Genomic DNA, 46922 nt, shown 5'->3' with positions numbered 1-46922 from the left:
GGCTGACCGGAACCGGGGCCGGGGCGGCTGGCGACGCGGCCGCACCGGTCGCGGTGGGGAACAGCCGCAGGCCGGCGCCGATCGCGGCCGCGCCATCGGCGCCGACCGCGCCGAAGGGCATGACGGCGGGCCGGCTGTCGCCTGGGCCCTTCTGGGCGGTCGCAAGATCCGGCGCGGCGATCAGGCCGATCAGCGCGGCGGCGGTGGTCAAAAGGCGTCGAGACATGCTGCACGTCCCTGCCGGACATTCGATGCGATCAAGGATCGGCCCGCGCGGCGCCGAGTTCAAGCACCGCGCCCGTCGCGACGCATCGCGGCGTGAAGGATTTCGGCGCCGGATCCGCCGGGTCGGCCCTTCGCCCTGCCGATGATGCGCTCATCGGCAAGGCCTGGCCGCGTTACTCGAAGCGGGCAGCTTCCTCGAAGGCCAGGCGCGGGTTGCGGGCGAACAGGCCCTCCGGGTCGCCATAGCCGAGATTGACCAGGAAATTCGACTTCCAGCGCGTCCCGGCGAAGAACAATTCATCGACCTTGGCGTTGTTGAAGCCGCTCATCGGACCAGCATCGAGGCCGACCGCGCGCGCCGCGAGGATCAGGTAGGCGCCCTGCAGCGAGCCGTTGCGGAAGGCGGTCTGCTCGGCGAAGGACGGGCTGGAGGTGAACCAGGACTTGGCGTCCGGCGAGTGCGGGAACAGCACCGGCAGCTTGTCATAGAAGTCGAGGTCGTAGGCGACGATGACGGTGACCGGGGCGTTCATGGTCTTTTCCATGTTGCCGGCGGACAGCGCTTCCTTGAGCTTCGCCTTGCCTTCCGGCGTGCGCACGAAGACGAAGCGGGCGGGGGAGGCGTTGGCGCTGGTCGGCCCGAACTTCAGCAGCTCGTACAGCTCGTGCAGCTTGGCATCCGGCACCGGGCGGTCCTGCCATTTGTTCTGCGTGCGGGCCTCGCGGAACAGCTGGTCGAGGGCGGCGGCGTCGATCGTCTCATGGGCCATGGTGATGTCCTGAATGTCGAAGGGTCGATGGCACCGCATATGACCGATGGCCGCAATCCCGCCAGGGGGCGCGGCCGATGGCGGCGATCAGGGATGTGAATGATGGGTATGGGGCCGGCCCCTTGGCCCGATGCGGCGCATCGGGCCAGGAGCGCAAGGCGCGACCGCGCCCAGACCGTCAGCCGCCGACAGCGCGCCAGAGCAGGGCGCGAAGGCAAGACGGCCGGATGGCCGGCGCCCGCCGTCTGAGGGATCAAGCAAAATCTCACCGACGGTCGCCCGAGGCGACCGTCGGGTATCAGGCCTCGACCTGCTCCACCGCGACCACTTCGGGGACGTAGTGGCGCAGCATGTTCTCGACGCCATGCTTCAGCGTGGCGCGGGAGGACGGGCAGCCCGAGCACGCGCCCTGCATGCGCAGCCGCACGATGCCGTCGCGGAAGCCGAAGAAGGTGATGTCGCCGCCATCGCCGGCGACCGCCGGGCGGACGCGGGTGTCGAGCAGTTCCTTAATCTGCGCGACGATCTCCTCATCGGCGGGATCGAAATCCGCGCCATGCTCGCCATCGGCCTCGCCGTCTTCCATCACCGGCATGCCGGACAGGAAATGCTCCATGATGGCGCCGAGGATGCGCGGGCGGAGCATGGTCCAGTCGGCATCGTCGGTCTTGGTGACCGTGACGAAGTCGGCGCCGAGGAAGACGCGCGCGACATCACCCACCAGGAAGACGCGCTCGGCGAGCGGGGAGCGTCCGGCGGCCTCGGCGGCCGCGATGAAGTCGGCGGTGCCGCGGTTGCCGAGCACGTCGCGCCCGGGCAGGAACTTCAGCGTGGCGGGGTTGGGGGTCGCTTCGGTCTCGATGAACATGGCGATGTTCCGGGTGTGATCATCAATCCCGACCTATGTGGTCCGGAATCCCCCGGGGCGCAACCTTCGAGCAACCGGTGCCTGCCACGCCGCCAGGGCATCCCTGGTGCCGCGGGGCCCGGAAACCCAGGTTGACGCCCTGCATCGAACCGGAAGCGCACAGCGCGACCGCGCCCCGACCATCAGTCGCCGCCAGCGCACCAGTGCAGAGCGCGAAAGCCAAGGCCCGCGGATGCGGGCCGCCCGGCGCTTGGGGGTCAAACAAAAGCGGCCCGAGGCTGCGGCCTCGGGCCAGGAGCGCAAAGCGCGACCGCGCCCAGACTGCCCGTTGTCGCCCGCGCACCAGTGCAGGGCGCGAAGGCAAGCCGCGCGGATGCGCGGCGCCCGCCGTCCGAGGGCAGAAAAAAGACTCACGTGATCCGCTGGAGTTCCTTCTCGTCCAGCGTCCCCGGCACCAGCGTCATCGGGACGGTCAGCCGGCTGGAATAGCGGCCGGTCAGCGCGGTGATCAGCGGCCCTGGCCCGCCACCGCCCGGCGCCATGGCCAGCACCAGGATGGAGATGCGGGGGTCCTCCTCGAGCAGCTTCAGCAGCTCGTCGCGCGGCTCGCCCTCGCGGATGATCAGGATGGGGAAGCCGCCGGTGATCTCATTCACCTCGGCGGCGAGGGCGGAAAGCATCTTCTCTGCCTCCTCCCGCCGTTCCTCCTGCATCATGACGCCGACGCCGGCCCATTCGACCAGGCCGACGGGTTCGACGACGCGCAGAAGCGCCACGCGCCCGCCGCCCTTGCGTGCGCGCAGGCAGGCATAGCGCATGGCCACCGCGCGTTCGGGGCTGTCATCCACCACGACCAGGAAGATGCGGTCCCGCTTGGCGGCGGTGGCGGCTGCGGCGGCTTCCTCGCTTCCGGGCATCGCGAACCTCAGTTACGGCGGAACATCACGCTGCCGAACCACCCGGCGAGGGCGGCCAGCAGGATGCAGACCACACCATAGACGACCGGCGCGGTGCGCGCGACGTAGGCGATCGACGCCGCCGTGCCGACGCGATCGACGCGCAGGTACAGTTCCTGCCGCGCGACGATCCGCCGTTCGCGCACCAGCAGCACCTCGACGCGGTAATCGCCCGTCTGCACGGTGTCGGGGAAGGACACGCGGGCGCTGAACAGCCGCCCGCCGGCGACGTTGACCGGGGCGGCGTATTCCTGCCAGCGGCCATCCTGCTGCTTCAGTTCCAGCAGCGCGGCCCGGAAGGCGGGCGCCTGGCTGCCGCTGGCGCGCAGCGGCAGGGAATCGAGGCCAAGCCGCCCGGCACGGCGGGTATCCTCCGGCAGCACCTCCCACACCGGGCGGGTGGCGGCGATGGCATAGAAGCCCGGCACCTCGCGGAACACCGCCGAGGGGCCGTTGAGCCAGAACCCCAGCACATTGACCTTGCGCCGCACCACCGTCGCCTGCGACGGGCCCCAGGCGACGACGACCACGTCGTCCCCGCTCTCAGGCCCGATCAGCCGTTCGGTCGCACCGAAGACCATGACGGAGGATCCGGTGAAGCCGGTGGTGATCTCGACCCGGTCGGTGGAGAGGTCGGCGGTGAGCTGCGGGGTATTCGCCGCCGCCGCCGCTGCCTGCGCGGCGGGGGCGGCCGGGGCCTGGGCCTGGGCCGCGCCGGCGAGCGCGAGCAGCAGCACCAGCCCACGCGCCGCGGCGCGGATCACGGTGCCGGCCCGATGGCGAACAGGTTCTCCGGCGTGCGCACCAGGTCGTAGAGCAGCCCCAGCGCCACCGACAGCACCAGCATGCCGAGCAGCGCGCGCGTTTCCTCCCCGCGCAGCTTCGTGCCCATCGAGGCACCGAACTGCGCGCCCACCACCCCGCCTGCCAGCAGCAGCAGGGTCAGCACGATATCGACGCTGCCCACCTGCACCGCCTGCAGCAGCGTGACGTTGGCCGAGACGAAGACGACCTGGAACAGCGAGGTGCCGATCACCACCGAGGTCGGCATGCCGAGCAGGTAGATCATGGCCGGCACCAGCATGAAGCCGCCGCCCACGCCCATCACCGCGGACAGGATGCCGATGCCGAAGCCGACCAGCAGCGGCGGCACGACGGAGATGTACAGGCGCGACTTGCGGAAGCGGATCTTGAAGGGCAGGCCGTGCAGCCAGGTGTGTTCATGCGCCTTCGCGGCGGCCACGCCGGTCCGGCGGCGGCGCAGGATGGCGCGCACGCTCTCGCGCACCATCAGCACGCCGACGGAACCGAGGATGACGACGTAGAAGATGGCGACCGCAAGGTCGACCTGGCCGGCCTTGCGCAGGATCGCGAATAGCTGGACGCCGAGCGCCGAGCCTACGAAGCCGCCGACCAGCAGCACCACGCCCATGCGCGCATCGACATTGCCGCGCCGCCACTGCGCCATCAGCCCGGAGACCGAGGCACCAAGCGTCTGGTTCGCCCCCGACGCCACCGCGACGGGGGAAGGGATGCCGATCAGGATCAGGATGGGCGTCAGCAGGAAGCCGCCGCCGACGCCGAACAGGCCCGACAGCCAGCCCACGCCAAAGCCGATGCCCAGCAGCAGCAGGCCATCCACACTCATTTCGGCAATCGGCAGGTAGACCTGCAACGCGTCCGGGCCTCGATAGCAACAGAGCTTCGTCCAGCGGGGTTTGAACCCCGCGGGCCGAAGCGACAAGGCATAATCGACCGGCTGCGAGGCAGGATTGCGGCAGCAGCCCGGGCCGAACGCCGCGACGCCGATGGAGGCACTGTTTGTTACCGCCGCATTCGGCGCATTCTGGCGCCCGGCACCAGGGCGCGGCATTCCTCCCCGGCGCCGGACGTCCCGAACGCGCTTCACGAGGCACCGACCATGATGCTGACCCGTCGTCTCCTGCTCGGTGCCGCGCTGGCCGCGCCGGCGCTGCGCCCCGGCCTCGCGCAGGCCGCGCACCGGCTGCGGCTGGTGCATGTGAACGACTTCCACAGCCGCCATGAACCGGTGGCGCGCGCGACCGGCGCGGCCTGCCGGCCGAACGACCCCTGCCTCGGCGGCTCGGCGCGGCTCGCCGGCGCCATCGCCGCCGCGAAGGCCGAAGCGCAGGCGGATGGGCGCGGCGTCGTCGCGGTGGATGCCGGCGACGAGTTCATGGGCAGCCTGTTCTATACGCAGCATCGCGGTGCGGCCGAGCTCGCGGTGATGAAGGCCTGGGGCTGCGAGGCGATGACCTTGGGCAACCACGAATTCGACAATGGCGCGGCGAACCTGGCGCGCTTCGTCGCGGGCGCCGATTTCCCCATCCTCGCATCCAACATCGACACGCGCGCCGAACCCGAACTCGACGGCAAGCTGCGCCCGTGGTGGGCGACGATGCGCGGCGGTGCGCGCATCGCCTTCATCGGCGTGACGACGCCCGAGACGCCGCTGCTCTCCTCCCCCGGGCGCAACCTGCGCTTCACCGACCCGGCCGAGGCCGCCGCCCGCGCCATCGCCGAGATCCGCGCCACTGGCCCCGCGACGATCGTGCTGCTGTCGCATCTTGGCTACGGGCATGATCGGGCGATCGCCGCACGGGTGCCGGGGATCGACATCATCGTCGGCGGCCATTCACACACGCTGCTCGCCAATGAACCCGATGCCGACGGGCCCTTCCCGGTGCTGGTCGATGGGCCGGACCGCAGCGTGCGCATCGTGCAGACGGGGGCCTATGGGCGGTTCCTCGGCATGCTCGACCTCGATGTCGCGGCGGATGGGCGCCTGGTGGCGATGGGCGGCGGCTGCGCGCCGATCGGCGCCGCCTTCCCCGAGGATGTCCGCGTCGCGGCCATGGTCGCCGAATTCGCCCGGCCGCTGGCGGAAACGCGCCGCCGCGTGGTCGGCACGCTGCCGGCGGCGATGGGCAATGCGGAATGCCGGCGCGGCGAATGCCTGCTGGGCAATCTGGTGGCCGAGGCGATGCTGGCCCGCGCGCCGGGGGCGGAGATCGCCGTCACCAATGGCGGTGGGCTGCGCGCCGGGCTGCCGGGCGGGCAGGTGACCTATGGCGATGTGCTGACCACGCTGCCCTTCGGCAACACCGTCGCGACCATGGGGCTGCGCGGGGCGGATGTGCTGGCGGCGTTGGAGAACGGCCTGTCGCAGGGTGCCGACACCGCCGGGCGCTTCCCCCAGGTCGCCGGCATCCGCTTCGTCTGGGACCCCGCCGCGCCGCCGGGCAGCCGGGTTCGCATGGCCGAGGTGGCGCAGGGCAGCGCCTTCGTCGCGCTCGATCCGGGGCGGGTCTATCGCGTCGCGACCAACGACTTCATGCGCCGCGGCGGCGATGGCTACGCCATGTTCCGCGACCGCGCGCTCGATCCCTATGACGGCGGCGTGCTGGTGGAGGAAGCGTTGGCCGAGGTGATCGCGGAAGGCCGGGGTGCGGCCATGACGCTGGATGGGCGGATCACGGCACGCTGAACAGCCGCGGAATGATCCCTTGTGGCCTGACCGGACAGGTGCGCTAGCGTACCTGTTGCGGAACCGGGTTCCGTGTTGACGACATGGAAGTGGGAGTTGAATGCATGTCACGTAAACTGACCGCCGAGTTCATCGGTACCCTCTGGCTGGTGCTTGGCGGCTGCGGTTCGGCCATAATCGCGGGCGCATTTCCCGAGTACGGGATCGGGTTGCTTGGTATCTCCTTAGCCTTCGGGCTGACGGTGCTGACCATGGCCTATGCGATCGGGCATGTGTCGGGTTGCCACCTCAACCCGGCGGTGACGTTGGGGCTGGTGGCAGGCGGGCGGTTCCCGGCCGGCGAGGCGCTGCCCTACATCATCGTCCAGGTGCTGGGCGCCATCGCCGGGGCAGGGATCATCTATGCCATCGCGAGCGGCAAACCCGGCTTCGAGGTCGGCGGCTTCGCGGCCAATGGCTATGGCGACCATTCCCTCGGTCGCTACAGCATGATGGCGGGGCTGATCTGCGAGGTCGTGATGACCTTCTTCTTCCTGATCATCATCCTGGGCGCGACGCACGGCAAGGCACCGTCCGGCTTCGCGCCGATCGCCATCGGGCTGGGGCTGACGCTGATCCACCTTATCAGCATCCCGGTCACCCAGACATCGGTGAACCCGGCGCGCAGCACCGGCCCCGCGCTGATCGTCGGCGGCTGGGCGCTGCAGCAACTCTGGCTGTTCTGGGTGGCGCCGATCGTCGGCGCGGTGGTCGCGGGGATCGTCGCGCGCACCATCTGGCCGGATGAGGAGGCGCAGATCGAAGGCCGCTGAGCGGCGCGGCCCGGAGGGGCGCCTGCCCCTCCGGTGCCGGACCTGGCCGCGTCAGACGAAGATCCCGGTCAGGATCCGCACGGCGATGTTGACCACGATGGCGACGCCGATCACCGCCAGGGTGAAGGTCAGCGCCTTTTCCTGCGGGACGCGCATCACGATCGGCACGCCGAGGTACAGCGTGTAGAGCGCGTAGATGGCGCCGATCAGCGCGACCACGCCGCCCAGGATCGGGATGATGATCGCACCCCCTGCGACCCAGGCCACGGTCGGTGCGAAGGCGGCGAGCTTCAGTGCCGCGTCCGCGTCGCTCGGGCCGCCGAATTTCGGGGCCAGGATCTCAACGATCTTGGCCGTCACGATGACGCCGACCACCGACAGGACATAGCCGACGATGGCGCTGGCGATGGCCGCGAAGAACAGGCCGAAGAACATCAGCAGCAGCATCCCGGCGATGGCGGGAATCGCGGCCAGGATCATCACGTAGCGGGTCATCAGCGGCACCAGTTCCACCGGTTCCCGCTGGATCGCCCGCCATTCATCCGCCGGGGACAGGATCATGCCCCTCACCCGTGCGATCAGCTCATTCATGCTGCCCCCTGCTGGTGTCGTTGCTGGCGCGATACTGCGCGGGCGCCCCGCGCCGGGGCAAGCCCGGCGCGCTGGCGGTGTGATCTGGGTTCTGCCAGCCTGCCGCCATGCCCGAATCGGCCCTTCCCCACTGGCGCGACCGGCGCTTCCTGGTCCTGCTCGCCCTTGGCTTCTCGGCCGGCGTCCCGCTGCCGCTGACCGCCTTCACGCTCCGGCAATGGATGTCGGAATCGAACATTCCGCTGACCGCGATCGGGCTGACGGCGCTGATCGGCCTGGCCTATTCGCTGAAATTCGTCTGGGCGCCGGTGCTGGACCATGCCGCCCCGCCGGCCTTCCGGGGCCTCGGGCGGCGGCGCGGCTGGCTGGCGGTGATCCAGCCGGCGCTGGCGCTGGCGATCGTGGCGCTCGGGCTGACGGACCCGGCCGTGGATGCGACGGTGACGGTCGCCATGGCGGTCGGGGTCGCCTTCCTGTCGGCCAGCCAGGACATCGTGATCGACGCCTACCGCATCGAATCCCTCGCCGAGCGGGAACAGGGCTATGGCCTCGCCTGCTATGTCTGGGGGTATCGCGGGGCGCTTCTGGCCTCGGGTGCCGGCGCCTTCGCCATGGCGGAATTCGGCGGCTGGTCCTTTGCCTTCGCGATGTGCGCGGCGATGATCGGGGTCGGCTTCGCCGCCGTGATGGCCGCCGCCGAACCCGGCCGGCCGCCGCCTGAAGCCCCGCCGGGCTGGTCGGCACGGCTGCGCATCGCCATCGTCGAGCCCTTCGCGGATTTCCTCCGCCGCCGCTACTGGTTCGCCATCCTCGCCTTCGTCGCGCTGTTCAAGCTGGGGGAGGCGCTGGCGGGCATCATGACCGCGCCCTTCTATCGCGAGCTCGGCTTCAGCCGGCTGGAGGTCGCGTCGGTGTCGAGCGTGTTCGGGCTGTTCGCCACGCTGGCCGGCGCGCTGGCCGGCGGCTGGGTGGTCGCGCGGATGGGCACCGGGCGGGCGCTGATCCTGACCGGCGTCACGCAGATGCTGTCCAACCTGATGTATGTCGCGCTCGCCTTCGCCGGGCACGATCTGCGGATGCTGTTCGCCCAGGTGGGGGTGGAGAACTTCACGGACGGCCTGGCTGACGCGGCCTTCGTCACCTACCTCTCGGCGCTGACCAGCCGGTCCTTCACGGCGACGCAGTATGCGCTGCTGTCGTCGCTCGCCGCCGTGCCGTTGCGCACGCTGGGGGCGAGCTCCGGCTGGCTGGCGGAGATGATGGGCTGGCCGGCCTTCTTCGTGCTGACCACCGTCGCGGCGCTGCCGGCGATGGGCATCATGCTGTTCCTGCTGCAGCGCCTGCCGCCGCCCCGACCCGCCGCGGCGGAGCGCTGAACCGACCCGCAAGGAAGGCCCATGTCCCCCTGGCTGCTGACCCCGCTCCTGCTCATCGCGTCCAATGTGCTGATGACCTTCGCCTGGTATGGGCATCTCAAGGCGCCGCACTGGCCGCTCTGGCTCGCGATCCTCGTGTCCTGGGGCATCGCACTGCTGGAATACTGCCTGGCCGTGCCGGCCAACCGGATCGGGTTCACCGCGGGCGTCTTCACGGCGCAGCAACTCAAGATCATGCAGGAAGCGATCACGCTGGTCGTCTTCGCCGTGTTCAGCGTCACCTTCCTGGGCGAGACGCTGCGCTGGAACTTCCTCGCAGCCGGGGCGTGCCTTGTCGGCGCGGTCGTGTTCATCTTCCTGCCGGTGGATTGAACCGCCCAGGAGGAAACCATGCGCGTCGGCGTCCCCAAGGAAGTGAAGGTCCACGAATACCGCGTGGGCCTGGTGCCCGGATCGGTGCGGGAGCTGGTGCTGCATGGGCATGAGGTGCTGGTCGAGACCGGCGCGGGGGCGGCGATCGGCTTCCCCGACGCGGCCTATGTCGAGGCCGGCGCGCGCATCGCGCCCGATGCGGAGACGGTGTTCGGCGCATCGGAACTGATCGTGAAGGTCAAGGAACCGCAGCCCTTCGAATGGGCCAGGCTGCGGCCGGACCAGGTGCTGTTCACCTATCTGCATCTCGCGCCCGATCCGGAACAGACCAAGGGGCTGATGGCATCGGGCGCGACCGCCATTGCCTATGAGACGGTGACGGATGCGCAGGGCGGCCTGCCGCTGCTCGCGCCGATGAGCGAGGTGGCCGGGCGCATGGCCGTGCAGGTCGGCGCGCGATGCCTGGAGAAGGAGGCCGGCGGCGCGGGCATCCTGCTGTCCGGCGTGCCGGGTGTGCCGCCGGCGCGGGTGGCCATCATCGGCGGCGGGGTGGTGGGCTCGAACGCGGCGCGTATCGCCAACGGTATGCGGGCGAACGTGACCGTGCTGGATCGCAACCCGCGCGTGCTGGCCGCGCTCGACATCGAATTCAACGGGCTGGTGGACACCGTCTTCGCGACGCGCGATGCGGTGGAGCGCACCGTGCTCGATGCCGACCTGGTGATCGGGGCGGTACTGGTGCCGGGTGCAGCAGCGCCGCGGCTGGTGTCGCGCGCGACGGTCGCGCGGATGCGCCCGGGCAGCGTGATGGTGGATGTCGCGATCGACCAGGGCGGTTGCTTCGAGACATCGCGCCCGACCACCCATGCCGATCCGACCTATGTGGTCGATGGGGTGGTGCATTACTGCGTGACGAACATGCCCGGCGCGGTGGCGCGCACCTCGGCGGTCGCGCTGAACAACGCGACGCTGCCTTTCACCCTGCAGATCGCCGACAAGGGCTGGCGGCGCGCGGCGGTGGAGAACCCGCACCTCGCTGCCGGGGTGAATGTGCAGGACGGCGGCGTGACGCACGCGGCGGTGGCGCAGGCGCTGGGGCTGCCGCTGGCGGCGTTGCCGGGCTAACCGATGCGACGCCAGCCCTCATAGACCGTCTCCCGCGCGATGCGCCCGTCGCGCATCGCAAACAGGTGCATCAGGCGCAGCTCCACCCGGCTGCCGACCGGCAGTGGCGCGTTCGCCACGCCATCCCCGGTCAGGCGGAAGCGGGCGATGCAGTCGTCCACCACATGATCCTCGGTGGCGAAGCGGGTGCCGGGGATGATCTCGACCTCGGCCATGGACCCGAACATGGCGCGGTAATTCGCCTCGATGGCCGTGCGGCCGGTCAGCGTCAGGCCGCGCGTGGGCATCTCCAGCACGATGTCGTCGGTGTAGAGCGCCATCACCGCGGCCGGGTCGCGCGCCTCGTCGCGGATATGGGCCTCGACCACGGCGAGGTTGCGGGCGATGGCGTCCATGGCGGCATCCTTTCGTCAGAAAGACTGACGATATATAGACAGACAAACTGACTATATGTCAAGGTGGGCCATGGATGACCGCCCCGTGCCCGAGCAGCACCGCACCCTCGGCGCCCTGCTGCGCCTGTCCTATGAGGCCCTGCAGAAGGAGGTTTACGGCGCCCTTGCCGCACGCGGCTTCCCCGAAATACGCCCCGCCCATTCCGCGGTATTCCGCCACCTCGCCCCGGGCGGGTCGCGCCTGACCACCCTCGCCGAGCGGGCGGCGATGACCAAGCAATCCATGGCCTATCTGGTCGACGGTCTGCAGGCGGCGGGCCACCTGCGCAGCGTGCCGGACCCCACCGATGGGCGAGCGCGCGTTGTCCGCCTGACCGCGCGTGGGGAGGCGGTGCTCGCCGCCTTGTTGGCGCTCAGCGCCGAGGCCGAGGCGCGCGTGGCCGAGCACATTGGCGAGCGCAGGGCGGCAAGGCTGCGCCGCGCCCTGGAGCACTGGGTCGAGGCGATCGACGCTGCTGGCTGACCCGTTCAGTTCAACTGGATGTCGAGCCGACGCAGCAGCGGACCCCAGCGCGCCGCCTCCCGTGTCAGGAAGGCCTGGAAATCGGCGGGCGAGCCACCGGCCGCGACGATGCCCTCGTTCAACAGCCGCTCGCGCACCGTGGCATCCGCCGTCGCCGCCGCGCCAGCCGCGTTGAGCCGCGCGATCGCAGCCGGCGGTGTCCGCGCGGGTGCCAGCAGCCCGAACCAGGTCACCGCCACCAGGCCGGGGTAATGCTCGGCGAAGGTCGGCTGGTCCGGCAGGTTGGGCAGCCGCGTCTCCCCGGTCCAGCCGACCATCCGCGCGCGGCCGGACCGCAGCGCCGCAAGCCCCGTCGCCCCGCCCACCAGGATGGAATCGAGCGTGCCGGCCAGCAGGTCGTTCAACTGCGGCGCATCGCCGCGATACCCGACATCCTGCCAGTCGAGGTTGAGCCGTTCCTGGATCAGCGCGCCGGCGATGTGGTTGAAGGACCCGCGCCCATTGTGCCCCCAGGTGACCTTGCCGGGATTGGCACGGATATGCGCGACGAAGCCCGGAATGGTGTCGGGGATGCCGGGCTTCACGGCGATGCAGAAAGGCAGCGTCGCGACATGCACGACCGGGGCGAAATCCTCGGACTTGTAGGGCAGGTTCCGCCCGATCAGCGGATTGATCGTCAGCGTGGTGCCCGACGACATCAGCAGGGTGTGGCCATCCGGCGCGGCGCGGGCCACGGCTTCGGCGCCGATCACCGTCTGCGCGCCGGGCTTGTTGTCGATCACCACGTTCTGGCCGAGCAGCGGGGCCATCCTCTCCGCGACCAGTCGCGCCGTGACATCGGTGGAACCGCCGGGCGGGAAGGGCACGACGATGGTGACGGGGCGCGAGGGCGACCAGGTATCCTGCGCCCGCGCCGCACCGGCCGCGACAAGGCCCAGGGCCGACAGGGCCCGGCGGCCGATGGTGATGGTCATGGCGTCCTCCCAATGCTTCTTGGGTGGAAGCCTGCCACTGTCCCCGCGGCGATGCCACGCCGCACCGCCTAACGACGATGCAGCGCCACCAGATATCGGCAGGGCCGGCTCGTCGAGGGATTGCGGAAGGCATGCCCCTTTGGCGCCACCAGGTCGAAGACGAGGCAATCCCCGGGGCCGAGCAGCGATTCCTCCGCCCCCTCCTCGACGGCGAGCCGCCCGGCCAGCACCCACACCACCTGTCCCCGCAGGAAGGCGAAGGACCCGGACGTGTAGGCGACGCGCGCACCGGGCGGCAGGTCCACCTCGACCAGTTCTGGCTCTGCCCCGGGTGGGGACACGGCGCGGCGGTGATATCCGGTGGCCGGATCGGTCCACAGCGGCTGCGCCGCGGCGCGGGCGATGCGCGACGGGCCGGCATCGGCCTCCGCCCGTGCGAGCAGGGTGGACACCGTCAGGTGGAAGGCCCCCGACAGCCGGCCGAGCAATGCCGCGGTCGGGCTTGCTTCGGCGCGTTCGACCTTGCTGATCATGGCACGGGACACGCCCGAGGCGGCGGCGAGGTCGGCGATCGACCAGCCGCGGGTTTCACGTTCGCGGCGGATGCGCGCGGCGATCAGCGTATCGAGCCCCGGGACATCCATCATAGTGGACATGAAACCATGATAGTGGATACTGCTCCGCATGACCATGCCGCCCGCGCCGCGCCACAATGGTGGCCCGCCCCTGGATGATGACGAGGACAAGACCGCGAGCTGGCGGTCCTGGAACTGGCGGCGGGCGCACAAGAAGGCGTGGAAGACCCCGCCGCGCGAGATCGCCCTGCGCCGCCTGGCGCGCGCCGAGGAACTCGGCATGACCTATCGCGAATACACGCTCGAGATCATGGAGAGGGGCAAGTATCTGTGACGGTCGCGATCACCGAGGGCGGGCTCGACGATGCGCGCGTGCAGGCGCTGCTGACCACGCATCTGACGAAGGCGCGGGCGGCGACGGCGGAGGGCTTCGCCTTCGCGCTCGACCTGTCCGGGCTGCGCGTGCCGGAGATCCGCTTCTTCAGTGCCTGGGACGGCGAAACGCTGCTCGGCGTTGGCGCGCTGAAGCGGATGGCCGCCGACCATGGCGAGGTGAAGTCCATGCACACCGCGGAAGCGGCGCGCCGGCGCGGCATCGGCGGGACGATGCTACGGCACATCATGAATGTGGCACGCGTTTCGGGGATGACGCGCGTGAGCCTGGAGACCGGCACCAGCGCCTATTTCCAGCCGGCCGTCGCGATGTATCTCGCGCACGGCTTCGAGGATTGCGGCCCCTTCGGCGACTATGCCGCGAGCGGGGAGAACCGCTTCCTTACCCGCGCGCTGGACGCCGCTCAGAAATAGGTCACGAAGGTCCGCCGTTCCTGGCGGTCGTGGTTGACGCGCACATGCGGCGGGAAGGGGCCGCTGAGCGCGCGGATCAGCGTATGGGCGGTGTCGGCATAGATGCAGGACATCCAGATCTCGCCTTCGACCGTCTGCAGGGCATAGCGGACGCCGACGACCGACCCGCGGCTGCTGGCGCCGATCGGTTCGATCACTGTCCCGGTCGCGGGATTGCCGACATAGAAGCGGATGTCGAGCAGGCGGTGCTCCGTCTCCCGCCGCTGCATCTGCCAGCCCTCCGGCACCGCGCCCTGCCAGCCATCCGTCACCGTCACGGCGTCGGGGCAGGCCGGCAGTTCCTGCGCCAGGGCGGGCGCTGCGAGAAGCAGCGCGACGGAAGCGAGCGCGAGCCGCCGCATCAACGCCCCTGCGCCTTGCGCCAGGCCTCGAAGATCGGCTTGTTCGCCGGATCGGTCATGGGATAGAGGCCGCGGATCGTGTGGCCGGCGGCGACGCGTTCCTGCACGAAATCCTCAAACACCGTCTGCTCGAAGGCTTCGTCGGCGACCTCATCGGCGATGTGGGCGGGGATGCAGACCACGCCTTCGCCGTCGCCGACCATGATGTCGCCGGGATGCACACCCACGCCCGCACAGGCGATCGGCACGTCCAGGTCCACGCAATGGTGGTGAATCAGGTTGGTCGGCGCGGAGGGTGTCGCGTGATAGGCGGGCCAGCCCATCTGCGCGATCTCCGGGCTGTCGCGGAAGCCGCCATCGGTGATCGCGCCGGCGACGCCGCGCGCCTTCAGCCGCGTGATCAGGATGCCGCCGGCCGAGGCGGCGCGCGCATCGCCGCGGCTGTCGATGACGAAGACGGCGCCAGGCGGGCATTCCTCGACACCCTTGCGCTGCGGATGCGTCGGGTCCTTGAACACGTCGAGCGTGTCGAGGTCCTCCCGCGCCGGGATGGTGCGCATGGTGTAGGCCGGGCCCACCAGGCGCGGCGCATCGGCGCCGAGCGGGCTGAGCGAGAGGAACACGTTGCGGAAGCCGCGCTTGAACAGCACGGTCGTCAGGGTTGCCGTCGAAACCTCGGCGAGCTTCGCCCGCGTTGCGTCCTTCATGTCGTCCTCACTGAGCCGCCTTGGAGATGTTCCAGTACACCGGAACCGGCGAGTCGAGGATCCCCTGCAGCCGCGCGGAGTATCCGCGTACCAGCGCGAACTGGCCGAGCGGCACATAGGGCACCGTTTCGGTGGCGCGGCGGTGATAGGCGTCCGCGGCTTCGGCCCGCTGCGCGTCGGATGTCGCGGCGATGAAGGCGTCGCGGATGCGTTCCATCTCCGCGTCGCAGGGCCAGCCCGGCAGGGCGGTGCGTTCGCAGGCGGAACGCATGGCGTTGTGCCCGGACGGGTCCATGCCATCGAGCCCCGTGGGGGCCGAGACGAACAGCCCCCAGCCGTTCTGGTTCGCCGGGTTGCGTGACAGGCGCCGCTGGATCAGCGTCGCCCAGTCCATCGCCTGCACATCGACGTTCATGCCGACGCGGCGGAGCATATCCGCCGAGACCAGCGCGAAGGTGTGGCTGATGGTCGAATCCTGCGCATCGAGCACGACGACCGGCGTGCCGTCATAACCGCTTTCGGCAACCGCGCGGCGCGCGGCCTCGAAATTCGGTGTCACCCAGCCGGTCTCGGTCCGGTGGGGCGATGTGCAGGTGTAGTAGGACCGGCAATCCCGCCATAGCGCCGGGTCGGTCATATAGGCCGGCATGGCGTGGGCTGGGTCCACCAGCAGGCGCATCGCCTGGCGCAGCCGCGGATTGTCGAAGGGCGGCACCGCCTGGTTCATGCGGAAGATCGCCTGCACGCCGACACTGTCCTGCGGGCCGATCCGCAGGGCGCGGTTGCGCTGCACGACGGGGAACAGGTCGGGGGGCAGTTCCTCGAAGATGTCGATCTCCCCGGTCACCAGCGCGTTCAGCGCGGTCTGCGCATCGGGCAGATAGACCCATTCGATGCGCTCGATCCCGGCGCGCTTGCCGCCCGCGAGACCATCGGGTGCTTCGGACCGCGGCACATAGGCGGCGTTGCGACGATAGGTGACGCGGTCGCCGACGCGCCAATCCTCCCGCCGCAGGGTGAAGGGGCCGGACCCCGTCGGGTCGGTGATCGGCGTCGTCGCCGGGGTCGCGGCCACACGCGCGGGCATGATGAAGGGCGGCTGTCCCGAGGGCTTGGACAGTGCCTGGAGCATCAGCCCGAAGGGTTCGCGCAGCACGATGCGGAAGGTCCGCGCATCGACCGGTTCCATCGCCGTGGACAGGGCGATGATCTGCTGGCCGAGCCCGTCGCGCACCGCCCAGCGGCGGAGGGAGGCGATGACGTCCTCGCTGGTGACGGGAGCGCCGTCGTGGAAATTCAGGCCCTCACGCAAGGTGAAGGTCCAGGTGCGGCCATCCTCGCTGGTGGTGAAGCGCTCGGCCATCTGCGGCCGGACGGCGAGCCGGGAATCCAGCGCGAACAGCGTGTCGTAGACCATGTAGCCATGGTTGCGCGCCATGTATTCGGGGCTGATGAAGGGGTCGATCGAGCGCAGGTCGCCGAACAGCTTCACGCGCAGTGCATTCGGATCGCCGCGATTCTGCGCCTGCGCGGCGGGCATGGCGAACAACAGCGCGGCGCCAAGCGCCGCAGCAAAACGCTTCATGGATGCATCCTTCCGATGGCCGTTCCGCGGTGCGCCGGCCTTGGGGTTAGGATGAAGCACCGGCCGACTGCGCGACAAGACGGATTCGGCCCACACTGGAAACGAGTGGAAGCATGCCCGACAATGGCGCCCAGAAGCGATCCCGGTCCTATCTGCTGGCGATCGAGGACCAGGAATTCCTGTTGCGCGACGAGTTGCGCCCCTTCCGCTTCGGGATGGAATACGCGAAGGCCGAATATGCGCTGCGCGACTGGGGTGTGCGTTCGACCGTCGTGGTGTTCGGTTCCGCCCGCATCCCGAGCCCCGAGCAGGCCAAGGCGCTGGCCGCCGCGGCGAAGTCACCGGCCGAAAAGCGCGCGGCGAAGCGCGCCGCCGAACGTTCCCGAATGTATGAGGATGCGCGGGCCTTCGCGCGCATCGTGTCCCTGCGCGGCGGTGCGCTGGCGGTCACCGGCGCGCCGCGGGACAACGTGATCGCGACCGGCGGCGGGCCCGGCATCATGGAGGCCGCGAACCGCGGCGCGGCCGAAGCGGGCGCGCCGTCGATCGGCTTCAACATCACCTTGCCGCATGAACAGGACCCCAATGCCTGGTCCACGCCGGCGCTGACCTTCCGCTTCCACTACTTCGCGATGCGCAAGATGCACCTGGCGATGCGGGCCAATGCGCTGGCGGTCTTCCCCGGCGGCTTCGGCACCTTCGACGAGTTGTTCGAACTGCTGACGCTGGTGCAGACCGGCAAGGCGACGCCGCGCCCGATCGTGCTGTTCGACCGGTCCTTCTGGGAGAAGGCGGTGAACCTGCCGATGCTGGTCGAATACGGCATGATCGACGAGAAGGACCTGACCCTGTTCGACATCGTGGACACGCCAGAGGAAGCCTGGGCGAGCCTGGTGCGGCGCGGGTTGGAAGCACACGCCCTGCCGGCGGCCCCGCCGGAACCGCTGACGCCGCCACCGCGCCGCCGCAAGCCGGATGCGGAGCGGATGGCGCCGCCGCCAGGCAAGCGGCGCTAGAGCCGTTCCCGTTCGCCCCGGCTCACGGTAACAACTCTAGCCTTTTGTTTTCGCGAGCATCTTCACCCGATCACGTGATTCCACCGGATCGGGATCTGCTCTAGCGATCCACTTCGGGCAGGCAGGCTGTCGAGAGCAGCCTGAAGGCGATGGCGCGGTGGCTGATGCGGTGCTTCTCCGCGGGCGCCATCTCACCGAAGGTTTCCTCGCGCCGGTCGGGGAGGAACATCGGGTCGTAGCCGAAGCCGTGCGAGCCGCGCGGCGGCCAGACCCAATGGCCCATGGCGCGGCCCTCGAAACCTTCGACATGTCCGTCGGGCCAGGCGAGGACCAGGGCGCAGGAGAACCAGGCGGTGCGGTCCTCGAAGTCCTGAGCGGCTTCCATCACCTTGCGCATGGCGTCGGCGTAATCGCGCGATCCGTCGGCCTGCATCGCCCAGTCGGCGGTGCGCACGCCCGGCGCGCCCGCCAGCGCGGCGACCGAGAAGCCGGAATCGTCGGCGAGCGCCGGCAGTTTCGCGGCGTTCGCCGCTGCGCGCGCCTTGATCGTGGCGTTGCCGAGGAAGCTCTCCTCCGTCTCCTCCGGCTCGGGCAGTCCGAGTTCGCCGGCCGAGACGGTCTCGATGCCATGTGGCGCGAGCAGCGCCGCGACTTCCTTCAGTTTCCCCTTGTTATGGGTGGCGATGACGATGCGTTCGCCGCGTACCAGCCGCCGATGCGTCATGACGCCACCCCTTCGCGATGAGTCTCCAACAGACAGAAAAAGGAGGGGGATCGGGGGAGTTCTCTCCTCCGACCTTCCTTCGCCTCCGTCACAACCCCACCGTCTCCCGCTGCATCGCGAACAGCTCCGCCGTCCCGCTGCGCGCCAGCCCGAGCAGCGCCAGCAGCTCGGCGTCGGAGAACGGCGCGCCTTCCGCGGTGCCCTGCACCTCGACGATCCCGCCCGATCCGGTCAGCACGAAATTCGCGTCCGCATCGGCCTTGCTGTCCTCGGCATAGTCGAGGTCGAGCACCGGCGTCCCCTGCCACACGCCGCAGGACACGGCGGCGACCTGGTCCTTCAGCGGGTTCTTCGTGAGGATGTTCATCTTCCGGCAGTGCTCGAAGGCGAGATGCAGCGCGACCCAGGCGCCGGTGATCGAGGCGCAGCGCGTGCCGCCATCCGCCGTCAGCACGTCGCAATCGATCAGCACCGACATCTCGCCCATCGCCTTCATGTCGGTGACGGCGCGCAGTGACCGGCCGATCAGGCGCTGGATCTCCTGCGTGCGGCCCGACTGCTTGCCGCGCGCGGCCTCACGGTCGCCGCGGGTGTGGGTGGCGCGGGGCAGCATGCCGTATTCGGCGGTGACCCAGCCCTGGCCCTGGCCGCGCAGGAAGGGCGGCACCTTGCCTTCGACGGAGGCGGTGCAGAGCACCTCGGTCTGGCCCATGCGGATCAGGCAGGACCCTTCCGCATGGCGGGCGAAGCCGGGCTGGAAGCTGACGGTGCGAAGGGCGGAAGCGTCGCGGCCGGAGGGGCGCATGGGGCGGGGTTCCCGGAAAACGTGGTCTGGGGCGGCTTCTACAATGGGCCGGCCGGTCATGCACCCCGCCCCTGGTGCGCCAGGGCGACAGGCGCCCCATATGTCGGCTCGCGAGCGGATTCATGCGTCCTGGCCGTTGACCCAGGGCAAGGCAAGTCCATAGGCTCGCATGTGGATCGATGAAAATGGGACCGAACGGAATTCCGCAGCCGGCGCCGACGGGGGCCAGCCTGGCGGGCCTCGACAGCCGCAGTGCGATGATCCTGCGTGAGCTGGTCGAGACCTATGTCGAGACGGGCGAGCCGGTCGGCTCGCGCACCCTGTCGCGGCGCCTGCCGCTTGGCCTGTCGCCGGCCACCATCCGCAATGCCATGGCGGACCTCGAGGATGCGGGGCTGCTCTATGCGCCGCACACCTCGGCCGGGCGGCTGCCGACCGAACGGGGCTTGCGGCTGTTCGTCGATGGGCTGCTGGAATTCGGCGCGCTGGGGGAGGAGGAGCGCGGCGCGATCGCCGCGCGGTGCGCCGCCTCCGGCCGGTCGTTGCAGGAGACGCTCGGCGAGGCGGGGCAGATGCTGAGCGGCCTCGCTGGCGCGGCGGGGCTGGTGGTGGCGCCGACCACGGAAGGCATGGTGCGGCACATCGAATTCGTCGCGCTCGGGCCGGGGCGCGCGCTGGTGGTGCTGGTGCATGAAGACGGCCAGGTCGAGAACCGCGTCATCGAAGTGCCGGCGGGGCTGCCGCTGTCCGCATTGCAGCAGGCGTCGAACTACCTGAATGCGCGGCTCGCGGGCCGCACGCTGGAGGAAGCGCGCGGCATCATCGCGAGCGAGGTGGCGGATAACCGCACCGCGCTCGATGCGCTGACGCAGCAGGTGATCGAGGCGGGGCTTGGCACCTGGACCGGCGGGCAGGGCGGGTCGCTGATCATCCGCGGCCAGGCGCGGCTGTTGGAGACGATCGACCAGGCAGCGCGCGTGTCCGAGATCAAGCGCCTGTTCGAGCGGCTGGAGCAGCAGGAGACGATGCTGCGGCTGCTGGACCTCGCGCAGCGAGGCGAGGGCGTGCAGATCTTCATCGGTGCCGAGAGCGGGCTGTTCGACAGCGCCGGTCTGTCGATGGTGGTGGCGCCATTCCGCAACGGGGCCGAGAAGATCGTCGGCGCGATTGGGGTGATCGGGCCGACGCGGATCAACTACGGCCGGGTGATCCCGGTGGTGGACTATACGGCGCGTGTGATCGGGCGGTTGCTGGGGTAGCGGCGCCTCGGAGAGGGCTTTGCCCCTCTCCGGACCTCTCCCCACCAAAGGCTTAAGGCCTTTGGAAACCTCGACTTGGCGCCGCGCCCATCGGTCGTTGCTAATGACTGCCGGACCGCCGCGCCCAGCACCAGGTGCCGGCATTCCAAATGCCACTGGCATTTGGCGGGGTGGCTTGGAGGGGCAGCGCCCCTCCAATCGTCGTCAGAACGACCCCAACAAACTCCCCAGCACGATCACCGCCACCAGCGCCAGCAGCGCGCTGACGATCGTCGTCATCACGATGTCGAGGTAGCTGTCCTTGTGCGTCGAACCGCACACCGCGAACAGCGTCACCACCGCGCCGTTGTGCGGTAGCGCGTCCAGCGTGCCGGCGCTGATCACCGCGACGCGGTGCATCAGCCCCGGATCGAGCCCGATCTGCGCCGCCAGCGCCATGTAGGTCGGCCCGAGCGCGTCCAGCGCGATGGTCAAGCCGCCGCTTGCCGAGCCGGTCAGCGCCGCGAGGATCGTGACTGCCGAGGCCAGCGAGACCAGCGGCCCGCCGCCGATGCCGAGCACCCAGTCGCGCACCACCTCGAAGGCCGGCATCGCCGCGACCACGGCGCCGAAGCCAACCAGGCTGGCGACGGAGAAGATCGGGAGCACGGAGGCGTTGGCGCCGGCATCCATCGTCGCGCGCAGGGATGGCAGGCGCCAGCCGCTGATCGCCAGCAGCACGACGATGGCGACGAACAATGCCACCGCGACCGACCAGACGCCCGCCACGGCCGACAGGGTGGTCCCGCCCCAGCGCGGTTCGGCCAGGAAGGCAGCGTCCATGCGCGGTAGCACCAGCATCGACATCAGCAGGTTCACCGCGACCACCACGATCAGCGGCAGGGCGGCAAGGACGACAGGCAGTTCCTTCGGCGCCGCCTCGCTGCGACGCATTTCCGCCGGGTCGAATTCGCGCGCCACGGAGGCACGTTCGCGGATCACCGGATCGTCGGCTGCTGCGTCCACCGGCGGCGCCGCGTCGTCACCGAAGCCTTCGCCGGCGGCGCGTGCTCGCGCCTCGGCACGCTGCATCCACCAAAGCCCGAAGCCCAGCATGATGGCGGAGGCGATGATGCCGAGCCCGGGTGCCGCGAAGGGCGTGGTGCCGAAGAAGGGCATCGGGATGGCGTTCGGGATCGCCGGTGTGCCCGGCATGGCGGACATGGTGAATGTGAAGGCGCCGACCGCGATGGCACCGGGCATCAGGCGGCGTGGAATCCCGGCCTCCCGGAACAGCGCGGCGGCCATGGGGGCAAGGACGAAGATCGCGACGAACAGGCTGACACCGCCATAGGTCACCGCCGCACCCGCCAGCGCGACCGACAGGATGGCGCGGCGCGGCCCCAGTGCCTGCGTCATCCAGCGCGCGATGGCGCCGACCGCGCCGGTATCCTCCATCAGCTTGCCGAACAGCGCGCCCAGCAGGAACAGCGGGAAGAACTGCGCGACAAAGCGCGCAGCACTTCCCATGAAGGTCTGCGTCCAATGCGCGAGCAGCGGCTCCCCTGCGAAGGCCGCCGCGATCAGCGCCGCGACGGGGGCCAGCAGCAGCACCGACCAGCCGCGATAGGCGAGCCAGACGAGGAGCGCGAGGCCGACGAGGATTCCGATCAGGCCCATCGGCTCAATCCGTCTTCAGCAGATATTCGATCGGCAGGGTGGAACGCTGGCCGAGCGCGGCGCCGTGCTCGGTCATGAAGGCCTCCGCCGCGCGGCGGCCTTCGTCGCGCAGCATGGTCAGGAATTCCCACTCGGCGTTGAGCTTGGAGGAGGCGCCGAGGCGCAGCAGCACATCCGATTGCACCAGGTGCACGCGCATCTTCGCCCAATGCGCGGTCTTCTCATTGCCGGGGTCCGCCACCTCGCGCAGCAACGCCATCATCTGCAACTCCTTGAGCAGGACGGCGTTGAAGGCGACCTCGTTCAGCCGGTTGAGGATGTCGCGCGCGGCCTTGGGGATGCCGGGCCGTTCCACCGGATTGATGCCGACGATGATGGTGTCGTCGGAGACGCATTCATTGATCAGCGGCGTCATGGTCGGGTTGCCGGAATACCCGCCATCCCAATAGGCCTGCCCGTCGATCTCCACCGCCTGGAACATGAAGGGCAGGCAGGCCGAGGCGAGCAGCGCCGCCACGCTGACATCGGCATTTCGGAACACCCGCGGCCGGCCGGTATGCACATTGGTCGCGGTGATGAACAGCTTGATCGGTGCGGCGGCGAGCGCATCGAAATCCACCGTGTCGGCCAACACCGATTCCAGCGGGTTGGGCAGGCCGAGATCGAGGTCGTAGGGCGAGAACATCCGCGTCGCGATGTCCATCGCGAGATAGGCCGGCGAATTGTCGAGCGACCAGCGCCCCAGCAGCACGTCGAGCGGGCCGCGCCGCAGCGGGCTGAAGGCCGCCGCCTGGGACACCCGCTTCCAGAAGCCTTCGAGCGCGGCCCGCGCGCCATCCGCTCCGCCCTGCATATGGCCATGGGCCATGACAGCAGCGTTCATCGCGCCGGCCGAGGTACCCGAGACGGCCTCGATCTTCAGCCCGTCTTCCTCGAGCAGGCGGTCGAGCACGCCCCAGGTGAAGGCGCCGTGGCTGCCGCCGCCCTGCAGGGCCAGGTCGATCAGGAGCGGCTCGCGCGTCGCGGTGCGGCGGCCCGCCCTCGGTTGGGGCGATCTTGTCGTGGACACGGGCGGCTCCGGTGACGTTTGTGCGCTGCACAATATCGCGGCCGGACCGGATTGGCACCTGTTCCGTTCAGGGCCGCTGTGCCAGCCGTCCCAAAGGCCGCGTCACGCCGGCGGGCGGCGCACGGTGGCGCGCAGCGCGTCCAGCACGCTGTCCATCGCCGCCTGGAAGCCTGGCCCGTCCAGATAGCCATCCATCGCCCCGGTGCGGTCGAGGAAGGTCTTCCAGGCCGGTTCCTGCATGCCGCGGTGGAAGCGGTCATGCAGGGAGGTCGCGATGTCGTCCGGCAGGCCGGCCGGGGCGGCAAGGCCCTTCATGTTCTCCGCCACCACGTTCCAGCCGAGCTCCTTCAGCGTCGGCACGTCCGGATAGGCCGGGATGCGTTCCGCCGAGGCGACAGCCAGCGGCTTCACTTCCCCGGCCTGGGCGAGGCCGGCCATTTCCTCCGGCGCCAGCACGGCGAGTTCCACCGTGCCGGCCAGCAGCGCCTGCAAGGACGGCGCGCCGCCGGTGTAGGGAATGTGCAGCAGCTCGATCCCCGCGGCCTGGGACAGCAGCACGAAGACCGCATGGTAGATCGACCCGATGCCCGAGGAGGCATGCGGGATGGTCCCCGGCGCGCGCTTCGCCGCTTCCACCACCGAGGGCAGGTCGCCATAGCGCCCGCCGCGCTTGGCGACGATCAGCATGGGCTGGCGCGTGAGGCGGATAATCGCGCGGAAGGACCGCTTGGGGTCGTAGGGCACGTCGCGGAAGGCGGGCAGGGAGGTGCTCTCGCTGCCGCCATTGACCAGCAGGTTCAGCCCGTCCGCCGCCGTGGTGGTCATCTGCTGCGCGGCGATCGCGCCACCCGCGCCGGGGCGGTTGATGACGACGAGCGGCGTCGGGAAGAAGCGGGCCGAGGCCTCGGCCGCCGCGCGGGCCGCGAGATCCGCCCCGCCGCCGGGCGGAAAGCCGACGATGAGCTGGACCGGGCGCGACGGCTCCCACGCCGCGCGGGCCAGGCGCGGGGCGGCGAGCATCGCGCCGGTCGCGGCGATGAGGGTGCGGCGTGTGGCCATGACGTTGTCTCCCGGACGATTTGCGGCAGAGCCTAGGCGGGGAGGAAAGCGGGGGGAAGGCGGTGGAACCGGCGGGGGCTTTGCCCCATTCGTGCGGCACAATGCGTCGCGTCCCCACCGGAGGCCAGGGCGGCTTGCGCGCAACGCGGCCGCGCCGCTAGGTTCCGGGGTTCAGCCATGGGCACCAGATACGAGGGCCGCGTGACCTTCTTCCGGCACTATCGCCAGCGTGGCCCTGTCTCGGCCCTGCAGATGCGTTTGCAGGGCTGATCAGGGCACGGACCCAAACGTCCTTCTTCCCGGTCGGCTCATACCCGGAACACCCGTTCCGCGTCCGCACCCTGCGTGCGGCCGGGACCGAGGAAGACAACACCGTGTCCCTGATCTCCGTTCAATCGCTCGGCATTACGCTGGGCGTCCCCCTGTTCTCCGGCCTCGACGTCACCGTCCAGGCGGGGGACCGCATCGGCCTCGTCGCGGCCAATGGGCGGGGCAAATCCACCCTGCTGCGCTGCCTCGCCGGCCTCGCGGACCCGACCGAGGGCACCTGCAGGTACGCGCGCAACGCCCGCGTCACGCTGATGCTGCAGGATCCCGGCCCTGACCTGCTCGCCCGGCCGGTCCGCGATGTCGTGCTGGAGGAACTGCCGGCCGACAGCCGCGAATGGGAGGCCTGGCGCGCCGATGTCGTGCTCGAGGCGCTGGAGGTCCCGGCGCCGCTGTGGGACAGCCCGCTCGGCGAACTCAGCGGGGGCTGGCAGAGGATGGCGCTGCTCGCCCGCGCCTGGCTGACCGAACCCGACATCCTGCTGATGGATGAGCCGACCAATCATCTCGACCTGCAGCGCATCGGGCAGTTGCAGCGTTGGATGGCTGCGCTGCCGAAGGATACGGCGGTGATCATCGCAAGCCACGATCGGGCCTTCCTGGATGCGGTGACCAGCCGGACGCTGTTCCTGCGCGGGGAGGCCTCGGTGGATTTCGCACTGCCCTACTCGCCGGCCCGGGCCAGCCTGGATGAATGGGATGCCGCGACGGCGCGCCGGCATGAGACGGATCTGCGCCAGGCCGACCAGCTGCGGCGCCAGGCCGCCAAGCTGCACAATATCGGCGTCAATTCGGGCTCCGACCTGCTGACGGTGAAGACCCGGCAGTTGAAGGAACGGGCCGAGCGTATCGAATCCGCCGCGCGGCCGGCGCATCGCGAGCTATCGGCAGGCAAGATCCGGCTGGCGGAGAGCGGCACCGACGCCAAGGTCCTGCTGGCGATGAACGAGGTCCGGGTGGCGACGCCGGACGGGCAGCGCCTGTTCGCCACGGGAAAGCTGTGGGTCCATCCGGGCGACCGGGTGGTGCTGCTCGGACGGAATGGCGCCGGCAAGTCGCGCCTGCTCGATCTCGTCACGCGGGTGATGCAGGGCGCGACGTGCGAGGGCTTCCGCTGCAATCCCTCGGTCATCCCCGGCATCTGCGACCAGACGCTGAGCCATCTGCGGCCGGACGAGACGCTGCACCAGGTCATCGCGGACCGCTTCGAGGTTGGCGAGCAACGCATCCGTTCGCTGCTGGCTGGCGCGGGGTTTCCGGTCGAGCAGCAATCCCGCACGGTCTCCGCGCTGTCGGGCGGCCAGAGGGCGCGGCTTGCCATGCTGGTGCTGCGACTGGAACAGCCGAATTTCTACATCCTCGATGAACCGACCAACCATCTGGACATCGAGGGACAGGAGGCGTTGGAGCGCGAACTCAACCGCGGCGAGGCGGCGTGCCTGCTCGTCTCCCACGATCGTCGCTTCGTGCGGAATGTCGGCAACCGCTTCTGGCTGATCGAGCGCGGACAACTGGTCGAAGTCGATGCGCCGGACGATTTCTTCGCGGCGGCGATGGCGGAACGATAGCCAGGACGGACGGCAAAGGGACGTTGCCCCCTCTACCTCTCCCGGTCAGGTCGCAACGATTGAAGCACCAGCAACCGGCGTTCCAAGGGGCACTGCCCCTTGGTGGGGTGGTCCGGAGGGGCGACGCCCCTCTGGTCATTCAGTCGCGATACCGATCGGGGACATAAAGCTCCGCCGGCAGCGTCGCCCGTTCGTAATCGGGGTTGAACACCCGTTCGGGCAGCGCCACCGGCTCGTGCGGCACCTCGCCATAGGGCAGCTTCGACAGCAGGTCGGCGATGCAGTTCAGCCGTGCGCGCTTCTTGTCGTTGCCTTCCACGATGGTCCAGGGCGCTTCGGGGATGTTGGTGCGCGCGAACATCTCCTCCTTCGCCTTGGTGTAGTGTTCCCAGCGCACGCGGGACTGCAGGTCCATCGGGCTGAGCTTCCACTGCTTGATCGGGTCGTGGATGCGCATCAGGAAGCGGAACTGCTGCTCCTCATCGGTGATGGAGAACCAGTACTTCACCAGCACGATGCCGGACCGCACCAGCATGCGCTCGAATTCCGGCACGTCGCGGAAGAAGGATTCGACCTGGTCCTCATCGGCGAAGCCCATGACGCGCTCGACGCCGGCGCGGTTGTACCAGGACCGGTCGAACAGCACGATCTCGCCGGCCGCCGGGAGGTGCGGGACGTAGCGCTGGAAATACCATTGCGTCTTCTCGCGGTCGGACGGCGCGGGCAGGGCGACCACGCGGCAGGACCGCGGATTGACGCGCTGGGTGATGCGCTTGATGACCCCGCCCTTGCCGGCGGAATCGCGTCCCTCGAACAGCACGACCAGCTTGAGGCCGCGGTGCTGCACCCAGTCCTGCAGCTTCACGAGTTCCGCCTGCAGCCGCAGCAATTCCCGGAAATACAGGCCGCGGTCGATCGTCGATTTCTTCCGCGTCGCCAGCAGGGCACGCAACTCCGGCGGAATGCGGGCGTCGTCGATCTCGGTCTCGCGTTCCTCGTCGAGATCGTCTTCGAGCTCGATCTCCATCCAGGACCGTTCGTGCGGATCCCTGGGGTCGTCGTTCATGTGCGGCTCCGCCGTGCAATCGATGGGCGATTGCTAGCGATCGGGCGTGAAAGAGGGATGACGGTTTTGCGACGAATGTCGGGTTACGCCCCGACCTCCTGCGGTGCGCAGCCGAAGCGCAGCAGGTTGCCATGCGGGTCGAGCACGGCGAATTCCTTCATGTTCCATGGCTTGACCTCGAAGGCCGACAGGCCGGGCACGTGGCGCGCGGAGAATTCGGCGAACAGCGCCGGCACCTGGCCACCGCGGATGTAGCAGGAGGTGTGCTCGGGATGGATGCGATCCGGCGCGAGCCAGAAATGGATCTCCATCGCATCGCGCCGCGCGATGGCGTAGTCGCCGAGCGATTCCACCGCGAAGCCGAGCTGGTCGCGGTAGAAGGCCAGCGTCTCCGCGATGTCGAGCGAGGCGAGGATGGGGATGCAGCGCGCCGGGTCCTCGGTCATGCCGGCGCGTCCGGCTGCCAGTGCCGAGCGACGCCGCTGGCGTCCACGACACGCGCCGCCGGGCGATCCGCGCCGGGCGTGCCCACATAGATCCAGCCGAGCAGCCTGTCTGTCGCGGCGAAGCCGAGCGCCTGCTTCACCGCCGCATCGCCGAGCGCGCCCGAGGACAGCCAGACCGCCCCGAAGCCGAGCGCGTCGAGCGCATTGAGGAAGTTCATGACGGCGGCGGCGGCGGAGGCCTCCTGTTCCCAGGGCGGCACGCCGGGTCGGTCGTGGCGGATCGCAGCACCCGCGGCGACGACCAGCGGGGCGCGGAGCGGCTTGGCGCGTTCGATCGCGAGGCGCTCGGCGGGGGTGTCGGGGTCACGCCGGGCCAGCGATGCGGCGAGCAGGTCGCCCAGGGCCTGCCGCGCCATGCCACTGACATGGACGAAGCGCACCGGCCGAAGCCCGCCATGGTCGGGCGCACGCAGCGCCGCCGCGACCGCGAGGTCGAGCGCGTCCTGTCCCGGCGCGGGGTCGCGCAGCAGCCGGGGCGACACGGAGGCACGGGCCAGCAGGGCGGCCAGGGCCGGCGGCGGGGCAGGCAGGGCGTCGGGCATGGTCACTCCGGCACAATTGCGAATCATTCGCAATAACACCATAGGCGCATCCCCTCCGCCGCGCCACCATCACGCCGCACGTGCTGCGTTGCACAAGGACACCAAGGGTGATTTCGCCCGACGCGGCCAGTGGGTCTATGACGCCCCCCAAGGTTACGCGTGAGGCTTTGAGGAATCATGACCGCCCCCATCGCGCTGTTCGACGTGAAGGCCCAGCAGACGCTGATCCGCGAGGATCTCGACCGCCGCATCGCGGCGGTGCTGGATTCAGGCCGCTTCATCAACGGTCCCGAAGTGGCGGAACTGGAGGAGAAGCTCGCCGCCTTCGCCGGCTGCGCGCACGCCGTCGGCGTCTCCTCCGGCACCGACGCACTGCAGATCGCCATGATGGCCGAAGGCGTCGGGCCGGGCGATGCGGTGTTCCTGCCGGCCTTCACCTACACCGCCACCGCCGAGGTGCCGCTGGTGCTCGGCGCGACGCCGGTCTTCGTCGATGTCGATCCCGTGACCTTCAACATCGACATCGCCGACCTCGAGGCCCGCATCGCCGCGGTGAAGAAGGATGGCCGCCTGAAGCCGCGCGCGGTGGTGGGCGTGGACCTGTTCGGCCTGCCGGCGGACTGGACCGCGATCGAGGCGATCTGCGCGCGGGAAGGCATGTTCGCCCTGGATGACGCGGCGCAGGCCTTCGGCGCCTCGCTTGGCAACCGGCGGCTGGGCTGCTGGGCGCATGCGGCCGCGCTGTCCTTCTATCCGACCAAGACGCTCGGGGCCTATGGCGATGGCGGCGCGCTGCTGACCAACGACCCGGACCGGGCGGAGCTGTACCGGTCGCTGCGCACCCATGGCGAAGGCAAGACCCGCTATGCGGTGGAACGGACCGGCATGAACGGCCGGCTCGACACCATCCAGGCGACCATCCTGCTGGCAAAGATGACGCTGTTCGAGGGTGAGCTGGCGCAGCGCAAGCGCGTCGGCGCGGCCTATGACGCCACGCTGGCCGGGCGGGTCGGGGTGCAGGTGGCGCCGGTGGGGGCGGAGAACGCCTATGGCCTCTACACCATCCGCCTGCCGGATGCGGCGACGCGGACGCGGGTGCAGGCAGCGCTGTCGGCGCAGCAGATCGGCAGCGGCATCTATTATCCGAAGCCGCTGCACCATCAGCCGGCCTATGCCGCGCATCACGCCGGCTGCGTCGCCGGCGGCCCGGCGCCGCTGCCGGTCAGCGAGTCGCTGTGCGACCAGGTCCTGTCCCTGCCGATGCACCCCTACATGACCGAGGCGGATGCGACGCGGGCGGCGGGCGTGGTCATCGCCGCGCTGTAGAGCCGTTTCCGTTCGCCCTGGCCCCAGGGCGAAGCCTCCAGGTGACTGTTTTCGTGGGCATCCTGGCCCGATCAGGTGATGGCACCTGATCGGGAGCCGCCCCGGCGGCGCGCGGACGGATCACTGGCGCAACGGCTCCTTGCGGGAAATGTTGAATTTCCGTTCGTTGCGGCGCCACCATGCGGCCTCGTGACGAGGAGCCAGCGATGCGCCGCAGGACCCTTCTCGCCGCGGCCGGCGCCGCGGCCCTTCCCTTCCCAGGACCAGCCCGCGCGGAGGACGCCGTCGACGTCGCCCTGGTGCTCGCGGTCGATGTCTCGCGCTCGATTGATGAGGATGAGGCGCGGTTGCAGCGGGAAGGATACCGCACCGCCGTGTCCGACCCGGTGGTGGTGGCCGCGATCCGCGGTGGCATGGTGGGGGCCTTGGCCATCGCCTATGTCGAATGGGCCGGCATCGAGTACCAGCGCACCGTCATTCCCTGGCGGCGCATCACCAGCCAGGCGGATGCCGATGACTGGGCCGCGGAACTCGCCGCCGCGCCGCGCACCTCACTGTCCTGGACGTCGATTTCCGGCGCCATCCGCCATTCGCGGCAGGTGCTGGCGGAATGCCCCTGGGATGCGACGCGCCAGGTGATCGATGTCTCCGGCGACGGAGTGAACAACTCCGGGCCGCCGGCCGACCAGCAGCGCGACGCGGCGATCGCCGAGGGCATCACCATCAACGGTCTGCCGATCATCAACGACCGCCCGACCTTCGGACGCATGCCGCCGGTGCCGCTCGACGACTACTACCGGGAGAACGTGATCGGCGGGGACGGCAACTTCATGATCGTCGCCGAGGATTTCGAAAGCTTCGGCGTCGCCGTGAAACGCAAGCTGATCCGCGAGATCGCCGCGCTGCCGCCGGGCATCATTCCGGCGTGACGCTGCCTTCCGTGACCAGCCGCATGCAGCCCTGCACCACCGGGGCGCAGGCGGAATTCTGCGACATCGGCAGGTCCGAGGCCGCCGAGTAGCCGATCCGCGTCACCTTGCCGTCCACCAGCTGGAAGGTGACGCGGCAGGTGGACCCGGCCGAGACGGACAGCGAGCCGCCAATCACCGGCACCGGCGCCGAAACACCCGCAGCCGGCGGCGTGCGGTCATAGGTCCAGAACTCCCCGCCATCGGAACGCGCCGTCAGGTTCGGCACGCCGGCGCACAGGCGCAGATCGTCCGCCCGCAGGCCGACCAGCCGTTCCCGCCCGTCATCCGCCACCGCGGAATCGCGGGCCGAACAGGTGGTCAGCAGCAGCGGAGAAAGCAGCAGGACAAGGCGAAGCGGCATCATCACGCCGGGGCTCCAGGGACGGGTCCGCGGCCAGCCGGGACATCGACGCAGCCGAGCGCCGGATGTGATGCACCGGCGGAAGCGGGCAAGTAGGTCAATTCGGCACCGAAGGCCAGTGACCGCTGATTTCAGTCCGTGTCCTCGAGCGACAGGCCGAGCTCCGCCAGCCCTTCCTCCAGCATGTCGCCGAGCATGTCGATGCCGAGGAGGTATTCCGCCGCGTCGCGGATGTTGCGTTCCCGTGCCAGGGTCCGCGCCTCCTCGAATTCCTCGCCGGAATAGTCGCCGCGGCCGATCCAGGCCAGCGCGATGAGGGAGGCCTGCTCATCCTCGTTCAGGTCGGCGATGAAGGCGCGCAGCGCGTCCTCATCCATGTTCTCGTCATCGTCGGCGTCGAGGCCTTCCTCGTCCTCCTCCTCACGCTCGAGGGCACCGCTTTCCTCGCTTTCCTGCACGGCGCGGGCGGCATCCACGATGGCGGCCACGGCCTCGAGGCTGATGCCGAGGTCGAATTCCTCATCATCGTCGGATGCGGCCATGGTCTTCACTCCTGCTGCGGGATCGGCCGCAATCAAGCATGGGCGGGCGGGGGCGTGCCACCCCCGACCCGCCGTCAGGCCGCCCAATCCGGTGCGAAATCCGGGTTCACGAGGCGACGATCCTTGGGCAGCGCGGCGATGGCGGCGAGGTCCTCGGCCGTCAGCGCCAGGCCGGCCGCCGCGAGGTTTTCCTCCTGCCCCTGCGCGCGACCGGATTTCGGGATGGCGACCAGATTCGGCTGCGCCATCAGCCAGGCGATCGCCACCTGCACCGGCGTCGCGCCGTGGCGCTTCGCGATGGCCCGCATCACCGGATCGTCATTCACCTGCGCCTTGGCGACCGGCGAATAGGCGGTCAGCGCGAGCCCGTTCGCCCGGCACAGCGCCGCGAGCTTTTCCTGCCACAGATAGACATGGCATTCGACCTGCAGGCAGGCGATCGGCGCGATGGCGAGGTCGAGCGCCCGCTTCAGCATCGCCGGCGGGAAGTTGCAGACGCCGACGGCGCGCGCCAGCCCATCATCCTTCAGTCGCGCCAGCGCCGTCAGCGACGCCGCGAGGTCCATCCCCGGGGCCGGCCAGTGGATATGGATCAGGTCCGCATAGGGCGTGCCGAGCCGCTTCAGCGAGGCCTCGGCCGAGGCCCGCAGAGCATCCGGGGCGAGGTCCGTCCACCACACCTTGGTGGTGAGGAAGATCTCCTCCCGCTTCACGCCGGACCGGGCGATGCCGGCGCCGACCGCTTCCTCATTGCCATACATCGCGGCGGTGTCGATGTGGCGGTAGCCGAGCGCGATGGCCCCTTCGACCGCCGCCGTCGCTTCCGCCCCGCGCAATTGCCAGGTGCCGAGGCCGATGCGCGGGATGCGCAGCTTCGCGGTTTCCAGGATCGGGGCCATGCCGGGTCCTATCGCTTGGACAGGTCGATGAGGCCGGCGAAGCCGCCCTCGGTGCCGAAGGCGAGATGCGAGCCCACCCCGTTCCACGCCAGCGCCGAGACAGCCGATCCGCGCGGGCCGGCAACCGGCACGACGCGGCCGGAGCCGACCTCGGCGATCAGCACCAGCCCGTCGCCGAAGCCCGCCGCGACCACCTCCTGCGTCGGGTGGCAGGCGACGGCGGTGCAGAGCACGCCATCCCCGCCCGCCAGTTCGGTCGGCGCCTTGCCCATCGGGCCACCGCCGAAGAAGGGCCACAACACGACGCAATCCGCCCCCGCCGTCGCCAGCCAACGACCCTTGGCGGTGAAGGCGATTGATTTCGTCTTGGACGGATACCCCGCCATGCGCATGTGCTGGCCGTCGGCGAGGCGCCAGCCATGCAGCGTGTTCTCCTGCATGGACGTCACGACATGCGTGCCATCGGGGCTGATCACCACGCCGGTATGGCTGCCCTTCCATTCCAGCACGCGCGGGTTGCTGTCCTTGGCCGCGACGAACCACAGGGACGCGCCGTTGTAGTGCGACGCCGCGATGCGCTTGCCCTTGGCGTCGAAGGCGATGCCCGTGACCGTCGATGGATGCGCGAGCGACTTCAGCGCGGCACCCTTGGCATCGAGGACATGCACCGCCTTGCCCACGGCGGCCGCGCGCAGGCCGGATTCATGCGCGGCGACCTGGTCCACCCATTTGCTGCCGTACTTGGCGAGTTCCGTCGTGGTGCCGTCGGGTGCGACGCGCATCAGCCGGCCATCGTCGCCACCGGTGATCACGCCGTCCTTGGCGTCGGCCGCGATGGACAGGCAGGCGCCGTCATGCAGGGGCACGGACTGCCAGCCCTCGGCCAGGCGCACCGTGCCGTCACCCAGCGCGAAGGCGCAGGACCGGCCCTCGCGGCCGAAGGCGATGCCGATGACCCAGGCGCCGAGGTCCTGCGCCTCGCCGCGGGATTCGAGAAGGAAATCAGTGTCACTCATGAGCAGAAAGGTCGGGGGAGCGAACTCCCCCGAACCCCCTCCTTTTTCTGTCTATTGGTGCTGGCCCCCGCTTTCAGTCTCCAAAAGCCAGAAAAAGGAGGGGGGGCGGGGGGAGTTCTCTCCCCCCGGTTCAAGCAGGCGGCGGCGACCAACGCGCGATCTCCGCCTGGATCTTGGACTCGTCCTCACCCGCCTGGCAGGCCTCGAAGCCGCGGCGCAGCCAGGGGCGATTCAGGTCACGGCCGATGAAGACGATCTTGGACCGCTTCGGATCGCCGTCCTTCACATCGCCGATGAAGTCGCCATCGGCGATCATGTGGACGGCCTGGAAGGCGAAGCGGCGGCTGTCACCCTCGTAGTAGAGGATGCCCTTGGTGCGCAGCAGATCCTGGCCCTTGGACGCCAGCACCTGGGTGATCCAGGCATTGAAGCGTTCCGCGTCGATCGGCTTCTCGACCTCGAAGGACACGCTGTTCACTGCGCTGTCGTGCTCGTGGTGATCCTCGCCGGACAGGAATTCCGGCTCGCGTTCCAGGATGCGGGACAGGTTGAAGGCATCGCGGCCCACCACGGCGTCGATCGGCACATCCGACTTGGTCGCGCGGCGGATCTCGGCATAGGGATTGATGGCGCGGATGCGGCGTTCGACCTCGGTGGCCTCGGCCTCTGTCACCAGGTCCATCTTGTTCAGCACGATGATGTCGGCGAAGGCGATCTGTTCCTGCGCCTCCGTGCTGTCGGACAGCCGCGCCGGCAGGTGCTTCGCATCCACCACGGTGACGATGGCATCCAGCCGGGTGGCGCGCTTCACGTCGTCATCGACGAAGAAGGTCTGCGCGACCGGGGCGGGATCCGCGAGGCCGGTCGTCTCCAGGATGATGCCGTCGAACTTGTCACGCCGCTTCATCAGCCCGCCGAGGATGCGGATGAGGTCGCCGCGCACGGTGCAGCAGATGCAGCCGTTGTTCATCTCGAACACTTCCTCGTCGGCATCGACGACGAGGTCGTTGTCTACCCCCAGCTCCCCGAACTCGTTGATCACCACGGCGAACTTCTTGCCGTGGTTCTCGGTCAGGATGCGGTTCAGCAGGGTGGTCTTGCCGGCGCCGAGATAGCCGGTCAGCACGGTGACGGGCACCGGTTCCTTGGTGTCGCTCACGGGGTCTCTCCCGAAGGTGGGGTATCGCTTGCCGCCCATATGGGGTCTGCGGCCGCTGCGGTGAACCGGTCCTTGCGCAATGCGACCCGCGCCGCGACGATGGCGGACATGAGGGGAAACAGGAAGCGCCGTCCCTCCTCGGCATTCTCGGCCATGCGGCGGGCAGCGCCGGCTGCGGCGATCGCCCCGATCCCGTCCATCGCCGCGGCGACGGCGGCCCCGGCGGCGGCGTAGTCCGCCTCCTGCCCACCATCGCGGAACAGCGGCACCAGCAGGGATGCCGGCACCGCCATCGCCTCATCCTCCAGCGCCTCGAGCGCCGCGGGGCCATGCGTTTTCCGCAAGGTGGCGCGGCATTCGGCGTCCAGCACCGGCGGCGGGGTCCGCAGCCGCCGGGCCTGGGCCAGCGCGGCTTCCAGCTCCGCCGCGGCGAAGGGGCGGACCAGCAGCACGTCGAAGCCCGCCTCCATCGCCTCGTCCTCCTCCCCACGCCGCACGCCGTCGGTGGTCCCGACCAGAGGCAGGTCGGCCTGCGGCGGCAGCCGGTCGCGGAGCCTTTGCGCCGCATCCGCGCCGTCAAAGCCCTCGCCCGAGAAGGCCATGACCACGGCCTCGATATCCTCGCGAAGCAGCAGGTCCTCGGCGATGTCCCAGTCGGAGACGGGGAACACCTCGTGCCCCGCCTCCTCCAGCATGGTCAGCGTCACCACGCGCGAACTGGCCATCGGATCGACCAGCAGCACGCGCAGCCTGACAGGCGCCTCCGGCTCGGACATGGGCTGGCTCAGGCGGCCTCGGCGCGGATCGCGTCGGTCAGCGTGCCGACGATCCGGTCCACATGCGGCTTCTCGATGATCAGCGGCGGCGACAGCGCGACGATGTCGCCGGTCACGCGCACCAGCACGCCATTGTCGAAGCAGCGGCGGAACACGTCCATCGCGCGCGCCCCCGGCTTGCCGGGGCGCGAGGCCAGCTCGATGCCGCCGATCAGGCCGAAGTCGCGGATGTCGATGACGTTCGGCGCGGTCTTCATGGAATGCATCGCGTCCTGCCAATACGGCTCGATGGCGCGGGCGCGGCCGGGCAGGTCCTCGGACTGGTGCAGCTGCAGCGTGGCGATCGCCGCCGCCGCCGCCAGCGGGTGGCCGGAATAGGTGTAGCCGTGGAAGAACTCGATGCCGCCGGCGACGCCGTTGACCACCGCGTCATAGACGCCGTTCTTCACGGCGACCGCGCCCATCGGCACCGCCGCGTTGGTCAGGCCCTTCGCCATGGTCATGATGTCGGGCACCACCTCCAGCCGCTCGGCGCCGAAATTGGTGCCGAGCCGGCCGAAGCCGGTGATCACCTCGTCGAAGATCAGCAGGATGCCGTATTTGTCGCAGATCTCGCGCAGGCGCTTCAGATAGCCCACGGGCGGCACCAGAACGCCGGTCGAACCGGCCACCGGTTCCACCATCACCGCCGCGATGGTCTCCGCGCCATGCAGGGCGACCAGGTTCTCCAGCACGTCGGCGAGTTCCACGCCATGCTGCGGCAGGCCGCGGCTGAAGGCGTTCTGCGCCGGCAGATGGGTGGAGGGCAGGTGGTCCACATAAGGCAGCAGCGCGCCGAACTGCTTGCGGTTGCCGCCGATCCCGCCCACCGACATGCCGCCGAAGCCCACGCCGTGATAGCCGCGCTCACGCCCGATCATGCGCACGCGCCCGGCCTCGCCGCGCGCGCGATGGTACGCCAGCGCGATCTTCAGCGCGGTGTCTGCACTCTCGGACCCGGAATTGGTGAAGAAGACGCGATCCATGCCCTCGGGCGTCATCTCGGCGATGCGCGACGCGGCCTCGAAGGCGATGGGGTGGCCGAGCTGGAAGGTCGGCGCGTAGTCCAGGATCGCGGCCTGCTTCTGGATGGCTTCCTTGATCTCGCGGCGGCCATGGCCGGCGTTGCAGCACCACAGCCCGGCGGTGCCGTCCAGGATCTCCTTCCCCTCGGGCGTGTAGTACGACATGCCCTCGGCCCGGGCGAGCATGCGGGAGGTGTCGCCCTTGAAGTACTTGTTGTCGGAAAACGGCATCCAGTAGGCGTCCAGGGAGTTCGGACGCGGCACGCTGATCTCGTTCATCGGGGTCTCCGGGGGCTCGGCAGGGCGGCAAACAACACCCTCGGGCGCGCCGGGGCAAGCGGCCTTCGCGCGTGGCCGCCCGCATGCCATGGTCCGCCCGCACCGGAAGGAGGGCACGCATATGGCGAAAGGTCGCCTCGTCATCGGCACCAAGCGGTATTCGTCCTGGTCCCTGCGCGGCTGGCTGTCCGTGCGCCTGGCCGGGCTCGATGTCGAGGAGGTGGTGATCCCGCTGGCCGGCGGCGGCGCCACGACGGCGATCCACGCCATCTCCCCCAACGGCCTCGTGCCCTATCTGGAACACGACGGGGCGCGGATCTGGGAAAGCCTCGCCATCGCCGAATACTGCGCCGAGATCGCCCCGGGCCTGTGGCCCGCCGACCGAGCCGCGCGCGCCCACGCCCGGGCCATCGCGTCCGAGATGCATGCCGGATTCCGCGGCATGCGCATGGCGATGCCGATGAATCTCGGCCGCACCTTCCCCGGCATGGGCCGCACGCCCGAGGCGCTGGCCGACATCGCCCGCATCGAGGCGATCTGGGCCGAGGCCCTTGCCGCCCATGGCGGCCCCTTCCTGTTCGGGGCGTCCTTCGGCCTCGCCGACATGATGTATGCGCCGGTCGTCACCCGCTTCCTGACGTGGCAGCCCGAGCTTTCCGCCACCTCCCGCGCCCATATGGCGGCCGTGCGCGCCCATCCGCTGATGGAACGCTGGTATGCCGAGGCGGCGGCCGAGCCTACCGCCTGGCTGCTCGACAAATACGAGAACCCGGCATGAGCACCGCCGTCGCCCTCGACCATATCGGCGTCGCCGCGCGAGACCTTGGGCCGATGACCGCGGCCTATGAACGGCTCGGCTTCGCGCTGTCGCCCATCGCGCAGCAATCCGGCCGCCGGCGGCCGGACCTGCCGGTGGAGAAATACGGCTCCGGCAATCGCTGCGCCTTCCTGAAGCACGGCTATATCGAGCTGATCGCGATCCTGGACCCGGCGCTGTTCGACAACACGCTGAACGCCTTCCTCGCGCGCTATCCGGGCATGCACATCCTCGCGCTGGCGATGACGGACGAGGAAGCGAACCTCGCCAGATTGCGCGCCGCGGGCCTCGACATCCCTGGCGTCGCCTGGCTGGAACGCCCGGTGGAGGCTGGCGGCCCGATCGCGAAATTCGCCCGCCTGCCCCTCCCCGATCCGCCGGAGGGCCGCGTCCAGCTCATCCGCCACCTGACGCCTGAGCTGGTGTGGAACCCCAAATGGATGGACCACGCCAACAAGGCCGAGGCGCTGGAGGAGGTGATCATCTCCACCGCCACCCCGGCCGACACGGCGGCCCGCCTGTCCCGCCTGTCCGGCCTGCCGGTGGAACCGGACCCGGCGGGCGGCTTCCTGCTGCGCCTGCCCGGTGCGGCCGCGGCGGCCGGCCCCTTCGCCCCGGTGATGGAAACCCGCGTGCGCATCCTGACCGAGGCCGCGCTGCCGTCCGTCCTGCCCGGCGTGACGGCGCCGGCATCACCCTTCATGGCGGGCATGGTGATCCGCACGGCCGATGGCGGTGCGGCGGCGCGGCGCGTGCTGGAGGGGATCCCGACCGTCGAGGCGCCCGCGGGGGTGATGGTGCCGCCGGGCTTTGCGGCGGGGGCGGCGGTGGTGTTCGCGTGACGATGAAGAAGGAAGGTCGGGGAAGAGAACTCCCCCGATCCCCCTCCTTTTTCTGGCTTTTGGAGACTGACCGCCGAGGGCAGCTCTCACGGGTCGATTGAGAATGCGGCATTCGGCGCATCCTTGAGTCTGGCGCTTGCCTGCACTACGGCCGATACCTGACCACGATGCCGTTGTTCGCGGCGTGCTCGGGCACTGAGACGAAGTGCGTGCGTGAGGGGCGTACCCTGCGCTCGACCATCCGAATCTTCCGCGCGCCGCTGAGAGTGCGGACCTGCCCTTCGGGATGGGCGAAGGCCATGCAGTTCGCGAACCTGACCTCACCGTAGTTGAGCAGAGGATAGGGATTGGCCAGGCATTCCCAGGGGCTTGGCCGCTCCACGATCCACTCCGCGGTGACCCCGGTCATCTCCCGCTCGGAGACGAGGCTGCCGACATGGATCTGCGCTTGCGACAGGTTCACGAACAGGGTCGTCACCTCCGTCGGTGAGATACCGAACACGCCGAGGATGATGTTGTCTCCCCAGGTGACCGGGAACTGGTCGATCACCTTGTAGGGGTCGGCGCTGGTGCCGAGGAACCATTCCTCCCAGGCGTAGAGGAACGGCCTGTTGCTGCCGGTGCGGAAGCCGGTCATGACGCCAACCTGCGGCAGGCTCTTGTCCCAGCGACGATGCCCGCCCATCCCAACCCAGATCGAGCAGCGATAGTCGCGCTTCTCCCGCGGGGGCGCTGGCGCCGTCGGCTCGGGCGGCATCGTCACTTCCCCGACGACGTGCCTGAACCGCTCGCCGCGCGAACCGCAGACAGCGCCGGACCAGTTCAGGCTGGTGCTGGTCAGGCCGCCCATCGGGAGCGATATGTGAGGCCCGGGAAGATCCCTGCCGTCACCCTCGTTCCCCGCCGCGACCCGTTCCGAGAAGGTGATCGTCGGATCTGGAATGGCGAGGATCTTGCGCAGAAGCGGCTCAAGTGCGGGTGAGAGCCACCCGCGCAGGTCGATCCCAAGGGCCGACAGCGTTCGGATGTCATCGTCGGTCATCATAGCGTCCGGTTCCACTCAGCGGCCGCTTCACCGACCGTCGCGTTGAAGCTCGGAATGGCCCTCAGGAGGACTAACAGCGCGTCCGCGAGATCTCGGCCCGCATCCGTGTCGCTGGGGTAGTGCAGGCCGGCAATCTCGCGGTTGCGGGCGATGCGCGTGGCCAGTGTGAGCAATGCCGCCGACAAATGGTTCTTGTCCGCCGGCGAAAGACCCGATGCGGCGACCGCTTCAGTGACGCAATGCCACATCAGGAAGGACTGGGTCGAGTGTCCGCTCGGGAATGCGGAATGCCCCGGTATCGGCAGCGCGGGCCGCAGCGCGGGATAGAGTTGCGAAGGCCGCGGGCGGTCCTCGCGATACTTCACATGCATGACCACCAGCGCGCCCACGAGATCGGCGATGTAGAGGAGCTGACACGTCTTCGGGTGGGATGCCTCGGTCACCGAGAGCAGATGCTGGAATTCGAACAATCCGCTCCCGTCCTGCATGATGATCTCTGCGAGCGCGTCGGCCCGGTTGTCGGTCGCGTACTCGAACAGCCTGCGCTTCTCTTCCGCTTCGTCGATTGCACGCTCGCGCCATTTGAAGGCTGTCGCATTGGTCGCGTCCTGCCACGGCGCGTTCTTCGCGAAATCGCCGAGAACGACCCAGGCCGCCAGCTTGCGGCTCCACCTTTCCTTGAGGAATCGCTGGGGATTGAGCGCAGGGCGGTTGGAGAGCGGCTGCTTCGGGTCGGACGTGATGCTCGCGTCATCGGCCGCCGCGAAGGGCAGATCGGCGCGATCCGTGAAGATGCCACCGGAGCTGCTACCGCCCCCTGCGCTCGCGGTGCTGCTGGTGCTGCTCGTGCTGCTGGTACTGCTCGTGCTGCTGGTCATCGACGCGTACCCCCTTCTCTCGGTTGATGCCTATTCCGGCAGGCCCGCGGAGCGCAGGCGGGACAGGTACTTCTCGAGGATGGCCCCCGAGAGCGGCGTACGCGCCGCGAAGGCCTGCAGCCCAAAGTGCGGTTCCAGCGCCAGGATTTTCTGTGCGAATGCGCACGCTTCCTCCACCCGGCCGAGAGCGACCAGGCCAACGGTCATCGTGCGAAAGGTCGGAGAGTGGTTCGCGTTGTGCAGCAGCGCCCGCCGGCTCCAGGCCAGCGCCGCTTCGAAATCATCGTTCACGTAGTGCGCCTGCGCCATGAACTGCTGGTGCAGGAAAATGAATGGATCAAACGGGCTGAGACGAAGGCTGCGTTCCGCGCGCCGGATCGCCTCCCTCCCCTCGCCCCTCCAGGAGCAGACGAGCCCGCTGAACAGCCAGGCCAGCGAGCAGTTCGGCCCGATCACCAGGGCCTTGTCGAGCAGCGTCAGCGCCCGGTCGAAGTCGCGACGGGTGTAGCCGACGACATAGCCATAGAGCGCGAGGGCCTGCGCGTCGCCGGCGGTGCGGTCGACCGCTGCCGCCGCCAGTCGTCCTGCTTCCGTGGCATCCGCCGCCGGGTCGGGCGACCAACCCTGCGCGATCCGCAGCACGTGCCACCAGGCAGCGTAGGAATGCGCCAGCGCGTGCCCCGGATCCTCGGCCATCGCCTGTGCCAAAAGGCCCCTCGCGCGGGAGAAGCTCTCCTCGTCCAGCCGGTGCAGGTGGTCCAGCGCCTGCAGCAGCAAGTCGTAGGCCGTCAGGCTTTCGGGGTGCTTGCGCAACGCCCGGGACAACTCGCGCTCACGCAGCTCCGGGGCCAGGGTGGTGGCGACGTCGATCGAGATCCGGTCCTGCAGCGCGAAAAGATCCGTTGCCATCCCCTCATGCCGGTCGGAGCGCAGGACGGTCCCCGATTCGGCATCGACGAGTTCCGTCGTGATGCGCAGCCGGTCTCCGGCGCGCCAGACGCGTCCCGAGAGCACGTAGCGCACGCCCAGTTCGCGGCCGACGACCCTCACATCAGGAACGAAGCCCGAATAGCCGAGGGTCGATCCACGCGCGATGACGAGCAGCCGGTCGATGCCCGACAGGACCTGGATGATCCCCTCGATCACCCCGTCGGCAAAGTAGCGCTCCTCCTCGTCGTGCTCGTGGCCCAGGAAGGGAAGCACGGCGATGGAGGGCTGCGCATCCGCGGGAGCGATCGCCTTGGGCAAGGGTGCGGGCGGTGCGACCCTGAGGCTGAACGCGCGTACCGGGCGGAGGATGTTGCGCAGCCTGAGCTCGCCGAGGTCGAGCAGGCCCGCCACCTCGCCCCCAACGGCCTCGGCAGCGGTGCCGGAAAGGATGACACAGCCTGCGTCGGCATGCGCCTGGAGCCGCGCGGCGATGTTCACCCCATCGCCGTGGATCTGCCCCTCCTGGCCGTCGATCACGTCACCGAAATGCACGGCGATGCGCAGTTGCATCGGCGGGCGTTCGGCCGCGGCCGGCGCTTGGGCCATCTGCACTTCCACGGCCCAGCGCACCGCCGCGAGCGGGTCCGGGAACTCGACGAAGAGAGCGTCCCCCGCACGGTCCACGACCCTGCCGCCCCAACTGCCGATGCGTGGCTCGATCTGGGCGCGCATGGCGTCCCAGCGGCGCAGGGTGGCGTCCTCGTCGGCGCCCATCAGGCGCGAGTATCCGACGACATCGAGGAAGGCGACCGCCACGCGCCGGCGGAGGCGCGGGGTGTCCGAGACCTGAGGCAGGTGGCCCGCGTTCATGGCGGATTCGTGCGAGCATGAGACGGGACCGGGGCGCAGTCGCCCCCCTCATGCCTTGCGAGCCAGGGGGCCGCGGCGAAGCCGGTCAGCGAGAGCCTCCGCGCCCGCGTCTCGCACGGGGCACGGGGGCCTTCCCGCAGCTCTCGAACGTCGCGCATCGCGATGGGTGATGTCACGACAACCCCCCCCCGGCGAACACGGAAACGATAGGTCGAAATCGAAACTAATCGAACGAAAAAGAACAGCCGGCGTGAGCGTCCGTCGTTTTATCATTATGCAGGTACTGCACCTTTTGAGCGCCGCGCCGGTCCGGCGCGGGAGGTCAACGGTGGGCAGATCGGTACCCTGCGGCGTAGGAAGGGTGCCGAGGGCGATTCGGAAGTTCTGGAGGTGACGCGATCGCCAGTGGACCGGACCATCGTCAGCGGGCACCTCAGGGCGATGTTCAAGATCGGGGCGCTCAGTTGGGCAGAGGAGACAAAGTTGCCACTGACGCTACCGCAGCCTTTTCGTCAGGTGCGGCTAAGGCAGGCAAGGGGGAGCTGCTCCTCGCCGGCCCTTCCATCTTCATGACCCTCTTCGCCAAGGCGATCGGCGCCTCGCTGCGCACCTACTACGCCCCCGGCCGTGCCGCGCTGCTCGATGCCTTCCACGCGCGCTTCCTCGCGCCGGGCGACCTCGCTTTCGACATCGGCACCCATGTCGGCGACCGCACCGCGTCCTTCCGCCGGCTCGGCGCGCGGGTGGTGGCGGTGGAACCGCAGCCGCGCCTGGCCCGCGCGCTGCGGCTGATCTTCCACGGCGATCCCGGTGTCACGCTGGTGCAGGCGCTGGTCGGGGCCGCAGCCGGCGAGGCCTCGCTGCGGCTCAACACCGCCAATCCGACCGTCGCGACGGCCAGCACTGCCTTCATCGCGGCGGCGGACGGCGCACAGGGTTGGGAAGGGCAGCGCTGGGATGCGGAGATCACGCGGCCTGTCACGACGCTCGATGCGCTCGCCATGCAGCATGGCACGCCGGCCTTCGTGAAGATCGACGTCGAAGGCTTCGAGGCCGAGGTGCTGCGCGGCCTGACCCGCCCGCCGCGCGCGCTGTCCTTCGAATTCACCACCATCCAGCGCGGCGTCGCGGCGGAATGCCTCGGGCTGCTGTCCGCGCTCGGCTACCGTGCCTTCAATGCGTGTCTCGGCGAGACCATGACATTCGCGCACCCCAAGCCGGTCGATGCGGAGACCATGCGCGAATGGATCGATGACCTGCCGCATGCGGCGAACAGCGGCGATGTCTATGCGAGCCTGATGCCTGAACGGCTCGCCTGACCGTCACGGTCGCAGATACCCCGCCACCACCTCCACCACATGCTTCTCGCGTGCTTCCAGCGCCGCCTCCGTGCCGAGGTCCTGGCCGAAGATGGTGGACAGCGTATGCCGGTTCGCCACCCAGAAATGCCCCAGCGCGAGCATGGTGACGTAGAGCTGCAACGGGTCCACGTCGCGGCGGAAGACGTCGCTCTCCTCCCCGCGCTTCAGCACCGCGCGCAGGCTGTCCACCAGCGGGGAGTAGAGCGCCCGCACCTCCGCGCTGCGCTGCAGATAGGCGGCGCGGTGGATGTTCTCCTGGTTCAGCAGCGCGACGAATTCCGGATGCGCCGCGGTGTAGCGCAGGTTGAAGCGCACCAGCCGCGCCATCGCTTCGCTCGGTGGCAGATGCTCGACATCGACGTCGCGTTCCTCGGCGCGCTTGGCGGCATAGGCGCGCTCCAGCACGACCAGCCAGAGCTCCTCCTTCGATCCGAAATGCGCGTAGAGCATTCGCTTGTTGGCACCGGACCGTGCGGCGATCTCATCCACCCGCGCGCCGGCCAGGCCGTTCAGGGCGAATTCCGCCAGCGCCGCGTCCAGGATGCGCTGCCGCGTGGCGGCGGCACGGGCAGACAGCGGTCGCGACGTGCGGCTTTCCATCAGAACCTTCCATCCCGCACTTCGAACTTGGTCGCCTTGCCGAGCGACCGCCCGCCGCGCGCCACCCAATCCGCCACCCAGTCGAGCATCTGCGTCAGCGCCACGGTGGGATAGCCGAAGGTCGCGAAGGCACGCCCGGCATTGGACAGCAGCGCATCGGGCGCTTCCTGCCCTTCCAGCATCGGTGCGACGCCGAAGCGTGCGCCGAAGTGCTGCGCGACCCAGCGGATCGACACCGTCTCCGGCCCCGTCACGTTCAGGATGGGGCAGGATGCGCCGGCGCGCGCCAGCGCGCGCAGCGTCCAGGCATTCGCATCGCCCTGCCAGATGACATTGGCATGGCCCATCGCCATCGGCACTGGCTTGCCGTCGCGCACCTTGGTCGCGACGTCATGCAGCACGCCGTAGCGCAGGTCGATCGCGTAGTTCAGCCGGATGCCGAAGCAAGGCGTGCCGCGTGTCGCCGCCGCATGCTGGAAGACGCGCTCGCGCCCCAGGCAGGACGCAGCGTAGTCGCCGATCGGCGCCGGCGGCATGTCCTCCGTCGCGCCACCGGAGATCACCGGCACCAGCCGCTGCACATTGCCGGTCGAGAAGAACACGATGCGGGAACCCGCATAGCGTTCCGCCACCATTGCCGGCAGCAACACGTTCATCGCCCAGGTCAGCGGTTCGTTGCCAGTGGCGCCGAACTTCATCGCCGCCATGAAGACGACATTCGGGGCGTCGGGGAGTGCGGCCAGCGCCGCGCGGTCCATCAGGTCGGCCGTGAGGCATTCGACACCCCAGGATTCCATCCGTGCCCGCAGCCCCGGTTCGGACCAGCGCGCCACCGCGATGACGCGGCGCGACGGATCGGCGCGCTTCGCCTGGCGGCACAGCGTCGGGCCCATCTTGCCCGCCGCGCCCAGCACCAGGATGTCGCCCGGCACGGCGGCGAGATCGGCCACCAGAGCGGGATCGGGCCGGGAGAGCACCTCCTCGAGCGCAGTCTCGGCGGCGATGGCGGTGGGCAGTTGCGGCACGGCGGTTCCTCCTGCCGGCCATCCTTGCCCCAGCCCGGGGGCCTGTCCATCAGGCGCGGATCACCGCGCGTCCGGCGCCGCCGCGACCTCCATTGGTCGCGGCAGCAGGACGAAGACTTCCGCCTCGTCGCGCATCCGCCCGGCGCGATCACCGGCCTCCGGCCCCCAACCCCAGAAGAAATCGGTACGGGCCGGGCCGCGGATCGCCCCGCCGGTGTCCTGCGCCACCACCAGCCGCCCGGCCGGCGGGGCGTCGCGCCGCGCCATCGGGTCACGCACGGTGACGAACATCGGCGCGCCGAGCGGGATGAAGGCGCGGTCCACAGCGACACTGCGCTGCGGCGTCAACGGCACGCCGAGCGCCCCGATCGGACCCTGTTCCGGCGTCAGGTTCTCCACCACCCGGAAGAAGACGTAGGACGGGTTGCCGCGCAGCAATTCAGTGGCGCTGTCATGCCCCGCGGCGGCGAGCCATGAGCGGATCGCCTGCATCGACATCTGGTCGCGCGTCAGCTGGCCGCGTTCGATCAGCACGCGGCCGATCGGCACATAGGCCCGGCCATTCTGCCCGGCATAGCCGACCCGCATCAGGCTGCCGTCCGGCAGCACCACCCGGCCGGAACCCTGGATGTGCAGGAAGAAGGCATCCGCCGCATCGTCCACCCAGACCAGTTCCAGGCCGCGGCCGGCGAGCGCGCCCAGGTCAATCGCCGCCCGGTCGAAGAAGGGTTCCAGCTTGCCGTCGACCATCATGCCGTAGCGCCGCCGCAGCGGATTGCCGACCACGGGCTGTTCCACCAGTTCGGGCGGCCGCGCCAGCAACGGGGTGCGGAACGCCTCCGTCGGCTGCGCGGACCCGCGCAGGATCGGCTCGTAGTAGCCGGTCATGATGCCGGTGCCGGCGGCGAAGGGTTCGAAGCGTTCCTCGAGGAAGGCGCGCACGGTCGCGTCCCGCGTGGCGCGCCAGGCATTCATGCGCCGCTGGAACGCCGGCCCGGGCGTCGCATTGGGCGGCAGGCGAGGGGGGCGCGGCAAAGCGCGCTCCAGGGCGCGCAGATTCGGGCAGACGGCGTGCCAGGCGGCGGCCGCGCCGGCCCGCAGCGCGGCTTCCCCCTGACCGCCGAGCACGGCCTCCGGACGCATGGGCCGCATGGCGGCGCAGGTTGCCATCAGCGTCGGCAGGATCTCCGCATGGCGATCCGCTTCCCAGCCGGGCATGTCGGCAAAGGCCACCGCGCGCAGGAGTGGTGGCGGCGGGGGTTCCTCGGGCCGGGCCTCGGCTTCGGGGGATGGGCCGCCATGCTGCGCGGCGGCCGGCCACGCCAGGGCCAGCGACACCAACAGCGGCACGACCGCGGGCCATGCCGCGCGGCGCTTGTGGCCCTTCCGGAACATCGGGGGTGTATACTCCCGCCCGACCGGCGCCGCGACACTCCGGGGGCTGTTGGAGTGCCGCGGGCGCCCCAGTCCTGGGCTAGGCGGACCGGGTTCCCACCAATTTCCAGGTAGGATCGGATGCCCGAGTGTCCCTCTGGAAGGTCCAGAGGTCAGTGATTTCCGTCACAGCCTCGGCACCGGCGCTGACCGATCCGTCCTTCGCGATCGTCAGGTTCACCTGGTCCGAGACGATCCGCACGGTGATGTCGGCCACCGAGCCGCGGAGCTCGGCCTGCTCGATGGCGAGGTCGTTGATGGCGCGCAGCTCGGTGCGCTGGGTTTCGCCGGCCAGTTCGCGCGCGGTGATCGCCTGGTCGAAGCCGGCGAAGGATTCATCCGACAGCAGGTTGCGCAGCGTGTCGCGGTCGCCCGCGGCGAAGGCCTGCACGATCATGCGGAACGCGCCTTCCGCCCCGTTCAGGAAGGCGCCGGGGTCGAAGGCGGGATCGGCGGCGCGGATGCTCATCAGCGTCTGACCGAGCGGGGATCGCGGGTCCGGCAGGGACCGCGCCGCGGCACCGACCGCGGCGGGCGGCGGCAATTCGGCATCGCGG

51 protein-coding genes (1 of these 51 running past the window's edge) are annotated in these 46922 nt (G+C 69.7%); 16 read left to right on the top strand and 35 right to left on the bottom strand.

Annotation, left to right across the window (positions count from 1 at the left end):
• The 6 genes from AC2YHJ_RS20805 to AC2YHJ_RS20780 all read right to left on the bottom strand — a co-directional run.
• Positions 1 to 226 (bottom strand): hypothetical protein (locus AC2YHJ_RS20805; protein WP_487398087.1); only part of this gene is annotated, 226 nt, incomplete at its 3' end.
• 172 nt (positions 227 to 398) lie between these two features.
• Complete coding sequence (locus AC2YHJ_RS20800; protein WP_487398086.1) at positions 399 to 995, bottom strand: malonic semialdehyde reductase; 597 nt, start codon at positions 993 to 995, stop codon at positions 399 to 401.
• A 298-nt stretch (positions 996 to 1293) separates the two neighbouring features.
• Positions 1294 to 1863, bottom strand: coding sequence for a NifU family protein (locus tag AC2YHJ_RS20795; RefSeq protein ID WP_487398085.1), 570 nt, complete (start codon positions 1861 to 1863; stop codon positions 1294 to 1296).
• Between the two features lie 410 nt (positions 1864 to 2273).
• On the bottom strand, positions 2274 to 2780 hold the full coding sequence (locus tag AC2YHJ_RS20790) for a universal stress protein (RefSeq protein ID WP_487398084.1): 507 nt from the start codon (positions 2778 to 2780) through the stop codon (positions 2274 to 2276).
• A gap of 8 nt (positions 2781 to 2788) precedes the next feature.
• Positions 2789 to 3583, bottom strand: a complete 795-nt coding sequence (locus tag AC2YHJ_RS20785) for a TIGR02186 family protein (RefSeq protein ID WP_487398083.1) — start codon at positions 3581 to 3583, stop codon at positions 2789 to 2791.
• Positions 3580 to 4467, bottom strand: coding sequence for a sulfite exporter TauE/SafE family protein (locus AC2YHJ_RS20780; protein ID WP_487398082.1), 888 nt, complete (start codon positions 4465 to 4467; stop codon positions 3580 to 3582). Before AC2YHJ_RS20780 ends, AC2YHJ_RS20785 begins: the two co-directional genes overlap by 4 nt.
• 273 nt (positions 4468 to 4740) lie before the next feature.
• Between AC2YHJ_RS20780 and AC2YHJ_RS20775 the strand changes: the two genes are divergently transcribed.
• Together AC2YHJ_RS20775 and aqpZ are read left to right on the top strand one after the other, a co-directional pair.
• Complete coding sequence (locus tag AC2YHJ_RS20775; protein WP_487398081.1) at positions 4741 to 6327, top strand: bifunctional metallophosphatase/5'-nucleotidase; 1587 nt, start codon at positions 4741 to 4743, stop codon at positions 6325 to 6327.
• Positions 6328 to 6431: 104 nt separating this feature from the next.
• Positions 6432 to 7139 (top strand): aquaporin Z, encoded by a 708-nt coding sequence (gene aqpZ, locus AC2YHJ_RS20770; protein ID WP_487398080.1) that lies wholly within the window; start codon positions 6432 to 6434, stop codon positions 7137 to 7139.
• 51 nt (positions 7140 to 7190) lie between these two features.
• Here the strand turns inward: aqpZ and AC2YHJ_RS20765 are convergent, their stop codons facing one another.
• Positions 7191 to 7730, bottom strand: coding sequence for a Yip1 family protein (locus AC2YHJ_RS20765; protein WP_487398079.1), 540 nt, complete (start codon positions 7728 to 7730; stop codon positions 7191 to 7193).
• A 107-nt stretch (positions 7731 to 7837) separates the two neighbouring features.
• Here AC2YHJ_RS20765 and AC2YHJ_RS20760 point away from each other — a divergent pair, with 107 nt between their 5' ends.
• The 3 genes from AC2YHJ_RS20760 to ald are packed head-to-tail and all read left to right on the top strand — an operon-like array spanning position 7838 to position 10603.
• Entirely contained in the window at positions 7838 to 9106 is a 1269-nt protein-coding gene (locus AC2YHJ_RS20760; RefSeq protein WP_487398078.1) for an AmpG family muropeptide MFS transporter, read from the top strand.
• A gap of 21 nt (positions 9107 to 9127) precedes the next feature.
• Complete coding sequence (locus AC2YHJ_RS20755; RefSeq protein ID WP_487398077.1) at positions 9128 to 9478, top strand: DMT family protein; 351 nt, start codon at positions 9128 to 9130, stop codon at positions 9476 to 9478.
• 18 nt (positions 9479 to 9496) lie between these two features.
• Entirely contained in the window at positions 9497 to 10603 is a 1107-nt protein-coding gene (gene ald, locus AC2YHJ_RS20750; protein WP_487398076.1) for an alanine dehydrogenase, read from the top strand.
• On the opposite strand, the gene AC2YHJ_RS20745 is transcribed toward ald, so the two are convergent.
• Positions 10600 to 10998 carry a nuclear transport factor 2 family protein gene (locus AC2YHJ_RS20745; protein ID WP_487398075.1) on the bottom strand — a complete coding sequence of 133 codons (399 nt, stop codon included), beginning with the start codon at positions 10996 to 10998 and terminating at the stop codon, positions 10600 to 10602. The two genes, ald and AC2YHJ_RS20745, sit on opposite strands and share 4 nt — an antisense overlap.
• Positions 10999 to 11068: 70 nt before the next feature.
• Here AC2YHJ_RS20745 and AC2YHJ_RS20740 point away from each other — a divergent pair, with 70 nt between their 5' ends.
• Positions 11069 to 11521, top strand: coding sequence for a MarR family winged helix-turn-helix transcriptional regulator (locus AC2YHJ_RS20740; RefSeq protein WP_487398074.1), 453 nt, complete (start codon positions 11069 to 11071; stop codon positions 11519 to 11521).
• Between the two features lie 5 nt (positions 11522 to 11526).
• Here AC2YHJ_RS20740 and AC2YHJ_RS20735 read toward each other — a convergent pair whose 3' ends face one another.
• Together AC2YHJ_RS20735 and AC2YHJ_RS20730 are read right to left on the bottom strand one after the other, a co-directional pair.
• Positions 11527 to 12495 carry a Bug family tripartite tricarboxylate transporter substrate binding protein gene (locus AC2YHJ_RS20735; protein ID WP_487398073.1) on the bottom strand — a complete coding sequence of 323 codons (969 nt, stop codon included), beginning with the start codon at positions 12493 to 12495 and terminating at the stop codon, positions 11527 to 11529.
• A gap of 68 nt (positions 12496 to 12563) precedes the next feature.
• Positions 12564 to 13151 (bottom strand): helix-turn-helix domain-containing protein, encoded by a 588-nt coding sequence (locus tag AC2YHJ_RS20730; protein ID WP_487398072.1) that lies wholly within the window; start codon positions 13149 to 13151, stop codon positions 12564 to 12566.
• Between the two features lie 28 nt (positions 13152 to 13179).
• On the opposite strand from AC2YHJ_RS20730, the gene AC2YHJ_RS20725 reads away from it, so the two are divergent.
• Positions 13180 to 13404, top strand: coding sequence for a hypothetical protein (locus AC2YHJ_RS20725; RefSeq protein WP_487398071.1), 225 nt, complete (start codon positions 13180 to 13182; stop codon positions 13402 to 13404).
• The gene (locus tag AC2YHJ_RS20720) at positions 13401 to 13877 is read left to right on the top strand and encodes a GNAT family N-acetyltransferase (RefSeq protein WP_487398070.1); all 477 of its coding nucleotides are present in this window, start codon (positions 13401 to 13403) and stop codon (positions 13875 to 13877) included. The genes AC2YHJ_RS20725 and AC2YHJ_RS20720 overlap by 4 nt, the downstream gene beginning before the upstream one ends.
• Here AC2YHJ_RS20720 and AC2YHJ_RS20715 read toward each other — a convergent pair.
• From AC2YHJ_RS20715 to AC2YHJ_RS20705, 3 genes are read right to left on the bottom strand one after another with little or no spacing between them, the layout of a single operon-like run.
• Positions 13868 to 14278 (bottom strand): STY0301 family protein, encoded by a 411-nt coding sequence (locus AC2YHJ_RS20715; RefSeq protein WP_487398069.1) that lies wholly within the window; start codon positions 14276 to 14278, stop codon positions 13868 to 13870. The genes AC2YHJ_RS20720 and AC2YHJ_RS20715 overlap by 10 nt on opposite strands.
• A complete protein-coding gene (locus tag AC2YHJ_RS20710) occupies positions 14278 to 14985 on the bottom strand; it encodes a ribonuclease activity regulator RraA (protein WP_487398068.1) in 708 nt (235 codons plus the stop codon). Before AC2YHJ_RS20710 ends, AC2YHJ_RS20715 begins: the two co-directional genes overlap by 1 nt.
• A gap of 7 nt (positions 14986 to 14992) precedes the next feature.
• Positions 14993 to 16570: an ABC transporter substrate-binding protein gene (locus AC2YHJ_RS20705; protein WP_487398067.1), complete on the bottom strand. Its 1578-nt coding sequence runs from the start codon at positions 16568 to 16570 to the stop codon at positions 14993 to 14995.
• Between the two features lie 113 nt (positions 16571 to 16683).
• Here AC2YHJ_RS20705 and AC2YHJ_RS20700 point away from each other — a divergent pair, with 113 nt between their 5' ends.
• Positions 16684 to 17586 (top strand): LOG family protein, encoded by a 903-nt coding sequence (locus AC2YHJ_RS20700; protein ID WP_487398066.1) that lies wholly within the window; start codon positions 16684 to 16686, stop codon positions 17584 to 17586.
• A gap of 100 nt (positions 17587 to 17686) precedes the next feature.
• Here AC2YHJ_RS20700 and rdgB read toward each other — a convergent pair whose 3' ends face one another.
• Both rdgB and rph read right to left on the bottom strand, forming a co-directional pair.
• Positions 17687 to 18310: an RdgB/HAM1 family non-canonical purine NTP pyrophosphatase gene (rdgB, locus tag AC2YHJ_RS20695; RefSeq protein ID WP_487398065.1), complete on the bottom strand. Its 624-nt coding sequence runs from the start codon at positions 18308 to 18310 to the stop codon at positions 17687 to 17689.
• Positions 18311 to 18398: 88 nt separating this feature from the next.
• On the bottom strand, positions 18399 to 19115 hold the full coding sequence (rph, locus tag AC2YHJ_RS20690; RefSeq protein WP_487398063.1) for a ribonuclease PH: 717 nt from the start codon (positions 19113 to 19115) through the stop codon (positions 18399 to 18401).
• A gap of 179 nt (positions 19116 to 19294) precedes the next feature.
• Here rph and hrcA point away from each other — a divergent pair, with 179 nt between their 5' ends.
• Entirely contained in the window at positions 19295 to 20374 is a 1080-nt protein-coding gene (gene hrcA, locus AC2YHJ_RS20685) for a heat-inducible transcriptional repressor HrcA (protein ID WP_487398062.1), read from the top strand.
• A 204-nt stretch (positions 20375 to 20578) separates the two neighbouring features.
• On the opposite strand, the gene AC2YHJ_RS20680 is transcribed toward hrcA, so the two are convergent.
• The 3 genes from AC2YHJ_RS20680 to AC2YHJ_RS20670 form a co-directional block, all read right to left on the bottom strand.
• The gene (locus AC2YHJ_RS20680; protein ID WP_487398061.1) at positions 20579 to 22033 is read right to left on the bottom strand and encodes a GntP family permease; all 1455 of its coding nucleotides are present in this window, start codon (positions 22031 to 22033) and stop codon (positions 20579 to 20581) included.
• A 4-nt stretch (positions 22034 to 22037) separates the two neighbouring features.
• Entirely contained in the window at positions 22038 to 23102 is a 1065-nt protein-coding gene (locus AC2YHJ_RS20675) for a patatin-like phospholipase family protein (protein WP_487398060.1), read from the bottom strand.
• Positions 23103 to 23204: 102 nt separating this feature from the next.
• Positions 23205 to 24161 carry a tripartite tricarboxylate transporter substrate binding protein gene (locus AC2YHJ_RS20670; protein WP_487398059.1) on the bottom strand — a complete coding sequence of 319 codons (957 nt, stop codon included), beginning with the start codon at positions 24159 to 24161 and terminating at the stop codon, positions 23205 to 23207.
• A 374-nt stretch (positions 24162 to 24535) separates the two neighbouring features.
• Here AC2YHJ_RS20670 and AC2YHJ_RS20665 point away from each other — a divergent pair, with 374 nt between their 5' ends.
• Positions 24536 to 26056, top strand: a complete 1521-nt coding sequence (locus AC2YHJ_RS20665) for an ABC-F family ATP-binding cassette domain-containing protein (RefSeq protein ID WP_487398057.1) — start codon at positions 24536 to 24538, stop codon at positions 26054 to 26056.
• Positions 26057 to 26195: 139 nt separating this feature from the next.
• Here AC2YHJ_RS20665 and ppk2 read toward each other — a convergent pair whose 3' ends face one another.
• The 3 genes from ppk2 to AC2YHJ_RS20650 all read right to left on the bottom strand — a co-directional run bounded on the left by ppk2 (position 26196) and on the right by AC2YHJ_RS20650 (position 28170).
• Positions 26196 to 27122 (bottom strand): polyphosphate kinase 2, encoded by a 927-nt coding sequence (ppk2, locus tag AC2YHJ_RS20660; RefSeq protein WP_487398056.1) that lies wholly within the window; start codon positions 27120 to 27122, stop codon positions 26196 to 26198.
• 83 nt (positions 27123 to 27205) lie between these two features.
• A complete protein-coding gene (locus AC2YHJ_RS20655; protein WP_487398055.1) occupies positions 27206 to 27568 on the bottom strand; it encodes a bleomycin resistance protein in 363 nt (120 codons plus the stop codon).
• On the bottom strand, positions 27565 to 28170 hold the full coding sequence (locus AC2YHJ_RS20650) for a nitroreductase family protein (protein ID WP_487398054.1): 606 nt from the start codon (positions 28168 to 28170) through the stop codon (positions 27565 to 27567). Before AC2YHJ_RS20650 ends, AC2YHJ_RS20655 begins: the two co-directional genes overlap by 4 nt.
• 177 nt (positions 28171 to 28347) lie before the next feature.
• On the opposite strand from AC2YHJ_RS20650, the gene AC2YHJ_RS20645 reads away from it, so the two are divergent.
• Positions 28348 to 29496: a DegT/DnrJ/EryC1/StrS family aminotransferase gene (locus AC2YHJ_RS20645; protein ID WP_487398053.1), complete on the top strand. Its 1149-nt coding sequence runs from the start codon at positions 28348 to 28350 to the stop codon at positions 29494 to 29496.
• Positions 29497 to 29702: 206 nt separating this feature from the next.
• Positions 29703 to 30425: a DUF1194 domain-containing protein gene (locus AC2YHJ_RS20640; RefSeq protein WP_487398052.1), complete on the top strand. Its 723-nt coding sequence runs from the start codon at positions 29703 to 29705 to the stop codon at positions 30423 to 30425.
• Here AC2YHJ_RS20640 and AC2YHJ_RS20635 read toward each other — a convergent pair.
• The 7 genes from AC2YHJ_RS20635 to aptA form a co-directional block, all read right to left on the bottom strand.
• On the bottom strand, positions 30412 to 30831 hold the full coding sequence (locus AC2YHJ_RS20635; protein WP_487398051.1) for a hypothetical protein: 420 nt from the start codon (positions 30829 to 30831) through the stop codon (positions 30412 to 30414). The two genes, AC2YHJ_RS20640 and AC2YHJ_RS20635, sit on opposite strands and share 14 nt — an antisense overlap.
• Before the next feature lie 128 nt (positions 30832 to 30959).
• Entirely contained in the window at positions 30960 to 31370 is a 411-nt protein-coding gene (locus AC2YHJ_RS20630) for a DUF3775 domain-containing protein (protein ID WP_487398050.1), read from the bottom strand.
• A 74-nt stretch (positions 31371 to 31444) separates the two neighbouring features.
• A complete protein-coding gene (locus tag AC2YHJ_RS20625) occupies positions 31445 to 32269 on the bottom strand; it encodes an aldo/keto reductase (RefSeq protein WP_487398049.1) in 825 nt (274 codons plus the stop codon).
• An 8-nt stretch (positions 32270 to 32277) separates the two neighbouring features.
• Positions 32278 to 33285 carry a WD40 repeat domain-containing protein gene (locus tag AC2YHJ_RS20620; RefSeq protein WP_487398048.1) on the bottom strand — a complete coding sequence of 336 codons (1008 nt, stop codon included), beginning with the start codon at positions 33283 to 33285 and terminating at the stop codon, positions 32278 to 32280.
• 130 nt (positions 33286 to 33415) lie between these two features.
• Positions 33416 to 34483, bottom strand: a complete 1068-nt coding sequence (locus AC2YHJ_RS20615) for a CobW family GTP-binding protein (RefSeq protein ID WP_487398047.1) — start codon at positions 34481 to 34483, stop codon at positions 33416 to 33418.
• On the bottom strand, positions 34441 to 35220 hold the full coding sequence (locus AC2YHJ_RS20610; RefSeq protein ID WP_487398046.1) for a response regulator: 780 nt from the start codon (positions 35218 to 35220) through the stop codon (positions 34441 to 34443). Before AC2YHJ_RS20610 ends, AC2YHJ_RS20615 begins: the two co-directional genes overlap by 43 nt.
• 8 nt (positions 35221 to 35228) lie before the next feature.
• Positions 35229 to 36563 (bottom strand): omega-aminotransferase AptA, encoded by a 1335-nt coding sequence (gene aptA / locus AC2YHJ_RS20605; RefSeq protein WP_487398045.1) that lies wholly within the window; start codon positions 36561 to 36563, stop codon positions 35229 to 35231.
• A 121-nt stretch (positions 36564 to 36684) separates the two neighbouring features.
• On the opposite strand from aptA, the gene AC2YHJ_RS20600 reads away from it, so the two are divergent.
• Both AC2YHJ_RS20600 and AC2YHJ_RS20595 read left to right on the top strand, forming a co-directional pair.
• Positions 36685 to 37341, top strand: a complete 657-nt coding sequence (locus tag AC2YHJ_RS20600; RefSeq protein WP_487398043.1) for a glutathione S-transferase family protein — start codon at positions 36685 to 36687, stop codon at positions 37339 to 37341.
• Entirely contained in the window at positions 37338 to 38222 is an 885-nt protein-coding gene (locus AC2YHJ_RS20595; RefSeq protein ID WP_487398041.1) for a VOC family protein, read from the top strand. Before AC2YHJ_RS20600 ends, AC2YHJ_RS20595 begins: the two co-directional genes overlap by 4 nt.
• Before the next feature lie 145 nt (positions 38223 to 38367).
• On the opposite strand, the gene AC2YHJ_RS20590 is transcribed toward AC2YHJ_RS20595, so the two are convergent.
• The 3 genes from AC2YHJ_RS20590 to AC2YHJ_RS20580 are packed head-to-tail and all read right to left on the bottom strand — an operon-like array spanning position 38368 to position 41945.
• Positions 38368 to 39267: a G1 family glutamic endopeptidase gene (locus AC2YHJ_RS20590; protein WP_487398040.1), complete on the bottom strand. Its 900-nt coding sequence runs from the start codon at positions 39265 to 39267 to the stop codon at positions 38368 to 38370.
• Positions 39264 to 40145, bottom strand: a complete 882-nt coding sequence (locus AC2YHJ_RS20585) for a phosphatase PAP2 family protein (RefSeq protein WP_487398038.1) — start codon at positions 40143 to 40145, stop codon at positions 39264 to 39266. Before AC2YHJ_RS20585 ends, AC2YHJ_RS20590 begins: the two co-directional genes overlap by 4 nt.
• 30 nt (positions 40146 to 40175) lie before the next feature.
• Entirely contained in the window at positions 40176 to 41945 is a 1770-nt protein-coding gene (locus AC2YHJ_RS20580) for a hypothetical protein (protein WP_487398037.1), read from the bottom strand.
• A 569-nt stretch (positions 41946 to 42514) separates the two neighbouring features.
• Here AC2YHJ_RS20580 and AC2YHJ_RS20575 point away from each other — a divergent pair.
• The gene (locus AC2YHJ_RS20575) at positions 42515 to 43264 is read left to right on the top strand and encodes an FkbM family methyltransferase (protein WP_487398035.1); all 750 of its coding nucleotides are present in this window, start codon (positions 42515 to 42517) and stop codon (positions 43262 to 43264) included.
• A 3-nt stretch (positions 43265 to 43267) separates the two neighbouring features.
• Here the strand turns inward: AC2YHJ_RS20575 and AC2YHJ_RS20570 are convergent, their stop codons facing one another.
• The 4 genes from AC2YHJ_RS20570 to AC2YHJ_RS20555 all read right to left on the bottom strand — a co-directional run.
• Entirely contained in the window at positions 43268 to 43906 is a 639-nt protein-coding gene (locus AC2YHJ_RS20570) for a TetR family transcriptional regulator (protein ID WP_487398034.1), read from the bottom strand.
• A complete protein-coding gene (locus AC2YHJ_RS20565; RefSeq protein WP_487398033.1) occupies positions 43906 to 44931 on the bottom strand; it encodes an NAD-dependent epimerase/dehydratase family protein in 1026 nt (341 codons plus the stop codon). The genes AC2YHJ_RS20570 and AC2YHJ_RS20565 overlap by 1 nt, the downstream gene beginning before the upstream one ends.
• 60 nt (positions 44932 to 44991) lie before the next feature.
• Complete coding sequence (gene mltA, locus AC2YHJ_RS20560) at positions 44992 to 46326, bottom strand: murein transglycosylase A (RefSeq protein ID WP_487398032.1); 1335 nt, start codon at positions 46324 to 46326, stop codon at positions 44992 to 44994.
• Positions 46327 to 46405: 79 nt separating this feature from the next.
• Positions 46406 to 46922 carry the 3' portion of a Tim44/TimA family putative adaptor protein gene (locus AC2YHJ_RS20555; protein WP_487398031.1) on the bottom strand. It continues 149 nt past the right edge of the window, so only the last 517 of its 666 coding nucleotides appear in the window; the start codon falls outside the window, past its right edge — the gene reads right to left on this strand; its stop codon occupies positions 46406 to 46408.

The organism is Roseomonas sp. SRI_022, assembly GCF_057586215.1.
This window is presented reverse-complemented; position numbering and strand designations above follow the sequence as displayed.

Excerpts from the sequence above, each read along its gene's own strand:
- ald (WP_487398076.1), top strand. The coding sequence starts at position 9,497 with ATGCGCGTCGGCGTCCCCAAGGAAGTGAAGGTCCACGAATACCGCGTG.
- aqpZ (WP_487398080.1), top strand. The coding sequence starts at position 6,432 with ATGTCACGTAAACTGACCGCCGAGTTCATCGGTACCCTCTGGCTGGTG.
- AC2YHJ_RS20730 (WP_487398072.1), bottom strand. The coding sequence starts at position 13,151 with ATGTCCACTATGATGGATGTCCCGGGGCTCGATACGCTGATCGCCGCG.
- AC2YHJ_RS20745 (WP_487398075.1), bottom strand. The coding sequence starts at position 10,998 with ATGGACGCCATCGCCCGCAACCTCGCCGTGGTCGAGGCCCATATCCGC.
- hrcA (WP_487398062.1), top strand. The coding sequence starts at position 19,295 with ATGAAAATGGGACCGAACGGAATTCCGCAGCCGGCGCCGACGGGGGCC.
- AC2YHJ_RS20595 (WP_487398041.1), top strand. The coding sequence starts at position 37,338 with ATGAGCACCGCCGTCGCCCTCGACCATATCGGCGTCGCCGCGCGAGAC.
- AC2YHJ_RS20775 (WP_487398081.1), top strand. The coding sequence starts at position 4,741 with ATGATGCTGACCCGTCGTCTCCTGCTCGGTGCCGCGCTGGCCGCGCCG.
- AC2YHJ_RS20640 (WP_487398052.1), top strand. The coding sequence starts at position 29,703 with ATGCGCCGCAGGACCCTTCTCGCCGCGGCCGGCGCCGCGGCCCTTCCC.
- AC2YHJ_RS20625 (WP_487398049.1), bottom strand. The coding sequence starts at position 32,269 with ATGGCCCCGATCCTGGAAACCGCGAAGCTGCGCATCCCGCGCATCGGC.
- AC2YHJ_RS20795 (WP_487398085.1), bottom strand. The coding sequence starts at position 1,863 with ATGTTCATCGAGACCGAAGCGACCCCCAACCCCGCCACGCTGAAGTTC.
- rph (WP_487398063.1), bottom strand. The coding sequence starts at position 19,115 with ATGCGCCCCTCCGGCCGCGACGCTTCCGCCCTTCGCACCGTCAGCTTC.
- AC2YHJ_RS20705 (WP_487398067.1), bottom strand. The coding sequence starts at position 16,570 with ATGAAGCGTTTTGCTGCGGCGCTTGGCGCCGCGCTGTTGTTCGCCATG.
- ppk2 (WP_487398056.1), bottom strand. The coding sequence starts at position 27,122 with ATGAACGACGACCCCAGGGATCCGCACGAACGGTCCTGGATGGAGATC.
- AC2YHJ_RS20670 (WP_487398059.1), bottom strand. The coding sequence starts at position 24,161 with ATGGCCACACGCCGCACCCTCATCGCCGCGACCGGCGCGATGCTCGCC.
- AC2YHJ_RS20600 (WP_487398043.1), top strand. The coding sequence starts at position 36,685 with ATGGCGAAAGGTCGCCTCGTCATCGGCACCAAGCGGTATTCGTCCTGG.
- AC2YHJ_RS20700 (WP_487398066.1), top strand. The coding sequence starts at position 16,684 with ATGCCCGACAATGGCGCCCAGAAGCGATCCCGGTCCTATCTGCTGGCG.
- AC2YHJ_RS20620 (WP_487398048.1), bottom strand. The coding sequence starts at position 33,285 with ATGAGTGACACTGATTTCCTTCTCGAATCCCGCGGCGAGGCGCAGGAC.
- AC2YHJ_RS20790 (WP_487398084.1), bottom strand. The coding sequence starts at position 2,780 with ATGCCCGGAAGCGAGGAAGCCGCCGCAGCCGCCACCGCCGCCAAGCGG.
- AC2YHJ_RS20680 (WP_487398061.1), bottom strand. The coding sequence starts at position 22,033 with ATGGGCCTGATCGGAATCCTCGTCGGCCTCGCGCTCCTCGTCTGGCTC.
- AC2YHJ_RS20740 (WP_487398074.1), top strand. The coding sequence starts at position 11,069 with ATGGATGACCGCCCCGTGCCCGAGCAGCACCGCACCCTCGGCGCCCTG.
- AC2YHJ_RS20630 (WP_487398050.1), bottom strand. The coding sequence starts at position 31,370 with ATGGCCGCATCCGACGATGATGAGGAATTCGACCTCGGCATCAGCCTC.
- aptA (WP_487398045.1), bottom strand. The coding sequence starts at position 36,563 with ATGAACGAGATCAGCGTGCCGCGTCCGAACTCCCTGGACGCCTACTGG.
- AC2YHJ_RS20645 (WP_487398053.1), top strand. The coding sequence starts at position 28,348 with ATGACCGCCCCCATCGCGCTGTTCGACGTGAAGGCCCAGCAGACGCTG.
- AC2YHJ_RS20710 (WP_487398068.1), bottom strand. The coding sequence starts at position 14,985 with ATGAAGGACGCAACGCGGGCGAAGCTCGCCGAGGTTTCGACGGCAACC.
- AC2YHJ_RS20725 (WP_487398071.1), top strand. The coding sequence starts at position 13,180 with ATGACCATGCCGCCCGCGCCGCGCCACAATGGTGGCCCGCCCCTGGAT.
- AC2YHJ_RS20610 (WP_487398046.1), bottom strand. The coding sequence starts at position 35,220 with ATGTCCGAGCCGGAGGCGCCTGTCAGGCTGCGCGTGCTGCTGGTCGAT.
- mltA (WP_487398032.1), bottom strand. The coding sequence starts at position 46,326 with ATGTTCCGGAAGGGCCACAAGCGCCGCGCGGCATGGCCCGCGGTCGTG.
- AC2YHJ_RS20735 (WP_487398073.1), bottom strand. The coding sequence starts at position 12,495 with ATGACCATCACCATCGGCCGCCGGGCCCTGTCGGCCCTGGGCCTTGTC.
- AC2YHJ_RS20650 (WP_487398054.1), bottom strand. The coding sequence starts at position 28,170 with ATGCCCGACGCCCTGCCTGCCCCGCCGCCGGCCCTGGCCGCCCTGCTG.
- rdgB (WP_487398065.1), bottom strand. The coding sequence starts at position 18,310 with ATGACGCATCGGCGGCTGGTACGCGGCGAACGCATCGTCATCGCCACC.
- AC2YHJ_RS20580 (WP_487398037.1), bottom strand. The coding sequence starts at position 41,945 with ATGAACGCGGGCCACCTGCCTCAGGTCTCGGACACCCCGCGCCTCCGC.
- AC2YHJ_RS20575 (WP_487398035.1), top strand. The coding sequence starts at position 42,515 with ATGACCCTCTTCGCCAAGGCGATCGGCGCCTCGCTGCGCACCTACTAC.
- AC2YHJ_RS20590 (WP_487398040.1), bottom strand. The coding sequence starts at position 39,267 with ATGATGACCGACGATGACATCCGAACGCTGTCGGCCCTTGGGATCGAC.
- AC2YHJ_RS20655 (WP_487398055.1), bottom strand. The coding sequence starts at position 27,568 with ATGACCGAGGACCCGGCGCGCTGCATCCCCATCCTCGCCTCGCTCGAC.
- AC2YHJ_RS20615 (WP_487398047.1), bottom strand. The coding sequence starts at position 34,483 with ATGGGCGGCAAGCGATACCCCACCTTCGGGAGAGACCCCGTGAGCGAC.
- AC2YHJ_RS20760 (WP_487398078.1), top strand. The coding sequence starts at position 7,838 with ATGCCCGAATCGGCCCTTCCCCACTGGCGCGACCGGCGCTTCCTGGTC.
- AC2YHJ_RS20755 (WP_487398077.1), top strand. The coding sequence starts at position 9,128 with ATGTCCCCCTGGCTGCTGACCCCGCTCCTGCTCATCGCGTCCAATGTG.
- AC2YHJ_RS20635 (WP_487398051.1), bottom strand. The coding sequence starts at position 30,831 with ATGATGCCGCTTCGCCTTGTCCTGCTGCTTTCTCCGCTGCTGCTGACC.
- AC2YHJ_RS20765 (WP_487398079.1), bottom strand. The coding sequence starts at position 7,730 with ATGAATGAGCTGATCGCACGGGTGAGGGGCATGATCCTGTCCCCGGCG.
- AC2YHJ_RS20780 (WP_487398082.1), bottom strand. The coding sequence starts at position 4,467 with ATGAGTGTGGATGGCCTGCTGCTGCTGGGCATCGGCTTTGGCGTGGGC.
- AC2YHJ_RS20570 (WP_487398034.1), bottom strand. The coding sequence starts at position 43,906 with ATGGAAAGCCGCACGTCGCGACCGCTGTCTGCCCGTGCCGCCGCCACG.
- AC2YHJ_RS20585 (WP_487398038.1), bottom strand. The coding sequence starts at position 40,145 with ATGACCAGCAGCACGAGCAGTACCAGCAGCACGAGCAGCACCAGCAGC.
- AC2YHJ_RS20715 (WP_487398069.1), bottom strand. The coding sequence starts at position 14,278 with ATGCGGCGGCTCGCGCTCGCTTCCGTCGCGCTGCTTCTCGCAGCGCCC.
- AC2YHJ_RS20800 (WP_487398086.1), bottom strand. The coding sequence starts at position 995 with ATGGCCCATGAGACGATCGACGCCGCCGCCCTCGACCAGCTGTTCCGC.